The organism is Croceibacterium sp. TMG7-5b_MA50, assembly GCF_039830145.1.
Classification (GTDB): Bacteria; Pseudomonadota; Alphaproteobacteria; order Sphingomonadales; family Sphingomonadaceae; genus Croceibacterium.
Genome location: NZ_CP156082.1, coordinates 2,121,917 through 2,179,587 on the forward strand (window position 1 = coordinate 2,121,917; position 57,671 = coordinate 2,179,587).

The following is a 57,671-nucleotide window of genomic DNA, read 5'->3' on the forward strand; positions in this document are numbered from 1 at the left end:
GTTCGAGCGCAAGGGCCTGATCGAGTACCCGGCAAGCGCCGGTGACGAGGAGAAGGTGCTGGAAGCCGCGATCGAGGCGGGCGCCGACGATGTAGAGAGCAGCGAGGACGGCCACACGATCTGGACCGCGATGGAATCGCTGCACGAGGTTGCCGCCGCGCTGGAGGCGGTGCTGGGCCAGCCCGAGGGCGTGAAGCTCGCCTGGAAGCCCGGCCTCACCGTTGATGTTGCGGAAGGTGACGCGGCCACGCTGCTGAAGCTGATCGACGCACTGGAGGACGATGACGACGTCCAGACGGTGTGGGGCAATTACGAGCTGTCGGACGAGGTGATGGCGACGCTCGCCTGAGCCATGGCGCTGATCCTTGGCCTCGACCCGTCGCTGTCCTGCACGGGCTGGGGCCTGATCCGGACGGAGGGGTCGCGCCTGACCCACATCGCCAACGGTCAGCTGCCGACTCCCGTCGGGGCTCCGCTGGCAGACCGGCTGGCGACCATCCACGCCGCCATTTCCGCGATCATCGCGGAACATCGCCCGGATCGCGCCGCGGTGGAGGAGGTGTTCGTCAACAAGAACGGGCAATCCACGCTGAAGCTGGCGCAGGCCCGCGGCGCGGTGCTCGCCGCCTGCGGCGCGGCGGGGCTGCCGGTCAGCGAACATGCGGCGAAGTCGGTGAAGCAGGCGGTGGTCGGCACCGGCGCGGCCGAAAAGGGGCAGGTGCAGGCGATGCTGCGCGTCCTGCTGCCCGGTGCAGTGGTGGCCGGTGCCGACGCTGCCGATGCCCTTGCGGTCGCCATCACCGCCTCGCAAGGCCGGCCCGGCGGCTGACGGAGCGGAGGGAAGGCTTCCCACCCGCCGCCGCACGGGGTACCGGGCATCGGCCATGCGCCTGTCCCCTGCCCTTCGCACCGAACTCGGCGCCACCTTGCACCTCGCCGGCCCGCTGGTGCTTGCGGGCCTGCTGCAGATGGGGCTGGGCGCGACCGATACCGCCTTCATCGCCCGGCTTGGCCCGGAACCGCTGGCAGCGGCCAGCCTGGCGGTGGCGCTGTTCTCCGTCACGATCTGGGCGTTGTCGGGCTTGTCGGGGCAGGTCGGCGCACTCGCCGCCGCCGCGATCGGAGCCGAGGGCCGGGCCTTGCGCGAAGTGCGCCGGATCACCCGCATGGGCCTGTGGCTGGCCGTGGCGAGCGGCCTCGTCGCGATGGCGATCTGCGCCTCGGGCGGCTGGCTGATGCGCGTCACGGGGCAGGACCCGGCGATCACCGCGATGAGCGTGCAATATCTCGACGTGATGCTGTGGTCCGCCATCCCCCTGCTAGTCAGCAACGTGCTGCGCGCGTTTGTCTCGACACTTGGCCGGCCGGTCTTCGCCACGGTGGTGGCACTGCTGTCACTGCCGCTGAACGCGCTGGGCAACTACCTGCTTGTGTACGGCGCCTGGGGTGCGCCGGAACTGGGCCTGCCCGGCGCGGCGATCGCCAGCGTGCTCACCGCGCTGACCGGCATGGCGATGTACGTCATCGCCATTCAGCGTGACCGGCGGTTGCGGCGTTATCACCTGTTCGGCAATTTCTGGCGGCCAGACTGGCCGCATATCCGCCGCCTCATCGTAGTGGGCTTGCCTGTAACCGTCACCATCGTGGCGGAAGCGGGGCTGTTCGGGGCCGCCGCCTTCCTGATGGGGCGGCTCGGCGCGCTGGAACTGGCGGCGCATACCGTGGCGCTGTCGATCGCCTCCCTCGCCTTCCAGATCCCGTTCGGCATCGGGCAAGCGGCGACGATCCGGGTCGGCTATTTCTATGGCGCGGGGGACATCGCGGGCGTGGGCCGCGCCGGGCTGGTCGGCACCGTGCTGGGGCAGTTAATCGCACTCGGCAGTGCGGCCCTGATGATCGGGGCCCCGCTGCTGGTCATGGCGCCGTGGATCGACGCGGGCGAGCCGGGCAATGCTGCGCTGGTGGCGCTGACCGTCAGCTACCTCACGGTCGCCGCCGCGTTCCAGCTGGCCGACAGCCTGCAGGCGGTGCTGCTGGGCGCGCTGCGGGGGCTGCAGGACACGCGCACGCCGATGGCCTACGCGGTCGCCGGCTACTGGCTGGCGGGCTTCGGCCTAGCCATCTGGCTCGGCTTCTTCACCCCTCTTGCCGGGGTAGGCGTGTGGCTCGGCCTGGCGATCGGGCTGTTCGTCGTATCAGTGCTGCTGCTGCATCGCTGGCGCCGTCGTGCACGGCTAGGTCTGCTCCGCCCCAGGTCTTGACGCGACCTGCCGGCCCGCACATATGCGCGGCGCTGGCACTCCACGACTGAGAGTGCCAGAAGAGATATCATTCAAGAGGAAGAGGTCATAACCATGGCATTCCGTCCGCTGCACGACCGCGTTCTGGTCCGCCGTATCGAGGCCGAGGAAAAGACGGCCGGCGGCATCATCATCCCCGATAGCGCCAAGGAAAAGCCGAGCGAGGGCGAGATCGTCGCCGTCGGCACCGGCACCCGCGCCGAGAACGGCACCGTGACGCCGCTCGACGTCCAGGTGGGCGACCGCATCCTGTTCGGCAAGTGGTCCGGCACCGAGGTCAAGCTGAACGGCGAGGACCTGCTGATCATGAAGGAAAGCGACATCATGGGCGTGGTCGGCTGAGCCGAACCCCTGACGCTTCCCCAAACTCTTATCTGAAAGGAATACGCACATGGCTGCCAAGGACGTAAAGTTCAGCCGCGACGCGCGCGAGCGCATCCTGAAGGGCGTGGACACGCTCGCCAATGCCGTGAAGGTCACGCTGGGCCCGAAGGGCCGCAACGTCGTGATCGACAAGAGCTTCGGCGCCCCCCGCATCACCAAGGACGGCGTCACCGTCGCCAAGGAAATCGAACTGAAGGACAAGTTCGAGAACATGGGCGCGCAGATGCTGCGCGAGGTCGCCAGCAAGGCGAACGACAAGGCCGGCGACGGCACCACCACCGCGACCGTGCTGGCCCAGGCCATCGTGCGCGAAGGCATGAAGTCGGTTGCCGCCGGCATGAACCCGATGGACCTGAAGCGCGGCATCGACATGGCCGTCACCAAGGTGGTCGAGAACCTGCAGAGCCGCTCCAAGGTCGTCTCCGGCTCGTCCGAGATCGCCCAGGTTGGCATCATCTCCGCCAATGGTGACCGTGAAGTTGGCGAGAAGATCGCCGAGGCCATGGAGAAGGTCGGCAAGGAAGGCGTCATCACCGTGGAAGAGGCCAAGGGCCTCGAATTCGAGCTGGATGTCGTGGAAGGCATGCAGTTCGACCGCGGCTACCTGTCGCCCTACTTCGTGACCAACGCCGAAAAGATGGTCGTGGAGCTGGAGAACCCGTACATCCTGATCCACGAGAAGAAGCTGTCCAGCCTGCAGTCCATGCTGCCGATCCTGGAAGCCGTGGTGCAGAGCGGGCGCCCGCTGCTGATCATCGCCGAGGATATCGAAGGCGAGGCACTGGCCACCCTGGTGGTCAACAAGCTGCGTGGCGGCCTGAAGATCGCCGCCGTGAAGGCGCCGGGCTTCGGCGACCGTCGCAAGGCGATGCTGCAGGACATTTCCATCCTGACCGCCGGCGAGATGATTTCCGAGGACCTCGGCATCAAGTTGGAAACCGTCACGCTGGGCATGCTGGGCCAGGCCAAGCGCGTCACGATCGACAAGGACAACACCACCATCGTCGATGGTGCCGGCGATGCGACCGACATCAAGGGCCGGGTCGAGCAGATCCGCGCCCAGATCGAGACCACCACGTCCGATTATGACCGCGAGAAGCTGCAGGAGCGGCTGGCCAAGCTGGCCGGTGGCGTCGCCGTGATCAAGGTCGGCGGTGCGACCGAGGTCGAGGTGAAGGAGCGCAAGGACCGCGTGGACGATGCGCTGCACGCCACCCGCGCGGCTGTCGAAGAGGGCATCGTCCCCGGCGGCGGCACGGCCCTGCTTTACGCCACGAAGGCCCTGGAAGGCCTGACCGGCGCGAACGAGGACCAGACCCGCGGCATCGACATCATCCGCAAGGCGATCTTCGCGCCGGTGCGCCAGATCGCGGAGAATGCCGGCCATGACGGTGCCGTCGTGTCGGGCAACCTGCTGCGCGAAGGTGACGAGACCAAGGGCTTCAACGCCGCGACCGACACCTACGAGAACCTGGTTGCGGCTGGCGTGATCGACCCGACCAAGGTCGTGCGCACTGCCCTGCAGGACGCCTCGTCCGTGGCCGGCCTGCTGATCACGACGGAAGCCGCGATCAGCGAAATCCCGGAAGACAAGCCGGCCATGCCGGCGATGCCGGGCGGCGGCATGGGCGGCATGGACTTCTAAGTCCACGCCAAGCACCAAGAGAACGGGCCCGGGGGAGCGATCCCCCGGCCCTTTTTCTTTGGGCGGTCCTCACACCGCCGGCAACGGCGAGGCCCGGTGCCTGCCATTGAACGTAACATGATAATGCTCCGGGAAAGGTCCGGCGCCGAAGTCGATCCGCCGTGTCGCATCACCCGTTGCCCGGATGCCCGGAAAGCGCACGATGCGGCGCACTGCCTCCGGAATGGCCACCCGCCCGACATGCCGGCCAAGGCATTCGTGATGGCCCAGCCCGAAATGCAGGTAGGAGGATGGCGGCCGGGCCGGATCGAATGCGTCGGGATCACGCATCAGGCCGGGGTCGAACATCGCCGATCCGGTGCCCAGCGCCAGCACTGTGCCCGCCGGGATCGTCGTCTCGTAATCCGTACCCGCGCCAAGCACCCGGTCTGCCTCGGCGAATCGGAACTGGATGGTGGTGATCGGATTGAAGCGCAGCGCTTCGAAGACATGCGCATCAAACGCCTCAGTGTCGCCCGCCGCATCCGCCGCCAGCGCGCCCGCCAGCCAGTCCGGATGGGCGAGCAACTGGTCGGTCGCATGGATGATCGCCTGCGACATGGTCTCTATACTGCCGACCAGCAGGCCGCACACATTGCTGAGCACCCGTTCGGCCGATAGCCCCGCCGCCGGCTGCCGGCTGAGATCGACCAGGCGGCTGACCGCATCGTTGCGGCCGGAAGGCGGCTCCGCCCATTTCTGCGCCAGGAAGGGCCATAGCCACGCGCGCATCTCCGCACCGGCCGCATGGCAGCGTTTCAGGACCTCGTCGCTGAAGGGCAGATTGCGGAACATGCCATGCTGCGTGGCGAAGGACCAGCGCAGCAGGCGCTCGTCAGGTGCCATGAAGCCGAAGATGCGCTGCACGATGCGCAGCGGCACGCGCCGGGCGATCGCCGGCACGATGTCGAGCGAGTCGGCCGCCGCATCCCGGATCGCCTCTTCTGCGGTAGCCCCGGCGAGCGCCCGCACGCGCGGCAGGTCCTCCCATCGGAGGACCGCGCGCATCAGGCCCTTCTCCTCCCAGTTGATCTCCGTCTCGTCGCGCGCGAGCATGAACGGGCCGACCGCCTCGTCCATGGTACGGCGATTCGCGCGGACGGAGAACAGCGTCGGCTGCTCAAGCACGTCCAGCACATCGGTCGCACGGGTGACAAAGGTGAACAGCGGCGTGGGCAGGATCGGGCGCTCGGCACGCAATTCGGCATACATGCCGCGCCAGTCGCCGCGCAGCCAATCGACCACGACACCTGCCTTCGCCTGCGGATCGGCGGCGGCATCGAACTGCTGCAGGAACCCCATCGCGCAACCTCCGCCGGATATGGCGTCATCGCGCCATTCATCCCGAGTCGATACTTAGCAGGCTTTGTTTATCCGCAGAACAGCGCTGTCCAGCGCCGGGCCGTCAGCCTTCCAGCAATTGGTAATGGATCGGCTTGAAGCTGCCGCCATTGGAAGCATAGGCGGAGCAGGCGGTAAGGCCGATCACACAGTCGGTGACCGCACGCAGGACGATGTGATCGCCGGGGCGCGATACCGGCGGATCGACCCGCAGCGTGCCATCCGCCGCCACGGGCACGTTCATGAACAGGTTGAAGGCGGTCGGGATCATGTCCGGCTCTACGCCGAAGGGTGCCAGCGCCTCCGCCAGGTTGCCGAAGCAGCCGCGATGGACCGGGTGCTCGGGATAGAAATGGCGGAACGTCGCCTCACTGCACGGGGTCAGGAGGAAATCGTGGCTGCCGACGGTATCCTCGACGATCTCCAGCAGCACGTTGCTGCGGTTGGACCACAGCCGGTTGCCGGCGGTCAGGGCGATCGTCTCCTCGTAATCGAAGGTGCGACCGTTGCTGATCACCTCCCGCACGTCGGCGGCGTTGTAGGCGAGCAGGTCGGAAACCTGCACACCCATCGGATCGATCACCTTCAGCAATTGCCCAGCCTTGAGCACGAAGGCGGCCCCGCTGCGCGGGGGAATGACATGCAGGCTCATTCCGGAGCGGACCCGCTGCGCTTGTCATGGAACGGGCACTGCCAGTCCTCGCCTACCTGCCGGCCGGAATATTGCCGCGCCTCGCTGGTCTCGCCATAGCGGCTGAGCATGGGGTTGAGCGACCCGGCCAGCGCCAGATCGCGGTCAAGGATGGTCTTGCGCATCTTCTCGTACCGACCCTGCTCGCGCAGCTTCTCGAACTGTTCGTGCAGGTTGAACACCAGCGTCGGGTGCCGGAAGCGGCGCGCGGGGCGGCTGGCGCCGGGATGCAGGCCGACGACGAAGAACGCCTCGCCCCCGAAGCTCAGGGAAAAATGCGGATTAGACGGGTCGGGACTGACCCGCCGGTCGTAGGGCTGGCCACGCCATTCGTCCTTGTCGGCGAGGGATTGGAGGCGTTCCCACATCAGCGCCTCGAAGCGCTGCTCCGTCAACTCGGTCGGGCTGTCATAAACCACGGCCAGCGACCGCAAACCTTCCGGATCGGACCGCCAGCCCTGCGCCCAGTCGATCAGTTCAGAATGGATGCGCACATCGTCCCACGCGCTTTCCAGCGAATGGCCGACCAGCACCTTCAGCGTGCCACGCGCGAGCGCAGACTTCGCGCCGACGCAGGGGAACCCCGCCTCCGCGATCTGCGCAAAAAGTTCGTCGCGCCGCAACTCGGCGACGTCGTCGGCGACAAGCATGAGATGATTAGCCCGGTTGATCCTGTGTGCGCCCTAACGAATGTCAGGACACCGCCGTTCCGTGGCTGACACTTGTTAAGGTGCGGGGATCGTGACCGGCGCCGCGGCCATTCTGTTCTTCAGCGTCGCCACGTCCGTTCCGGCAAGTTCCGCCAGACGGCGGCGCTCAGCGGGGCTGAGGTCGGCGAAGCCGCGCTCCGGCGGCAGGGTCTCGACCGCGGTGCTCATGGCGGTCATCATCTCCGGCATGCGCTCCATCATCTTGGGCAGCATCTCCATGGAGGCGCTCATCACCTGCGGGTCGGAGAAGACCAGCAGCATGTCACCGGCGAAGCGCGCGCCCGCAGGCGTGGCGAAGAAGGTCTGGAGCGCCGCAAGTTCGGCCGGATCGTAGCGGACGGCATACGCGCGGGCGAGACCGCTGCGCAGCTGCGGCTCCACTGTAGCGACCATCTCGGCCACCGGGTCCATCATTGCGCCCATCGCCAGCCGGCCCCGTTCGGCGAAGACCGGGTCCAGCAGGCGCGTCATCTCCTGCCGTTCCGCCTCCGTCAGGTGGGTCAGACTCTCCGGTTCCATGCCCAGCCGCATGGCCAGGGTCATCGCATCCATGCCGCCGCCGGCGATCAGATCCACCATCGGCCCCATCATGGTGCGTAAGGTGGTGTCCAGCACCTCGGCATAGACGCCGTCTGGCACCACCTGCGCCGCTACCCCCTGCGCCGCGGGCAGGCGCGCCTCCTGCTCCGCCGTCAGCGGCTCTGCCGCGAACATGGCCTGCATGGCCGAGACAGCGTTTGCCCCAGGCGCCGCCTCCTGCGCCGCCGCGGGTGCGGTGGCCAGGAGGACGGCCACCGATAGCGTGGGCAGGAGGCGCCGCAGCATCAGTGCGCCGCCTGCGGGCCGCGCTCCAGCCCGCTGGCTGCCAGCTGCTCGTCGATCTGCGCCATCAGACGGTCCAGCCCGTCCTGAGTGTAGCTTTCGGCGCGGGCGACCAGCACGTCCTGCGTGTTGCTGGCGCGCAGCAGCCACCAGCCATCGTCATTGGTCACGCGCACGCCATCGGTGTCATTGACGTCCACGCCGGTGGCGTTCGACAGCCGCGCCTTGACCTCGTCGATCGCGGCGAACTTGCGGCTTTCGTCCACTTGGAAGCGCATTTCCGGCGTGTTGAGCATCGCGGGCATCTCGCCGCGCAGCTGCGTCACCGACTTGCCCAGGCGCGCCGAGGCCGCGATCAGGCGGATGCCGGCATAAAGCGCGTCGTCGTAGCCGTAATATTCGTCCGCGAAGAAGACATGGCCGCTCATCTCGCCCGCGAGCGGCGAGCCGGTTTCCTTCATTTTGGACTTAATCAGGCTGTGGCCGGTCTTCCACATCAGCGGCTGGCCGCCATGCGCCGCCACGTCGTCGAACAGCGCGCGGCTGGCCTTCACGTCGGCGATGATCGTCGCGCCCGGACGGCGGGTCAGCAGGTCCTGCGCGTAGATCATCAGCAGCTGGTCGCCCCAGATGATCCGCCCCTCGCCATCAATAGCGCCGATCCGGTCGCCGTCGCCGTCGAAGGCGACACCGAAATGGAGGTTCTTCTCCGCGACCAGGTTCATCAGATCATTAAGGTTTTCCGGCACGGTGGGATCGGGATGATGATTGGGAAAATTGCCATCAACTTCGGTGAACAGCAGGTGATGCTCCCCCGGCAGGCGGGCGGCGAGCAGTTCCAGCGCGGGGCCGGCGGCGCCGTTCCCCGCGTCCCAGCCGATGCGCAGTTCACCGAGCTGTTCCGAGTCGAGCCCGGTGAGGCCGGTCAGCAGACGTTCTATGTAGGCGTCCATGACCTCCAGCGAGTGAACTTCACCCGTTCCGTCGTCCCAGTCACCTTCCGCCGCCATCCGGCCGATCGTCTGGATGTCCGCGCCGAAGAAGGGACGCCCCTGAAATACCATCTTGAAGCCGTTGTAATTGGCGGGATTGTGGCTGCCGGTTATCTGAATGCCGCCATCAACCTGTTCGTCTGACGCTTCCGCGTAATAGAGCATCGGGGTCGGCCCCATGCCCACACGGCGCACGTCGCAGCCGCTGGCGGTCAACCCTTCCACCAGGGCATGTTCCAACATCGGGCTGCTGACGCGCCCGTCATAGCCGACCGCCACCAGCTTGCCGCCCGCGCGGCGCAGCAGCGTACCGAAGCCGCGGCCGATGGCGCGGGCATCCTCCGCCCCCAGGGTCTCGCCGATGATGCCGCGGATGTCGTATTCGCGCAGCACGGTGGGGTGGAACTGGTGGCTCATGGGTTCTCCTTGGGTGGAACGGCAATGGGGTCGGCGGGCAACGCCGCCAGCAGAATGTCGCGCGCCTCGTTGGCGCGGGTGGCCATGACGGCAGTGCCGCCGCGATCTGGGTGCGCGGTGGCCATCAGCCGGCGATGGGCGGCCTGGATGTCGGCCCGGCCCGCGCGTGCGGGCACCTGCAGCAGCCGGCGCGCCCGTTCGATCTGGCGCTGCCGACGTGTCAGCTTGGGCTGCCAGGGCCAGCGGCCGGTGACCATCCACCACACCAGCACCGCCAGTGCGGCGATGACCAGCAGCTTGGCCATCGGCTCAGGCGGCCTGATGTTCGGGCTGGGCGCCCGCTACGGGGGTAAAGCGCGGCAGGTTAAGCGCCGCGACCAGCGTGCGCAGTTCCTGCCGCGCGACGAGGTGGCTGGTGCCGAGTTCGCCCAGATGCCCCTTGTCCAGCAAGGTCAGCCCGCTGGGAAACAGCTCGCGATAGATGACGCGTTCGGACAGGCCGTGCGCCACGCGGAAGCCGACGCGCTGGGACAGTTCGTACAGCGCTTGGTCGATCCTCTTCTGGTTGCGCGCGTCCAGCCGCTGCACGCGGTTGCGCACGACCAGCCAGTCCATTTCCCGCCGGCGGTGCCCGTCTTCCAGCTGGCGCATCGCCCGCTTCTTCCGAGCTTCCCAGATCAGTTCGGCATAGAAGGACAGGCGGCGAACCTTGAAGGTTTCGGCGTCCACCTGCCCGATCAGATCGAAATCGACGAAGCTGTCGTTCATCGGCGTGACCAGCGTGTCGGCCTGCACCGCGGAATGGCGGGCCAGCGGATCGTCGCGTCCGGCGGTGTCGAAGATCACCACGTCCATGCCCTGCCCCAGCTCCGCCACGCGGCGCTCCAGCTCGGCAATGTCGGCCTGGTCGTCACCGGTAGGAGCGAACACATCGAACCGGGCGCCGGGCAGTTCGATCTCCCGCCGTGCCGCGGTGTCGGCTCGATTCTCGAAATAGCGGTGCAGCGTGCGCTGGCGATGGTCGAGGTCGATCGCCGCCACCCGAGCCCCGCCATAGGCGAGCGCCACCGCGATATGCACGGCGGTGGTGGATTTGCCCGTCCCGCCCTTCTCGTTGGCGAAGACGATGCGGTGCGGCGCGTTGGTCTGCGGTTCGGAAGCCATCGGTGCCAGCTTCTAAACGGGCGCCGCCGCGCTGCCTAGCCCGTGATGGCGCGCTGCAGCACAGGGGCGAGCCATTCTGCAACAGCGGCCACCCCCGCATCATCGGCCAGCAGGTCCTGCCGCACCTCTAATTCCAGCCATTCGAGGCCGCGGGCGAAGCAATGGCGCGGCACGGTGTAATCCGTGCCGCCGAACGCATATGGCTCGTTATCGCCCGCCGTCAGGTCCGGTACCCGCTGCAATTGCGCCAGCACGCGGCGGCCATAATCATCGCCCGGCCCACCATACAGGACACCCGCCTGCCATGGCCGGGCCTTGCCGGTCGCCGTCAGCATCGGCGTGAAACTGTGCAGCGCGACGACTATGCTGGGTAGGCCCGCAGCAATGCGTTGATCCAGCAGGTCCGCGATCGCGGCGTGATAGGGTTCGTGGATCCCCGCCACGCGGTCGGCCCGGTCCGTGGCGGATAGGTCCCGGTTGCCCGCCACCATCGTTCCATCGGTCACAGGCGGCATGGCCGTGGGATCGGCAGGATCGCGGTTGCAGTCGATCACCAGCCGCGAATAGACCTGCGAAACGAAAGGCGCGCCGAAGTGTTGAGCCAGCAACCGTCCTAGCGATCCGACCCCAATGTCCAGCGCGATGTGCCGGCGCCGATCCTCCTCCCCGACACCCAGCGTGCCGAGCGATGAGGGGATCAGCGATCCGGCATGGTCGCCCAGGAACACCAGCGGTCCGGACGCCAGAGGCGGACCGATCAGGGAGACGGGGTGCGGATCTGCGGGCAGCAGCAGGGATGCGTTCATCCCCACAGGAGAAGCCGATGGGATCGGGTCACGTCAAGCCGCAGGGGGGCCAACAGTCATGCTGATCCGCACAGGATTCGATATCTGCTTCCGCACCTGGCAGCCGATCCCCACCATGCTGCTGCTGAGCGTCCTGCCCGAACATGAGCCGCAACTGCGCACGTTGCAGCGGATCGTGACCGAGCCGGAGCTGCAATTGCACCATTATACGGACGGCTTCGGCAACCGCGCCACGCGCTGCGTGCTGCCGCCGGGCGACACCTGGCTGCGCAGCGATTTCGTGATCGAGGTGCCGGAAACCGCCGACCCCGTCGTGCCGCAAGCGGTGCAGCACCCGGTGTCGGAGCTGCCGGACGAGGTGCTCGTCTATCTGCTTGGCAGCCGCTATTGCGAGGTCGGCAAGCTGACGCAGGAGGCGTGGGGCGCGACGTCGCACCTCGCCACCGGGTGGGACAAGGTGCAGGCGCTGGTCGACCTCGCCCACAACCGGATCGAGTTCGGCTATCACCATGCCCGCAACACCCGCTCCGGCCACGATGCCTGGGGCGAGCAGGTCGGCGTGTGCCGCGACTTCGCGCATCTGGCGGTGACCCTGTGCCGAGAGATCAACATCCCGGCGCGTTATTGCACCGGCTATCTGGGCGATATCGGCATCGACCCGATCGACGCACCGATGGATTTCTCCGCCTGGTTCGAGGCGTATATCGGCGGGCGCTGGTACACCTTCGATGCGCGCCACAATCGCCCGCGCGTGGGCCGTATCGTGATGGCGCGCGGGCGCGATGCGACGGATGCGGCGATCACCACGCATTTCGGCCCGGCGCAATTGGTGCATTTCCACGTCCATACGGACGAGGTGGCAGATACAGACCTCACCCGCCCGCCGACCGACACGGTGGTGCCGCAATACGACGGCAAGTTCGGCTAGGCCGCGTCCTTCAGCGCCGCGACTACGCTGCGGCCGCCGGCGCGCGGGCGCCATGCGGTCACCCCCGCCAGCACCGTCACGTTCACTGCCAGCCCGATGACGCCCAGGTTCAACCCGCCCACCGGCACCTCGCCCAGCCATAGGGCCAGCACGCAGGCATCGCCCGCCACGATACCGCCGACGATCGCCGCCACGGGCACACGGGGCAGCAGCAGCGCGGCGACGAAGCCGGGCAAGGTCTGCACCACGCCGAAATAGAACAGGTTGTTGAGCCGGGCCATCAGCGTGCCGCCGCTCTCCGCGCTCAGCAGGCTGAGCAGCAGGAAGGCGGCGACGACCCAGCGGCTCCAGCGCTGCTGCGCGTCGCCCGGCAGGCCGGGCACCAGGTTGCGAGTCACTAGCGGCCCGATGGCGAGGCATACGCTCGCAAGTATCACCAGGCCCGACAGCGCCACCGCCGCCATGACCAGCCCGACAGCGGCAGGGTGCAGCAATACCTGCGCCACCGCCAGGAACACGTAGTCCGCCTGGGCCGGCACGATGCCATGCCCCTGCGCATAGGTGGCGGTCGCCATCAGCAGCGGGAACATCAGCGTATAGAGCGGCGCCACGATCTGCGCCCGGCGGATCGCCTGCGGGTCGCGCGCGGAAAACATGAACGCCCAGTTCTGCGGGATCATGGTGAAGCCGACGGCCTGCAGCAGGATGGTGGAAATGGCGAACACCATGTCGGGCGGCGTGGCGACCGGGGCCGCGGCGGGCTGTGCCAACGCTGGCACCGCCTGCCAGTCAGCGATGGCAAGGCCGCCGACCAGCAGGATGGAGCCCATCATCAGCAGGTCCTTCAGCACTGCCACGAAGGCGGAGGCGCGCAGCCCCGCGATCACCACATAGGCAAAGCACAGCAGCCCCGCCCCGCCAGTCAGCAGCAGCGGCGCTGCGTCCGGTGCCAGCCCGCCCAGCACCAGCCGCAGGCCGGTGAACTGCATGGTGCCGATCGGCAGCAGCAGGATGATGGAGGTGATTGCGACCAGCAGCTCCAGCGAGCGGCTGTTCCAGTGATCGCGGAAGAAATCGGGGATGGTCGCACTGCCGTACAGCCGCCCGGCGCGCCAGATCCACGGACCGGCGAAGAAGATGCACGTGCAGGCAAGCAGGATATAGCCGAAGAACCACAGCACGAAGGCATCGCCGCCCGCATAGACCCCGCCGGGGAAGCCGAGCATGCTGGCGATCGAGTAGGTCTCCCCCACCGACAGGAAGAAGAACAGCACCGCACCGAACTGCCCATGCGCGGTGAAGAAGGCGCGCGCGCCCTGCTGCCCGTGCCCCCAGCGCGACCACAGGGCCAGCAGCAGGGACAATGCCATGATCGCCAGGAACACCGCGAGCGTCACGCGGGCGGCCCCCGATGATAACACCACGCCAGCAGCGCACTGGTGACAGGCGCGCAGGTGAACAGGCACCAATTGGCCAGGCTGATCCCCAGCAGGCGCGGCGCATCGGCGGGCACCAGCAGCGCACTCACCAAAATCAGCAGCAGCGGGACAACCAGCCCCACCAGCACCGGCCAAAAGCGGATCATCAGGCGGGCAGGTCGCGCCAGCAGGTGACGTCCGCGCCTGGCGGCGGGGTGGCGGCAAACACGCCGCGCGCCACCGCGCGGGCCAGCGTGTCGGCAGCGATCGCGCCCACCTGCATGGTCACGGCGTGGCGTGCCATCTCGTCTGCCGGAGCTTCCCGCTTCGCCGTCGCCAAGGCGAACACGACGTCGCCGTCGAATGGACTGTGCACCGGCCGGATCGCGCGGGCGAGGCCGTCCTGCGCCATAATCGCCACCCGCTTCAGTTCCGTCGCACTCAGGGCCAGATCGGTGGCGACGCAGGCAATGGTGGTGTTCTCCCGCGCGCGGGCGAGCTTGGTCAGGCCCCATTCCTCCGGTCCGGCGCGCAATGCGCGCGGCGGCAGACCGCCGAACTCATCCCCCAGCTCGAAGGGGCTGGCCCAGAAGTGCCGCGTACCGGGGGCGATGACGGAGCCCAGCGAATTGACCGCCACGATCGCCCCGACGGTGAAGCCGCCGCTCGCGAGCGTGGAGGCGGAACCGACGCCGCCCTTCAGCCCGCCGGCCATCGCCCCGTACCCCGCGCCCGCCGTACCCAGCGCAAAGTCCGCGCCGGCGCTCGTGAAAGCGCGGCGGCCGAGATCGTTGTAGGGCGGGTTCGCGCCCCATGCCTTGTCGCCGCCATTGGCGAGATCGTAGAGGATCGCGGCCGTGACGATGGGCGACACCGGCACGCCATCGCGCGCCAGCCCGCCATAGCCAATGCCGCGCGCGCCCAACTCCGTCGCGACGCCATCGGCGGCGGCGAGGCCGTAGGAGGATCCGCCCGACAGCGTCACCGCATTGACCGCGTGGACCAGATTGTGCGCATCGGTCACGTCGCTTTCCCGTGTGCCAGGCCCGCCCCCGCGCACGTCGATCGCCGCCTGCAACAGCCCGTCGCCAAGGATCACGGTCGTGCCGGTGCGCACGCGCGGGTCATCCGCCTGCCCCACGGTCAGGCCCGCCACATCGGTGATGAGGTTGCGCGGACCCGTGCTTGCCGGTGCAGCGCCCTGCGCCCGCAATGCTCCAGCCGCCATCAGGCTAAGCGCGCCGCCGCCCGCCGCCAGCACCGTTCTGCGGTTCCAGTTGAAGCTCTGCATCGCGCTGCCGTGGCGCTTCTGCCACTTCTTCGCAAGCAAATCGCATCGTCAGCACCTCGCCGGGTGTGCAGGTGCAGCAGGGCAGCTATGGCGCGCGCCGCCATGAAGACCTTGCTGTCCGCCCTTCCCCTGCTCGCCCTCGCCACCCCCGTTCTGGCAGAGGAGCCCTCGGCGGAGCCGATCATCGTCACCGCCCAGCGGCGCGAACAGGCGGCGCAGGATGTCGGCATCGCGCTGTCGGTCGTGGATGCAGGGGTGCTGGCGGAACGCGGCATCACCAATGTGAACGGCATCGCCGATGCGACGCCCAGCCTAGAGATCGAGCCCGCCTTCGGCGGCGGCGCGCCGCAGTTCAGGCTGCGCGGCGTCGGCTTCCAGGACTACGCCACCAACAATGCGCCGACCGTCGGCCTCTACGTCAACGAGGTGGCGCAGCCGGTGCCAGCGATGACACAGGGTCTGCTGTTCGACCTTGCCCGGGTGGAGGTGCTGCGCGGGCCGCAGGGCACGCTGTATGGCCGCAACACCACGGGAGGGGCGGTCAACATCGTCACCAACCGCCCGGCGGATCGGCTGGGTGCGGGTGCGCTGCTGGAGGCGGGCCGCTTCGGTGCCTTGCGGGGCGAGGCGTTCGTCAATGCGCCGCTGGCTGATGGTGTGGCGCTGCGCGTTGCAGCGGCGACGCAGCAGGGCGGCGCGTACCAGCGCGACCGGAACACAGGACGCGAACTGGGTAATCCCGACCGGCTGGGTACCCGCGCACTGCTGGCCGTTCGGCCGGCGGGCAGCTCGCTCGATGCGCTGATCGACGTGCATTGGAGCCGGGACCGGTCCGAAGCGGTCGGGCTGTACCTGCTGAACCCCCTGTCCACCCGTGCCGGCGCCGGCCCGGTGATCCCGGCCGACCGCGACCGCTTCGCCACCGGCTGGGGCGTCTCGCCCCGCCTCGCCGCCGATGTGGGGCTGTCGGCGGGCGCGAAGCCCGGCGTCGACAATGAAAGCTGGGGCGCCAATGCGCGGATCGCCTACGATCTCGGCGGAGTGACGCTGACCAGCCTGACCGCCTATGACCGGCTGGACCGCCGGCAGTTCGGCGATTGGGATGCCAGCGCCAGCGTCGAGGCCGATACCTTCTTCGGCAGCGAGGTGGAGGTCTGGTCGCAGGAACTGCGCCTGTCGGGTAGCAGCGGCGCGCTGGACTGGACGGCGGGCGCCTACTGGTCGCACCAGCAGCTCGACGAGCGGTACTTCAGCGACTTCATCGACGTCTACGGCACCTACGCCCGCGTGACCTACGCGCAGCAGGTCGAATCCGCCGCGCTGTTCGGGCAGGCGGAGTACCGCTTCGCCCCGCAATGGCGCGCGATCGCCGGCCTCCGCTATGAGGAGGAGACGCGCGACCTCAATGGCTTCGGCAGTGCCTTCGGCGGGGCGCAGGCATTGCCGCCAACTGATGTCAGCACCCGGATGCGTCCGCTGACGGGCAAGCTGGCGCTGGAATGGACGCCAGCCGACGACCTGCTGCTCTACGCCTCGGCCAGCCGGGGCGTGAAGTCGGGCGGGTTCACCACCTACAACACCGGCAATCGCAGCGGCATCGAACCCTTCGCGCCGGAGACGCTGTACGCCTACGAGATCGGCATCAAGAGCCAGCCGGCTTCATGGGCGCAGGTCAATGCGGCGGCGTTCTGGTACGATTACCGCGACCAGCAGGTGCTATCGGCGGTGTACGGTGCCAACGGTCCGGTCGGCCGCTTCACCAATGCCGATCGCTCGCGCATCGCTGGCGCGGAGCTGGAGCTGGTGCTGACCCCACTCCCCGGCTTGTCGATCGCGCCGTTCGCCGGCTTCAAGCATGGCGAGTACCGGGAGTTCACCGATCTCGACGTGCCTGCCAGCCGCGCGGCGGGGCAGGCGGTCTATGTCGATCGTGCGGGTGAGACGATCCCCTTCCCGCGCTGGTCGGCGGGCGGCAGCGCCGCCTGGGATCTTCCGCTGGGCCGGCTGGTGCTGACACCTTCCACCACGGTGACTTGGCGCAGCCGCTATCCTTCCTGGCTTGGCGCGACCTACGACATTCCGGCGTATTTCGTCGCCAATGCGGAGCTGGCGCTGGCACCGGCCGACGGGTCGTGGCGAGTGGCCTTGTGGGGCCGCAACATCTTCGACCGGGAATACGACCTCACCCGCAATTTCTTCACCAGCGCTGACATCGCGCAGCCGGCTCGGCCCGCCAGCTATGGCGTCCGGGTCAGCGCGACTTACTGACCGGCGCTCAGCTGGCGTTGGCAAGGTCGGCGAGCACCGCCTCCGCCCGCGCCAGCCGGTCTTCCGCGCTGTCGATCTGCTCGCGTAGCAGCAGGCGGTCGCCCGATCGTTCCAGGCCGGCCGCATCGACCAGCTTGCGCTTGCCATGCGGGGTAAAGGCGATCGCGGCAGAGCCGGCATCGATCCGCTCGATCCCGGCGGCCAGCGCCAGCAGCCTTAATCGCGCCAGCGCCACCAGCTGCTGCGCCTCCGCCGGCAGTTCGCCGAAGCGGTCCTCCAGCTCCTCGGCAAAGCTGTCGAGTTCCGCCACGTCGGCAATGCGCGCCAGCCGGACATACAGCCCGATTCTGAGATCCTCCTCCGGCACCCAGTCCGGATCGAACCGACCGCCGATGCCGAAGTTCAGTTGCGGCAGCCACTCCTCCTGCGCTTGCCCGCGCGCGGCGCGCAGGGCGCGTTCAAGCATATGCTGGTAGAGGTCGGTGCCGATCAGCTTCATGTGGCCGGTTTGCTCCTCGCTCAACAGGTCGCCCGCGCCCCGCATGTCGAGGTCGCGTGCGCTGATGGCAAAGCCCGCGCCCAGCCGATCGAATGCCTGCAGCGTATGGAGGCGCGCGAGCGTCCGCGGGGCGATCTCGGCCTCGCCATCGGTCAGCAGGTGGATCTGCCCGCGCCGCGCCCCGCGCCCCACCCGCCCGCGCAACTGGTGCAGTTGCGACAGGCCGAAGCGATCGGCATGCATCACGATCATGGTATTCGCGCGCGGCACGTCCAGCCCCGCCTCGATGATGTTGGTCGCCAGCAGCACGTCCCCGTCACCATTGGCGAAGCCGACCATCGCCTCGTCGATCTCCGCCGCGGGCAGCTTGCCATGGGCTTGGAGCACGGCCAGTTCGGGCACCAGCTTGCCGAGCTGTTCCGCCAGCGGGGCGATGTCGGCGACGCGGGGCACGACCACGAAGCTCTGCCCGCCGCGCGCCTGTTCGCGCAGCAAAGCCGTCCGCACCGCTGCCGGGTCGAACGCGGTCACCACCGTGCGGATCGCCTGCCGCCGAGCCGGGGGCGTGGCGATGACGGAGAGCTGCTGCAGCCCGATCAGCGCGCCCTGCAAGGTGCGCGGGATCGGCGTCGCGCTCAGCGTCAGGACGTGGCCTGCGCCAAGGCCGCGCAGCTTGGTCTTGTCGGCAGCGCCGAACTTCTGCTCCTCGTCGATGATGACCAGCGCCAAATCCTGGTACGTCACTGCCTTGCCGGCGATCGCGCCGGTGCCGATGACGACGCGGATGGAACCATCCTTGAGGCCGGCCAGCACCCGCTTCTTCTCCGCCGCCGGGGTGAAGCGCGACAGGCCGGCGACCTCCACGTCCAAGCCGGCGAAACGCTGGCGGAAGGTCTCCAGATGCTGCCGCGCGAGCACGGTGGTCGGCGCCGCCAGCGCCACCTGATGCCCTGCCAAGGCGGCGATTGCGGCGGCACGCAGCGCGACCTCCGTCTTGCCGTATCCGACATCGCCGATCACCAGCCGGTCCATCGGCTTGCCGGAAACAAGGTCCGCCTCCACCGCGCTGATCGCGCGGCCCTGATCGGCGGTTTCGGTGAACGGAAAACCGGCGACAAAGCGCTCATACGCCGCCGCGTCCGCCTCCAGCACGGGGGCGCTCGCCTTCAGCCGCTCCGCCGCCAAGTCCACCAGCCGGCGGGCGGTCAGCGCAATGGCCTCGTCCACCTCGCGCCGCCGCTTCTCCCAACTCGAACCATCCAGCTTGTCGAGCGTGACGGCATCCTCGTCTGCACCGTAGCGCCAGATGCGCGCTGCCTCTGCCACCGGGACCATGCGGCGGGTGTCGCCGGCGAAGCGCAGCACTATCGCGTCGCCGCCATCGTCACCCAACGCTTCCAGCCCGGCGACCACGCAGATGCCGTGCTCGTCATGCACCACCACGTCGCTCACGCGCAGCTCGTCAGCCGCAAAGACCTGCGCGGCGGACACGGGATCACGGTCCATGTCGCGTAGTGCCCGGCTGCCCAGCAGGTCGGCGGCGGCGAGCGCGACCAGCCCGCCCTGCCGGAACCCGCGGCGCAGCGGCATTGCCAGCATCAGCACCGTGCCCGGCTCCGCCGCCAGCGCATCCGTCCAGCTGGCCACCGCGACAGGCGCGGTGCCCAAAGCCCGCTCCGCCCGTCGTGCCAGGAAGCGCAGGTCGCGCGGGGTGCCGAGCAGCAGCAGCCGGTTGCCGGCCGTGATCTCCTTGCCCGCCCAGGCCTTGAAGGCCCGCGCAGGTGACTTGCGTTCCGCAAAGCGCGGCGGCGGGTCGCCGGCGAATTCTGGCAGCTCCGCGAGCTTGTGCCGTCCCGCCGCCTCCTGCCAGCGATCGTCGAGGCAGATATTGCGGAGCGCGCGCGCCGGATTGCGCCTTCCGGCATCGGCCGCCAGTTGCAAAAAGCCGCGCCGTCGCTGTTCCGCCCCGTCCTGCCACAGCAGCGTGGCGGCGGGCATGTGGTCAGTCAGCGGGACCGGGTCGCTGAGCTCCGGTTCCTGCGCGCGGCCGACTTCCAGCCGCTCGCATTCGCCATGGGTCAGCTGCGTCAGCGCATCGTAGGGGCGGATGGAGGCGACCGCGCCATCGGCCAGCTCGATGCGATAGGGGGTGCCGGCATCGGCCGGGTAGATGTCGATCACCTGGCCACGGATGACCAGCTCTCCCGGCTCGTCCACCCGGTCATCCATGCGGTAGCCAGTTTCCAGCAGGCTTTCGCGGAGCACCGCGACATCAAGCGGTTGGCCGACCGTCACTACCGGGGGGGCGGCGTCGAACTCGCCCGGGGCCGGGGTAAGGCGGGCGAGCGCCTCCCCCGTGGTGATGAGCGCCACATGCGCCCGCTTCTTATCAGCCAGCGCGGCGCGCAGGCGGCGCAGCGCAGTGGCGCGCTGGCCGACATTGGCGGGCGATGGCGGCGCGTTGTCGCCGGGCAGCGCATCGCTGCCGGGGCACAGCAGCACCGGCGCATCAGGCAGGCCCACCTGCAGTGCCGCGGCGACCTCGGCGGCGACGACCTCGTCCCGAGCGACGAAGATCAGGTCGCCCTTGCCGAGCTCCACCAGCAGTGCACCGATCAGTGCTCCCGTCGCCTCATCGCCCGCCCGCTCTGCCAATCTGTTATCCTCTTCAATCGGATAGCCAGAACAAGGCAGCGGGACGCCCGTTCCGGCGGTTACAGCCCGGCGACGATTTCAGAGAGGCCGCGGCCCGGCGCCACCAGTTCTACCCGGCCGATCCCGGCGGCACGGGCTGCGGCCGCGTCCGACGGCTTGTCACCGACCATGATCGAGCGGGACAGGTCGATTCCATGGTCGTGGGCAGCGCGCAGGATCATGCCGGGCGCAGGCTTGCGGCATGCGCAGCCCGCGGCGGGATGGTGCGCACAGTGGTAGATGCCGGCAAAGGTAATGCCCTCCCGCGCGAACAGCTGCACCATGTGCGCCTCCAGCGCGGCATATTCGGCGGCGGTGAACAGCGCGCGCCCGATGCCCGACTGGTTGGTGACGACCACGAGGTCATAATCCAGCGCCAATGCTCGGCGCAGGGCGTCGTACACGCCGGGCAGCACCACGAAGTCTGACGCGCGATGGACATAACCCGTATCGGCGTTGAGCACGCCGTCCCGGTCGAGGAACAGCGAACGCCGGCTCATCGCCCGGTGCGGATGCGCTGCAGGAGGGTGGTGGTCGAATGGCCGGGACGAAAGGCGATTGCCTCAGCCCGTCCGCCCCAACCGCGGACCAGCCGCGTTTCGGCCAACGCCTCCATGTCGTAGTCGCCGCCCTTGACATAGATGTCTGGCCGGACCTGTTCCAGCACGGCCAGCGGCGTCGACTCCTCGAACAGGGTCACTAGGTGTACCGGCCGCAGCGCCGCCAGCAGCAGCGCGCGATCACCCTCCGGGTTGATCGGGCGATCTTCTCCCTTGCCTAGCATCCGGGCGGATGCATCGCTGTTCACCGCCACCAGCAGCGATGCCCCCAGCATCCGCGCCTGTTCCAGATACTCGACATGCCCGCGATGCAGGATGTCGAACACGCCATTGGTGAACACCAGCGGGCGCGGCAGCGCGGCGACCGCCGCGGGCAGGTCGGCGGCGGCGACGATCCGGCCGGCGATGCTCATTGCGGGCCGGCGGCGATGAACGCCGCCACCTCGTCATAGGTGACGGTGGAGGTGCCGAGCTTGCCCACCGCCACACCGCCTGCGGCATTGGCGAAGCCGACCGCCTCCTCCCATGAAGCGCCGCAGCCGCGCATGATGGCGAGCGCCGCAATCACCGTGTCGCCGGCGCCTGAAACGTCGAACACCTCGCGCGCGCGGGCCGGCTGGTGGATGACGGCATCGTCGGCATAGAGGCGCATGCCCTGCTTGCTCATGGTCACCACCAGCGCCTCCAGCCCCAGCTCCGCCCGCATGGCGTTCGCCTTGGCGTCGAGCTGTGCCGGATCGTCCCACGGGCCGGCCGCCTCCGCCATCTCCGCCTGGTTGGGGGTGATGGAGGTCGCGCCGGCATAGCGGGCGTAATCGTGCCCCTTGGGATCGACCAGGACTGGTTTGTCCAGCCGGCGGGTGGCGGCGATCAGCGTGGCCACCTGCGCCAGCGCGCCTTTACCGTAATCGGATAGCACCACGATGTCGGCATCGGCCAGCGCCTGCTCGTATTCCGCCTGCAACTCAACCAGCGCGGCCGGGGCGGGCACCTCCTCGAAATCGATGCGCAGCATCTGCTGGTTCTGGCCGACGACCCGCAGCTTGACCGTGGTGCTGAGCGCCGGATCGACGCACAGGCGGTGCGCGACGCCGGCATCATTCAGCACGCCCGTCAGGCGCGCGGCGGCATCGTCAGCCCCGACCACCGACAGCAGCGTGGCGCGCGCGCCCAGCGAGACGATGTTGCGCGCCACATTGGCGGCGCCACCCGGCCGCTCCTCGCGACGGCCGACACGCACGACCGGCACCGGCGCCTCGGGCGAGATGCGCCGCACCTCCCCGAACCAGTACTCGTCCAGCATCACGTCGCCGACCACCAGGACGTGGAGCCCGGCGATGCGCGTGCGCAAGTCGCGCTCAGCCATCGGTGGCGGGCTCGGCGGGCGGGGTGAAGGCATCGTCCAGATAGCCGCAGATCGCGTGATAGATCAGCCGGTGCGCGGTCTGCACACGGTCCGTCTCTGCCAGCGGCACGATGATGGCCATGTCGCTGAGCCCGGCGAGTTGCCCGCCGTTCCCGCCCAGCAGCCCTAGCGTCGCGACGCCCATCGCCCGCGCAGCCGCGAAGGCTCGCACCACATTGGGCGAATTGCCCGAGGTGGAGAGACCCCAGACCACGTCGCCCGGCTGGGCCAGCGTCTCGACCTGCCGGCTGAACAGCGTGTCGAAGCTGTAATCGTTGCTCCACGCGGTCAGGATCGAAGTGTCGGTGGTGAGCGCTATCGCAGCAAGTCCAGGGCGTGCCGTCCGATAGCGACCGACCAGTTCGGCCGCGATATGCTGGGCATCGGCGGCTGATCCACCATTGCCCAGCAGCAGCACCTTGCCGCCGCCGCGCAAGACATCCGCCAGATATTGCGCCACCGGCTCGACGCCGGCGAGGAGGTCCGGCGTCAGGGCAGCTTCCAGCGCGGCCAGCGTGGCGGTGACTTCGGTGATGATCGAAGAGGGCAAGCTGTTCTCCGTCGCGGCGGGACGGATGCTGTCAGCGTTCCGCCATCACTGCGCGCAGGTAGCGGGCATAATCGGACTTGCCCAGCGCGGTGCAGCAGCGTTCGAGGCCGGCGGCGTCGATGAAGCCCTGACGGTAGGCGATCTCCTCCGGACTGGCGATCTTAAAGCCCTGGCGCTTCTCCAGCACGCGCACGAACACAGCGGCGTCCAGCAGGCTGTCGGGCGTGCCGGTGTCGAGCCAGGCGAAGCCGCGGCCCATCAGCTCCACATTCAATTGCCCGCTCTCCAGGTAAGCGCGGTTGACGTCGGTGATCTCCAGCTCGCCACGCGCGCTGGGTACGAGATTGGCGGCAATGTCGACCACCTGCTCGTCGTAGAAATAGAGGCCGGTCACGGCGAAGTTCGACCGCGGGCTGGCAGGCTTCTCCTCGATCGAGACGGCCCGGCGGTCCGCGTCGAACTCGACCACGCCGTAGCGCTCGGGATCGGTGACGTGGTAGGCGAACACGCTCGCCCCGGCGGACTTGGCCTGCGCGCCCGCCAGCAGTTCGGGCATGCCGTGGCCGTAGAAAATGTTGTCGCCCAGGATCAGCGCGGAGGGGCTGCCGGCCACGAAGTCGGCCCCGATGATGTAGGCCTGCGCCAGCCCATCGGGGCTCGGCTGTTCGGCAAATTCAAAGCGCATGCCCCATTGTGACCCATCGCCCAGCAGCGCGCGAAACGCGGGCAGGTCGCGAGGGGTGGAGATCACCAGCACTTCGCGGATGCCTGCAAGCATCAGCGTGGCGAGTGGGTAGTAGATCATCGGCTTGTCATAGACCGACATGAGCTGCTTCGAAGTCGCCAGCGTCATGGGATAAAGCCGCGTGCCGCTGCCCCCAGCGAGGATGATGCCTTTCATGCCTGTATCCTTATGGTCTGTCGGCGAGCAGGCGGGCGACCACCTGTGGCAGCGCATCCTGCCAACGGGGCAGGGTCACGCCGTGGACGCGGGCAATGCGGCTGCAATCAAGCCGCGAATTGGCCGGCCGGGTGGCGGGGGTGGGATAGTCGGCGGTGCTGATCGCGTTCACCTGAGCAGTCGGCCCGCCATGCCGCGCAGAAACCGCGAATATGGCGCTGGCGAAGTCGGCCCAGCTCGCCTCACCTTGCGCACTCATGTGGAACAGTCCACGCTGCGCCGGATCGTTGCCGGTGGCAAGGTTGGCGCAGACCGCCAGCACGCCGTCGGCGATGTCGAGCGCGGATGTGGGATTGCCCCACTGGTCGCCGACCACACCCAGCGCCTCGCGGCTTTCGGCCAGCCGCAGCATGGTCTTTACGAAATTAGTGCCGAACGGGCTGTACACCCACGCCGTGCGCAGCACCGCGCTGTCGGCATGGGTGGCAAGCACCGCCTGCTCGCCCGCCAGCTTGGTGGCGCCATACACGCCGGTGGGCCCGGTCGGGTCGTCCTCCCGCCAAGGCCGCTCGCTGCTACCGTCGAACACGTAGTCGGTCGAGAGGTGGACCAGCGGCACGCCGAGGCTGAGCGCGGCTTCCGCCACGTCGCCCGCGCCTGTGGCGTTGATCGCATGGGCGCCGTCGGGCTCGCTTTCCGCCTTGTCCACCGCGGTCCATGCCGCGGCGGAGACGATCGCGTCGGGGCGCGCTGCCTCCAGCGCAGGCAGGATCGTGACCGGATCGGCGAGGTCGAGCGCCGGCCGGCCGACCGCAATCACGTCATGGCCGGCATGGGGGCCGCGCTCCAGCAGGCTGGTGACCACCTGCCCGGTGCTGCCGGTGACCGCTATCCTCATGCGGGCGCCTTGGCTTCCAGCCCCAGGCGCTGCCCGTCATATTGCTCACGCAAGGGGCGCCACCACCATTCATTGTCGAGATACCAGCGCACCGTCTTGGCTATGCCGCTGTCGAAATCCTCTTGCGCGCGCCAGCCCAACTCGTCCTCCAGCTTGGTGGCGTCGATCGCGTAGCGGGCATCGTGACCGGGACGATCGGTGACGAATTCGATCAGCTCCTCGCGTGAGCGCCCGGCGGGAAGCAGTTCGTCCAGCACGGCGCATATCCGGCGCACCACATCGATGTTGCGGCGTTCGTTGCGGCCACCGACATTGTAGGTCTCGCCCACCTGGCCGCGTTCGATGATGAGGTCGAGCGCGCGAGCGTGATCTTCCACGAACAGCCAGTCGCGCACATTCTCGCCCTTGCCGTAGACCGGCAGGGGACGCCCCTCCAGCGCATTCAGAATGGTCAGCGGGATGAGCTTTTCCGGGAAGTGGTACGGCCCGTAATTGTTCGAGCAGTTGGAGACCACCACCGGCAGGCCGTAGGTCCGCTCCCACGCCTTCGCCAGGTGATCGGAAGCCGCCTTGCTTGCCGAATAGGGGCTGCTGGGATCGTAGGGCGTCGTCTCGTGAAAGAGGCCGCTGTCGCCCAGTGAGCCATAGACCTCGTCGGTCGAGACATGGAGGAAGCGGAATGCCGCCTTCTGCTCGGCCGGCAGCGTGTTCCAGTATTGGCGCGCCGCCTCCAGCAGGGTGAAGGTGCCGACCACGTTGGTTTCGATGAAGTCGGCGGCACCGGTAATCGAGCGGTCGACATGGCTTTCGGCCGCCAGGTGCATGATCCGGTCTGGGCGGAAATCCGCCATGGCGGCATCCATTGCCGCCCGGTCGCGGATGTCGGCGTGTAGAAACCGGTGCCGATTGCTGCCCGCCACCGCCTTTAGCGACGCCTCGCACCCGGCATAAGTCAGCGCGTCGATTGTCAGGACGTCATGGCCCTTGTCGACCACCAGATGGCGCACCAAGGCCGAGCCGATGAAACCGGCCCCGCCGGTGACGATAACGCGCATGGTCAGTCCTGCCCCGGGGCTTGGAAGGTGAAGTAGGAGGGCAGATCGCTCAACAACGGCTGCTGGCGATCCTTGACCGACAAGGTCGCGGCATCGGCCACGTCGGGCCAAGCGATGGCGATCGCGGGATCATCCCACGCGACGCCCTTGTCGCACGCCGCGTTGTAATAACCGCCGGTCACCTTGTAGCTGATGACCGTGTCGGGTTCGAGCGTGCAGAAGCCGTGCGCGAAGCCCGGCGGGATCCACAGCTGCTTGCCATTTTCAGGCGTCAGCTCCTGCCCCACCCACTGACCGAAGGTCGGCGAGCCGGCTCGGATGTCCACTGCCACATCGAACAAGGCGCCTGCAGTGCAGCGCACCAGCTTGCCTTGCGCATGCGGATCGGACTGGAAGTGCAGCCCGCGGACCGTGCCGGCCTTACGGCTGAGCGACTCGTTGTCCTGCATGAAGCGGAACGCGCCCATCTCCGCCGCGAACAGGTCGGCGCGGAAGGTCTCGGCGAAGTAGCCGCGCTCGTCGCCGTGTCGGCGGGGGGTCAGGATTGCGAGGCCAGATATCGTGCACGGTGTGAATTGCATTGTCAGCTCGGCCTTGTGCGCCACACCGGCATGTGCGTTTTCGTAAAACTCGCGGCCCCTTGCACCTTGTGACCGGCAATCGGGAACCTGCTTCAATGACGCGAAGGATGCACTGCGAGAAGATCCCATTCGATGTCCGTGCCGTTGTCAACCTGCGGGACGCCGTTGAGCAGGTCGAGATTTGGCAATGTGTGGGTGAATTCATACCCAAAAGCACGAAGCAGTTCGTAGATTTCGCGATAGTCATACCCCGCCTTTTGCATCCACACAGGCGAGATTTCTGTGAAGATTGTCGGGTGGTCCCGCGCCAGAAGGTCACGCATACCCTGCAGCACGAACAGCTCGAAGGCTTGCACATCGATTTTTACGAAGGAGATCGATCGCCCCGGCATGTGCCGGCTTAGCAGTTCATCGACCGGCCAGAGCTCCACTTCCTCGCCGTTCAGGTTTGACCGCCCGGCTTCTGCATCCGGATTGACACCCAAGGAGCCAAAGTTCGCTTCCGCCGCATCATAATCAATTGGGTACATCATGACGCTGCCGCGACCCGCTCCTGCAGCAGCATGCACGGGAATGATGTTGCGACACCCGTTCAGCACTGCATTTGCATTGGTGAGCTGGAAAATTGGTGTTTGCGCCTCGATCGCAAGAACCTGCCCTGTGGCACCCACCAGCTTGGAAAAGACTACGGAGTGGTGGCCGAAGTTGGCGCCGACGTCTAAAACTGCATCACCAGCGGCAACATACCGTCGGAAGATTTCGATATCGTCAGGGGCCCAGGAGCCCTCCCGTATCAACGCATTCGGGATCACCGCATCACCGGACAGCACCAGGAAATCGCCCCAGTCCCCCTGAATGAACCGGGTGCGAGAGTTGAGCAGCATCGATCGGGACGCCAGCCGCGGCACCGTGCGCAGACCAAATCCAAAAAGCCATACCTCGCAATGCGCGGCGTCAGTGCTCTCTTGCGCGACCGAGGTCAGCGTGATCACCCTTTCACCGGCACCTGCATCGGACAGGCTTCGGAAATGCCGAACCTTCTCATCTGCGTGGAACAGCGGCTCGCGAATGCGATCGCCAGCCGTGCTGATCTCGACCACACCGCTCCAGGCATGCTTCAGAAGCCAGAGAGATTCAATTTCAGCCGAACACTGGATTGATAAGGCAGCGTCAGGCCGGAAGCACTTGAGGACTGTTCCTGGAACACTCGGATGATCCGCCTCCTGCCATCCGTCATTGCTGACGATTTTGCACAAGCCTTGGGATAGCGCCTCACCCACCGAAATGCTTATCATGAACTACAAATCCGAGAAGATAGTGAACCGCACTGCTGTGGCGCCTGCCTGCCACCGATCGGCAAGGAGCGGCGAAGGAAGCCTGATATGCAGGTCAGCCCGCCGGCACAAGCCGGTCGTTCAGGCGAGATATTCATATGGAGCGAGCAACCGCTCATGTACTCCCGGGCCAAGATCGGTATAGGCAACTCACCGCGCCGTGGCATATGCAGCCGTGCGGCATGGCCGTTGCCAAATAGAGGGTGCGCGTGGCTTCCGAGGCTGATCAAGATCATTCAAAGAGATTTATGTCAGACGTGAACTTTGATGCGATCACCGATCTGGTCGCGCGAGGAGAACCACAAGCTGCGGCGATAGCTTGCGATCGAGAGTTGAGGCAGGAGCCCCGGCGCCGCGATCTGTGGCATGCCAAGGGTCAGGTACACCTGGCATTGGAACAGTGGGGTTTTGCCGAGATTGCACTGCGGACCGCGCACGCTTACGGCGCGTCCTCTGCCAGCCTGCGCGAACCGTTAGAAACGGCGCTGGTTCGCCAGGGAACGTCCTTGGATACCATGCCGCTGCACCTGTGCAACATGGAACCGGGACCGATGCAATCGCCGGGAGCACCCGATGTCGTCGCCCTGGTACAATTGACATGGCAGGTCCAAACGGTGCCACCCACAGACATGCTGGAAATGCTTCGCACATGCCCCAGCATGGACGCCGTACTCGGCGCTCTGATGAAAGATGCGCGCTTTTCCCGGGCCAATCTCGAGTGGCTCGCCGTTCTACGTGAAGATGAGTTTTGAAATGGCTGACTCGCCTCTATCCTTTTCCATTGTAATCAACACCTACAACCGGGCCGATTACCTGGAAGATGCCATTCGCGGCGTTACGCAGCTCGATTATCCGGCATACGAGCTGATCGTGGTGAATGGACCGTCTACTGATGCGACTTCCCAGGTGCTGGCCGCGTGGGCCGACCGGGTGAAAATACGTCAATGTGACGTGCCCAACCTTTCCGTATCCCGCAATATCGGCATCGAGGCTGCGGCAGGCGATATCGTAGCTTTTCTCGACGATGATGCGGTGCCGCATCCACAGTGGCTGACCAACCTGGCCAAGCACTACGCGGATCATGAAGTCGGCGGTGTCGGCGGGTTTACGGTCGATAACACCGGCGTTCAATGGCAGGTCTGCAAGACCGTATGCGACAGGTTTGGCAATGCCCATAGCGTGGACCTGTTCTTTGACGAACGACAACTTAACTTTCCTGGTACGCCGTATTACCCCAGCCTCTTGGGTACGAATTCTAGTTTTCGGCGCGAAGCATTGCACGCGATCGGCGGGTTTGATCACACATTTGCTTACCTGCTTGACGAAACGGATGTCTGCTTGCGCCTGGTCGATGCTGGATGGCAGATCGTTTATGAGCCCGACGCGCTCGTCTTTCATCAGTTTGCACAAAGCCACGTTCGGACGACTTCCCGCAAGCCTCGCACGCTATACCCTTCCGTGGTCAGCGTGTCGTATTTCGCGTCGGTTCACGGCCGCCACGATGGGCGGGCCCGCTTGTCCGACGAATTGAGCGGCTACGAAGAGCGTCTGTTCAGTGCCAACAAGTGGCTGGCCGAACATTCCGAGATCAGTTCAGCGCACCGCAGCAGTCTCGATCTGGATGTCAGGAACGGGATGCGCGAAGGTGTGGCGCGCGCGCATAAAGCCCTTGCGGACGGAAAGGTCGCGGGTGACATGCGCATACCCGAGATACCTGATGCTTTTCTGCCCCTGCAGCCACGCCCCCGCTTGCGCGTCGCACTTGTCACCCAGGGATATCCGCCACACAACGATGCCGGGATCGCCCGCTGGACGTCACTGGTCGCCCACGGTCTGGCAAACCTCGGAGTGGCGGTTCACGTCATTACGCGGGCGAAGAACGTTCCATGGCGCAGGTTCGAGAATGGGTTCTGGGTCCATGCCCTTGTGAACGGCGGGCGCGAGGAGCCGGAGATTGCCCGCAAGTACGACCTGCCCTCCTCCGAAATTACTGCATGGATGGCTGCGGTGCAGGATGAGATTGCGTTTCTAAAAACATTTGGCCTCGACCTTGTTTCGTTCCCAATCTGGGATCTGGAGGGATTGCCGCTGCTTGATCAGACCGATCTCCCAACGATAATGAGTCTGCATACGACCTACATGCTCGCCCGTCCGTTCAAGCCCGAGTGGAATGCCCGCGTCATCTACGGCCGCTCGGCAGTAGACCGGATCATCAATGCGGAGCGGACTGCTCTTGGCAAGGCGCCATTGCTGCTCGCCAACAGCCAGACAATTATCGACCAGATCGAAGGCGAGTACGACATTCAAGTCAGAGATCGCGCGACGATCGTCGTACATGGCACACCAGATCTTCTGGCTGCCGCGGAAATCTCGTTGGAAGAAAAGCTCGCGGCTGCACAAAGCCGTACGAAGCTGCATATCCTGGTGCCTGGCCGGTTCGAACTGCGCAAGGGCTACGACCTTGCACTGCAATTGGCCGCAGCGTTGCAGGTCAATCCGCTGGTTCATTTCGATTTTATCGGCCACGATCTAGACGACACCGCAATCTCTCAGGCGCTGAGTGATGCGAACATCAATCCCGCAACACTCACGAACGCCAAGTTCCATGGTAAGATCAGCCGCGAACAGCTGGACCAGATGTATCTTGATGCTGATATGGTGCTGATGCTCAGCCGTTTCGAAAGCTTCGGACTGGTTGCGATTGAAGCCATGGCTGCTGGGTGCCCGGTTCTCGCGCTCGACGCTGGAGCATTGCCCGAAGTGATCGGTGACGGCAGCAGCGGGTGGCTGGTGCAGGGAGGACCTGACTTCATTGGCCAGGCTAGCACGATCATCGATCGGCTCGCCGGTGATCGCGCCGAACTGAAGCAGGCTTCCATTAAAGCTTATGCTGAGTTCCAGCAAAAATACAGCACTGAGGTAATGGCTCGAGATCTGCTCGCCGTTTACGACCGGGTGGTGGCGGAGAAAGGACGCGCGCGGTGATAGACAGCGCTTGGCTCAAGACGATCTTGCGGATGACCGGCAACAATGCCGATACAGCGACCACGAACAGGCTGGCCGAACAGCTGTGCGAACCAGAAGAAGTGCTGCCGCACCTAGTAAGCGCGGGCAAGTTCAAAGATTGGCCGGCCACCACGCGGGCGTTGGGGGAGGCAAGAACATCTGTTGTTCACCCGACACATATGCGCGGAGACGATCGCGTAGTCGGCTGGCAAGATTCCGAGCGACGGCCTCGCCTAGTTCGTGATCTGCATAGCTTAATGGTGTCGCGCGATGTGGCTTGGCGGCCTGAATGGGCCGCGCGCGGCCCGCATGTCGGCGATGTGGTGGAAGAGATTGCTCACCACCGCCGCTTTGCCAACTCAAAGGCTGCGCCTAGCACTTTCATTTACGTTGCAGGTTACGCGGAACAGTTCCGGCCACCCACGCATACGCATCAAATCTTCAACGACGGTAGCAACGCACCGACAGAAGCCGGCCTTGCTCGCTCGAAGCATACCGGGCGCCGGAGCCCGCCTGCAACGCCGACCGAACTTGCAGCGGCAATCGGGATGCGGATTCTGGCCCAAAAGCTGCGCTGGCGCGTGATCTGGGCACTGTCATCGCTGAATCGCCGTCGATTAATCGTCCGCCGCATGCTGCAGCAGGACGGCATCTTCAATGGCGATGATTATCTAGCGCGTCACCCGGACGTGGCGCAGGCTGGAATGGACCCGGTGGAGCATTTTCTCAACCACGGCGCCATGGAGGGCCGGATGCCCTGACTGGTCCGCCGGTATCTGCGATCGGCAGCCGAGCCACTTTGTCCGTAGCCGAGCGCAAAACGCGCTAGCTTGCCTGCGACACTCAGTTCCCGTTTACCGCGTTTACGCCGGCGGCCACCGTTATCAGCGGCGTGAACAGCTGGCTGATCAGCTGAAATGCCTTGGCCGGCTGATTTGCGCGGGCATTGCCGAAATACAGCATGTCCTTGTCCTGCATGATGAAGCGCTGCGCCAGGAAGTAGGTGCCGACGTTCATCATGTTGAAGTGGTACACGACCGGCACCGGCGTGCCCGTCGCATCGGGCACGTAGCGGAACACGAAGATCGCTGCCGGATCACCCAGGTTGGGGTTTGCCCCGCCCGCCGTGGCAATCGCCTGTGCCAGCGACACGTCCGATCGGGGGAACGGCAGCTGCTGCACCTGGCCCGACGCGCCCAGGACAGAGAACGAACGGGGATTGTCGATCAGCAGGATACGGTCGCCGGGATAAGTGGCGACGTCCAGCTGCGGATACTCGACCAGATCGGCCAGGCGCATGTCATAGACCTGCCCGCCGCGTGTTACGCGCAGCGTCATGTCGCGGGCTTCACGCCGGGTGCCACCAGCAAGGGCGATCACGTCGGACAGCCGTTCCCGGTTAGTCTGCAGCACCAGTCGGCCGGGACGCATGACTTCCCCGCCGACGATCACCGTGTTCGTGATCGGCTGCGACAGCGTCACCAGCACCTGCGGATTCTGCGAAATCCGGCTCAGCGCTTCCCTTATCTGCGTCTGCACCTCGGCCAGGGTGCGGCCCAGCACGCGCTGCCGCCCGGCATAAGGGATGACAATGTCACCATTGTCGTCCACCCGCCGAGGCGGCAATTGCTGCCCCCGTACGCCCGGCGCCGAGGCCGTCGGACCCGCCGCCCCGCGATCGGTGAACAGCGTCACGCCCGCTTCGTAGATCGTGATGTCAAGCACATCGCCCGGGCCGACCATGTCGGTTGGCGGCGGCGGCAATTGCGGCAGCGACATGGCCGGCGGCGGCAATGACTGCGGCAGGTCGGCTGCGACCGCAACCGGAACCACGCGGATCGGGCTACCGACCTCCGGCTGCGTGGCGGACCGGATCACCTGACGGCCGGTTGGACCACTGTTGGGAAGCGTGCTGCAGCCTGCCAGGCCAGCCATCAGGCATAGCCCCACTATCGTCTTGACCTGCATCGCGGGGGAACTCGTAACCTGATCTTGGGGGGAAGTGTCCATTCCGCTCTAGCAGCGTCGAGCCCGGATACAAGGCTGCGCCGGCCACCACCGGCCTTGCGTGCCCGGCTTACATGCCCGCACTTGCCAGTCGCGCCGGCTTGGCCTAGCGGAACGGCTGCACTGTTGAGCCAGCTTTCCCTGGTGTACGGCTTCGACCCCGCAGGCACCCCTGCATGAAGATGTTGCTGGACTTTATGAACATCGAACAATCGTTTCCGGTGGAAACCGCTAACCGGCACCGGCAGGAAAACCGGCTGGTGGCCTGGCTGCGCAAGCGGCGTTGGTTTGCGCTTTTCGTAATTCTGCCCACACTGCTGGCGACCGTCTATTACGGCCTCATCGCGTCGGACGTGTACGTGTCGGAGTCTCGGTTTGTCATCAAGAACCCGGACCAGCGCGGCGCGCAGATGTCGACCCTCGCCAGCTTGGTACAGACCACCGGGCTGACCGGCGGACAGGAACAGGCAAACGAAGTCATGGATTTCATCCGCTCGCGCGATGCACTGGCAGCGCTGCAGCGTGAAATCGACATACGTTCGCGTTTTGCCACGCCGGAGGCGGACCTCTTCAGCCGCTTCCCGTCATTGTTCAGCGAGGGGTCGTTCGAGGATCTGTATCAATTTTACCGCGACAAGGTGAACGCACAGCCGGACACTGAGACGGGCGTGGCCGTGCTGAAGGTGGAAGCCTACACGCCGCGCGACGCGTTCGAGATTAACCGCAATCTGCTGCAGTTGAGTGAACGGCTGGTCAATCAACTGAACAACCGCGCCCGCACCAGCGCCATAGCGGAGGCACAGCGCGAGGTCGATCTGGCGACCGCCCGCGCCCGCACGGCGCGAATTGCGTTGACCGAGTATCGCAACCGGCAGCAGCTGATCGATCCGGCGGCGCAGGCGACTGGGGTGCTTGCGATCGCTAACGAATTGGTGGCGCAGCGGGCCCTGCTGCAGGCGCAGCTCGATCAGATGCAGCGATTGACGCCCGACAATCCATCCATCCCGGCTCTCCGCAGCCAAGTCGCCGCCATGTCCGCCCAAATCGCGTCGCAAGACACGCGGGTCGTGGGGGTCGACGGCGATGCGATCGCGTCCAAGCTGGGTGGGTACGAGGACCTGTTCGTCGAACAGGAATTCGCCACGCAGAACCTGACCGTGGCCAATGCGGCTCTGGTCCGCGCCCGGGCGGAGGCGGTTAGCCAGCAATACTACTTAGAACGCATCGTCGATCCAAATATGCCGGACATGCCGGTCCTGCCGCGCCGCCTGCTGATGGTGATCATCGTGGCGGCCGCGGCCACCTGCCTGTATTTCATCGGCTGGATGCTGATCGTCGGCATTCTCGAGCACGCGCCGGACAACTGAGATGACACAATCGACCATGCGCCGCCTGCGCGATGGCTGGCGCATTCAGTGGCGCGTGATACATGCGCTTATGATCCGCGAGCTGACCACCCGCTTCGGGCGGGAAAACATCGGCTTTCTGTGGATCATGGTCGAACCGCTGCTTTTTGCTGGTCTGGTCTCGCTGGTGTGGCGGATCATGATCGGGCCGGAGGAACACGGCCTTGAAATTGCCGCCTTTGTCATCAGCGGCTATCTGCCGCTAACGCTGTTCCGCCATTGCGTGGGTCGTAGCGCGGCCGTGTTCCAGGCCAATGGCAGCCTAGTCTATCACCGACAAGTCAAGATCCTCGACTTCATGGTAGTCCGCCTGCTGATCGAACTGCTGGGCGGAATGATGGCCTATCTGTTCATCGCGATCGTCCTGGTGCCGTTCGACCAGTTTCCACTGCCGGAAAACATGGGTCTGCTGATCCTCGGCTGGATGCTGTACTTCCTCGTGACCGCCTCCATCTGCCTGATCATCGCCCCCCTGTCGGAGATGTCGGAGGTGTTGGAGAAATTCCTGCCCGTGACGACCTACATCATGATTCCGTTTTCCGGCACCTTCACTATGGCTTCGTTCCTGACCCCGTCCATCCGTGAAGCCTTAATGTGGTCGCCTTTTGTCCATTGCATGGAAATGATGCGCGAGGGCATCTGGGGTGACGAGGTAAGGACCTATTATGACACGCTGTTCCCCATCGTCTTTGCAATGATCCTGCTGCCGTTCGGCCTTGTTCTGTGCCGCCGGGTGCGCAGGACCATGACCGTCGATTGAGGGCAGCCCGATGATCATCTGCCGGGACCTGTGCAAGTCGTACAAGCTTGGGCATGGACGCAAGCAGGTATTGCGCAACGTCAACCTTGCCGTCCAGCCTGGCGAACGGGTGGCGCTGCTGGGGCGCAACGGTGCGGGCAAGAGCACACTGATCAAGCTGCTGGGTGGCGTGGAAATGCCTGATTCGGGCAAGATCGAGCGACATATGTCGCTATCTTGGCCGCTCGGCTTTGCTGGCGGCTTTCAAGGGAGCCTTACCGGATACGATAATGCCCGTTTCATCGCGCGCATCTACGACCGCGATTACAGCGCCATGCGCGACTTCGTGGAGGATTTCACGGAGCTCGGCCGGCAGCTGAAGATGCCGGTCAAGACCTATTCGTCCGGTATGCGCGCGCGGCTCGCCTTCGCCTTGTCGCTGGCGATTGAGTTCGACTGTTACCTGATTGATGAAGTCATCATGGTCGGCGACCAGAACTTCCAGCGCAAATGTCATTTCGAGCTGTTTGAGAAGCGGGAGGACCGCACCATGATCCTGGCCTCCCACAGTCCGGACATAGTGCACACTTTCTGCGACAGGGCACTGATCCTCGACAAGGGGGAACTGCTCGCATACGAAAACCTCGACGCGGCCCTTGCCGCCTATGCGGAGCTGTAGCCAGGCGCCGAGCCGGGTGCCAGGCTGACAGCGTTTCAGCCGGGCAGCGCACGGCTGACGCTATCTTACTTTGCCGATAGGATCGTGTTCTGCTGACAGGCCTTGCGCAGCAGCGATGCCCATATCGGCGCGAGCAGAGCCGGGTCATGCTGCCGTGCCACCAACGCCTGCCCGGCGCCGGCGATTTCCTCAACCCACTGGTCATCGGTCACAATTCGCTGCAGCACCTCGGCGGCAGCGGCGATGTCGGGTTCGGCCCACACTTGCCCCGTGCCGAACGGGTATTCGCCCGCCTCTACCGTCCGCAAAGCACACGGTACCAGCGCAGCGGTGTCGCTGTGAGTGAAATCCATGTTGCCAGAATGCGCGGTCACCGCCACCGGCTTGCCCAGCAGCATGCACTCCGCAATGTTGCGACCAAAACCCTCGCTCCGGTGCAGCGAGACGAAGCAGTCGAGCGATCGCCACAAATCGAGCAGGCTCCCGCGGTCCAGCGATCGGGTAACCAGATGGATGCGCGGATCCTCGTCAATTTCCGCTAGCACCTGCTGCCAAGCGGGATCTCCCGCCACCCGCAGGCCCTTGATCACCAAGCCGACGCTCGTATCGTCAGGCGCGAATGCCCACTTGAACGATTGCACTGTGGCAAGCGGGGCCTTGCGGGAAAAGCCTGACAAGCCATCAAAGGCAAAGCCGAACAGGAAGACGCCTTCTGGTATGCCAAAGGCCGCTCGGTCCAGTCCGGCACTCTCCTGCGCTGTGACGGCGAACGGGACATGGCGCACCGGTACCGGGGCCGAACGGCAGAAGGCGTGCCACGTGAAGCGGCTGGACGCCCAGACCTCGTCCACCGTGTCGTAGGCGTGTCGCCATATCTCTGGCAATTCAGGCAATTCCCACGGCCAGAAGCCGACATTGTAATAATCGCCGATGGCATCTGCCCCACCCAGTGCGCTCACCGCAGCCATGGTCGCAGGAGCAGTCATGGCGAACATGTTGATGGCGTAAGGCAACGTGTTGGCCGTTTGCATGGCGGGTGCTTCCTCATCTGGGACGCTGGGGCCTGCTGGCACGTCGCGGATGATGTAAGGAATATCGGCCGATTCCAGCACCTGCGCCGCCATGCGCAAATCCTCGCTGATGCCGCTGCGGCTGCGGGCGTGGCCGAACAGGTTGACGCCAAAAGGCTTTTCGCTGGCCGGCCGGCGCGATCTTGGTGGGGCAATGCCGATCAACTTGTGGCGCAGCAAGGGGACGGCAAGCGCACCCGCGCCACTGCACCAGGCTGCAAAGGCGGGGTCTTCGATATCGGCGAACCGCTGCGCCAATGCCGGATCGTTGTCCCACACCATCTGCAGCAAAGCGGGGGTGCCCCGACGATCCGGTAGCCCGGCCAGCAGCACCGCGGCCTGCTCAGCGGTCAGGAAGGACAGCAGGTGGCGTTCCGCCAAGCCACGTGCAAAGTACCACGTTGTCAGCCGATGCTGCCCGTCCGCCGACCGCAGGGCGGCACCCTCTACCCTTGCCAGATCGGCCAGCCCGCGCATCAGCCAGGTAATCGGGACCGGCGCTAGCTGCGGCCATTGCGGGACTGGATCGTTCAGCGAGAGCAGGCCCGCTTCATCATCCTGCAATTGCAGCCCATACTCGGCAAAGCCATGGCGCAGATACCACCAGACCAGGTGTTCCCGCCCCTCGATCGTTGCGAGATCGAACGCCGCCTTGAGATCCGGACGCTCTCGCCAGATCAGGAGCGCGCGGGGCGGGACGACGGTTCCGGGCGGCAGCGATCGACGCCGCAGCTTCCGGCGTTGCCATGGCCAGGCGATCGCGTCGGGATAGACGGGTAGCGTGTCAGCGGCCAAGCCACTTCACCTGCTTCACCCGCTGCAGCAGACTAAGCTTCGCAGGTCTATCGACTGCCACCGGCTCCCCCAGCCAACTATTCCTGCGCTGCACCCCGTCGGTGATCGCCACCGGTTCACGCATTCGGAGCCGGCCAAGCGCCTCGTCGCTGAAGGCGGGCGTGTACCAGATGCAGTCCTCGAAATAGTAATGGGTTACCTGCGACCAGCGGGTGAGGTGGGGGTCGGTCTGGCGGCTGCCGCCGTGCAGCAGGTTGGCGGTCCAGATCAGCGCCTGGCCCTTTTTCGCCAGGAACGGTTCCTCCATGCCGCCATGCACCTCCATCAGCGCGCGCCAGCCCTCGGCGAAAGGATCCTGTGCCGAGCTCAGGCTGCTGCCATGTCCGCGGCGGCCAATCATCGCGTTGCTGAGCTGCGGCCACCGGTGCGATCCCGGAACGTAGAACACCGGCCCGGCCTCGGGCGCGATATCCTCCATCGCCAGCCACACGCCGCACATGAAGCGTTGGGGCAGGCTGGAGAAGTGGACCGCGTCGGTATGCGCCTCCTGCTGCGTGCCGACGGGAAAGTTCAGGGTCTGGAATGGAAATGCCCTGCGGCCATAGAGCTTGCTCAGCAGACCCAGCAGCACCTGGTTGGCGGCGATCGCCTTCACGTCGGCGTCGAACTTCCAGGCATCCTGCACCCGTCGTTCGCCTGCGGTCTTGTCCGATCGGGGATCGGCGAAGTCGATGCCGTAGCGGGGGCCCAGATGCGTCTTGATCCGCTCCATCCGTGCGTCGATCTCCGGATCGGGGAAGTCGAGCACGGCATAGCCGCGTGCGAACAGCTCGTCCGCGATCCGCGCTTCCTCTGCCGTCAGATCCAGCTGCTCGCGCAAACGGGGAAACAGGGGGGACTCGATGTGCGGCACGCCGGGAAAAGGATTGTTCATGCGCGGGAGGTTTCCATGCAGGAGGTCTTGCTCCCTCACCGCTTGCGGGTCGCAAGGTCAAGCAGCATCCGCGCCGCCCGCCTCAGGCCATCTGGCCCGCGAGCCAACTGCCGAGCGATCATCCCGCGATCGCGCACCATGCTCCCGCGCTCGTCGAGGGTTGTGTAAAGCTGCCAGAACCGCGCAGACCCCAAAACGCGCGGCATCAGCCAGGCACCGTGATAGCCGAAGCTTGCTGCCGGGTTGCCCGCCCGCTCCGCCGCGAACAGGTCGGCCAGCGGGCGCGATGCGAAGCGGAGGCCCTGCGCCTCCAGCCAGGCGCGGTTGGTGCGACCGATCGCGACGTCTTCCGGGTGGCGGGGCACGAACTGATCTGCCCGGCAGGCTTCCAGCAAGCGGCGGCTGCGCAGGGAGAAGCCGCCATTCCCCACATCGAAGCCATCATGGAATTGCGGCCAGCTAGCGCCGACATAATCGTGGTCAAGGAACTCAGGCCGCCAGCGACCTGGATCCAGAACATGCCCGTCCCACTGCACCACAAGGCAAAACGGTGTCGTCACATGATCTGCCAGCTGCTGCAGCATGAAGGCGGAATAGGCGCGCGACGAGGTAAGCGGCGCGATTGGCACCACCTCCACCTCGGGATGCGGAGCTACCACCTGCGCATCGGTCAGCAGCTTGCATGCACCAAAGGCGATCTGCCGCCGGCTTGCATCGATGGCAGCGATCGTCGCCGGCAGGTTTACCGAAGTGACCGCGAGCAGCGTGACCTGCGGCAAAGGCAATCGTTCGCTCATAGTCCTACCGAGAAGCGTTCGGTCGCACGGCTGAGTTCAGGGTGATGCCAGGGATCGACCAGCGTTTCGGTCCCCCAGATGCGTTTGAGAGCGGCCAGCTCGCCCGCGAACCGGGCCGCGCCCACCGGGTCACGGTCCAGTCCGCGGCTGACGGATTCGTGATGCACCAGCGTCGCACGCGGTTCGTAGAGGCTCTGCCAGCCGCGCTGGTTCAGCCGCAGACACAGGTCGACATCGTTGAAGGCGACGGCGAAGTTCGCCTCGTCCAACCCGCTCACCGCTTCGAACCGGTCGCGCCGTACCACCAGGCAGGCGGCGGTCACGGCAGAGACGAAATGCGGCAGCGAATGGCGGTGGTGCCATCCCTCCACCTCCGGCCGCAGGAAGCGATGCGCGTGGCCGGCAGCGTTGCCTACCCCCATCACGACGCCGGCATGCTGGATCCGGCCGTCAGGGTAGAGCAGCCTCGCGCCGACAGCACCGACTTCCGGCCGCAGGGCCTGCTGCGCCATGATCGCCAGCCAGTCCGGCCCGATCATCTCGATATCGTTGTTGAGCAGGCAGACGAGCTCGCCCGTCGCCTGCCGCACCGCGTGGTTGTTCAGCGCCGAATAGTTGAATGGCCCTGGCTGGGGCAGCACGATGTGGCAGGCCGGGTCGCGTGCGGCCCATTCACTCAGCCAGCGCAATGTCGCCGGATCATCGCTGCCATTGTCGACGATGATGATCTCGGTCGCGGGATAGTCCGTGCGGGCGAGGCCATCGGTCACCTGGCGCAGCAGGTCCACCCGATTGCGCGTGGGGATAACGATGCTCACCGGCGGCAGCGCCTGCCGGTCCACCGCCAAGGGCCGTGGCGGCAGGGTTGGCGCGGGCCGGGCATGCCGGTGGTGCAAAACATGGGGCAGATGCTGCGGCGGCTGGTCCGACGCGGCGATCGCCGCCCGCAGCAGCGCGGCCGCGTCGCTGCCGACCAAGCTATCGCGCGCACGCAGTAGCGCCGTACCGGCGAGATAGTCGTGGTGGGCGAACAGTTCCGCGTTCCAGCCGGGCTTGAAATGCGGACCGGTGCGCCGGCCCGCCACCAGCAGGTCGTCATCGGCGTACAGGATGTCCGCTGCCGTATCCGCCGTCGCCGCGCGGTATAGCGCGGCCGCACCCGTCGCCAGCACGTCGCCCGGGTAGAGCGGCAGCAGCCAGCTGCCGGGGGCCGCATCGGCGGCGTTGCCGATCACCGGCACGCTTTCCGCCGCCAGGCTCGCCAGCGTCGCCGCGCGTCCGGCCCCAGGTGCGACCAGTGCCAGGATCGCCGGGCCAGTTCCGCTGCCGGCCGGCAGCGCCTCGCGCGACAGCCAGACGGCGTAGGCGTGGCGGGAGGCCGACAGCAGCGGCGCGAAGTGTCCGCGGGCGCGCACCCGCTTGCCCAGGATGCGCCACCACAGCGCCGTGGCGAAGGCGCGCGGCGCCAGGCGCGCAGCATCGGCATAAGCCAGCGGCAGGTGCCACCATCCGCCGCGCGATCGAACTTTCCCAACCTGCATCGCCGCGCGCCATAGCGACTGCCACGCTTACCCGGCAAGGCACCCGCTACGCCGTGCCGCCCCGGCCATGCGACGGGCGCAGTCCGGGCCGCTGCGGCACGCCCGCTAAGTCCTTGCTAACCAATCGGGTCAGTCCTAGCTTTATCTTACAAGAGCGGCGCATGCCGCCCGTAGAGGCCACAATGGCCCGCGACAGGGGAGAACGACGCATGAGGAAGTCACTTTTCCGCGTCACCGCGTCTGCATTGGCGATCCTCGCCGGTAATACGCACGCATTGGCTCAGGGCGTGCAGGTACCGCCTGCAGGCCAGGGCACCACCGCCACCGGCACGCCCGATCCCACCGACCAGGTGCCCGCCAATCCACCGGGTCAGCCGGTGGCCGAAGGCGACCAGATCATCGTTACCGGCCTGCGCCGCAGCCTGGAATCCGCGGCCGAGATCAAGCGCAATTCGGATGCATTCGTCGATGCCATCGTGGCGGAGGATATCGGCAAACTGCCCGACACCTTCGCCTCCTCCGCGCTTGCCCGCGTGTCGGGCGTGACCGTCAGTCGGGGTGGCGGCGAATCCGCCGGCGTCACCGTACGCGGCCTGCCCGATATCAGCACCACCTATAACGGGCGGGAGATCTTCACGGCGGAAGGGCGCTTCGTCCAGATCCAGGATTTCCCGGCCGGCACCGTGGCCGCGCTGGAGGTGTTCAAGTCGCCCACTGCCAATCTGGTGGAGGGCGGTATCGGTGGGCAGGTGAACGTGCGTGGCCGCCGCCCGTTCGATTTCGCCGGATTCGAGTTGTCAGGATCGCTGAACGGGGTCGACTGGGACCAGTCGGACAAGCTGTCGTGGAATGGCAACCTGCTGGTCAGCAATCGCTGGGACACCGGCATCGGCGAGATCGGCGTGCTGGTGAACGCGTCCTATGTCGGGCTAAACTTCCTTGATTCCACGCGCGAGCAATCGCTGGTGATCGGCACCTCGCCGCCGGCCAGCGGCTCAGGGCCCAGCGTCCGCTATCCCGATGCACAGGCGTTGTTCCTGGGCTATGGCGACCGCTTCCGTCCGTCCGCGAATGCAGCGATCCAGTGGAAGCCGACGCCCGAACTGGAAATCTATGTCGACGGCCTGTTCCAGGGTTATCGCGGCAAGGATTTCAATCGCTTCATGTTCGTCCCGATCTTTGGCGACGGCACCACGCTGACCAATCTGACCACCCGCGAAGGCGATCCAACCATCGCCAACAGCGCAACCGTCACCGGCGCGTTCCGGCCCGACGGATTTTACGGGTCGTTCAACGGCAAGACCGACACCTATCAGGTGGGTGGCGGCGTGATCTGGCAACGGGATGCGCTGCGCCTGTCGGCCGACGTCGCTTATACCGACAGCACCTACACGCTGGATGGCGTCAACATCGATTATGCCTTCGCGAGTTCGCCCGTGCGCAACGTGCAGTTCGAACAGGGCGATGATGGCGGGCCTAGCTTCGAGTTCGTGAACTTCAATGTGGGCGACCCGGCCAATTACATCAGCCGCGGGCTGTTCCAGGAATATCTTGAGGTCGGCGGCAAGGACATCCAGGCGCGAGCCGATGCACAATACGAGTTCGACGGCGGCTTCCTGCAGCGGCTCGACTTCGGCGTGCGCTTCAACGACCGCGATGCCAATCGCGATCGCGGCGCGCCGTACATCAATAACGAGGCGGCGCGCGTGCCGATCTCCTCACTGCCACTGGAATTCACCAACAATCCTATCGGCTTCGATTTCGGTGGCGGCTTCCCCGTCCGCTACTTCGCGGCGGCGAACACCAGCAGCATCCGCGATAATCTGGTGGATCTGCGCGAATTCTATGGTGCGCCGGAAGGACGCCCGGCCTTCAACCCGACAGAGAACTTCACCGCCAACGAGAAGGCGTATGCCGCGTATGGCCAGTTCAAGTACGGCTTCGACCTGCCCGGCGACATGCTGGTGGATGGCGTGGTCGGCCTGCGCGCGGTGCGCACCGAAACGCGCATCACCGGCTTCCAGCGGGACGAGACCGATCCGGCGAACCCCGTATTTACGCCGATCACGGCCGAGAACGAGTACACCGATTACCTGCCCAATGTCAGCGCGCGGATCGCCTTCACGGATGAGCTGCAATTACGGCTCGCCTACACGCAGACGCGCACCCGGCCGAATTTCTTCGATCTCAATCCGACGCTCACGGTCGGGCCACCGGTGGTGAACCCCAATCCCAACGATCCCAACAGCGCGGCGCGCGGGATCGTCAGCGGCAATCCGAACCTGACGCCGCTCACCTCCGACAATTACGACATCAGCCTGGAATGGTACTTCTCGCGCAGCGGGTCGCTGACGGGCGCGCTGTTCCGGCGCGATGCACAGGGGTTCATCTCGCGCGCGATCACCTTCGCCAATGATCCGGTCTACGGGCTGGTGCGGATCGATCGGCCGGAAAATACCGGCGATACCCGCTTCCAGGGGGCCGAGATCGGCTTCACAAGCTTCCTTGATCTGGAAAGCCTGCCGGAATGGGCGCGCGGGTTCGGCATCCAAGCGAATGCGACCTATATCGATTCTGCCGGCGATCTTGCGACGGCGCTGGCGGGGTCACCCAATGTCGTCGGGGAACAGCTGCGCTTCAACGGCGTGTCCAAATGGGCCTACAACCTGATCGGCCTGTACGAACGGCCGAAATTCTCTGCGCGACTGGCGTATAATTACCGTTCCGACTTCGTGAACTACTACAGCATCGAACCGCTGGATGTGGGCACCGACGGCAGCCCGCGGACCCGCGGTCTGGTGGAGCAGGGACGCGGCCAGCTCGATTTCTCGACCACCTTCACGCCGATCCCCAACATCACAGTGGCATTCGACGTGGTGAACGTGCTCGGCAATCCGCTGCAGCGTTATCGCCAATTCAACGACAATGGCGACGAGTTCGCGCGCCAGATCATCTATCTGGAGCGGACCTATTCGCTGGGCGTGCGCTTCCGGTTCTGACCGGAGCCCCACGCGGAACAACAATGCGCGACCGGCCAGCAGAGCCGGCGCGCCCCAAAGGAGAGAGCCGATGGCACCCAGACTGTTCCTTGCCGGCGCCTTGGCGACCTTGGCGATCGCAGGCACGCCAGCACAGGCGCGCGAGATGTGGACCCCGGCAGAGGCGCATGGCTGGTACGACCGGCAGCCCTGGCTGGTCGGCGCGAACTACAATCCCGCCAGCGCCATCAACCAGTTTGAGATGTGGCAGGCGGAAACCTGGGACCCGCAGCGGATCGACCAGGAACTGGGCTGGGCGCAAGGCATCGGCATGAACACGATGCGCGTCTACCTCCATAACATGCTGTGGGAGGATGACGCGGAGGGGCTGAAGCGGCGGATGGAGGAGTTCCTCACCATCGCCGCGCGGCACAATATCCGCCCGATGTTCGTGCTGTTCGACAGCTGCTGGGACCCGAACCCTGTCTCCGGCCCGCAGCGCCCGCCCATTCCCGGCGTCCATAATTCGGGTTGGATGCAGGCGCCGGGCGCCGCGCGGCTGGCCGATCGCAGCCAGTACGACAAGCTGGAAGCCTATGTGAAGGACGTCGTCGGGCATTTCGCCAATGACGAGCGCGTGCTCGCCTGGGACGTGTGGAACGAACCCAACAATGGCGGCGGCGGCAATTACCCGGAAACGCCCAACAAGACGCGGCTGGTCGCCGGCTTGCTGGACGACGTGTTCGCCTGGGCCCGCTCCGCCGATCCCACTCAGCCGCTGACCAGCGGCCTCTGGATCGGCGAGAGCTGGGACAAGCGCGACACGCTGGATGCGGTGGAGCGAATCCAGGTCAGCCAGTCGGACGTGAACAGCTTCCACGACTACAATTGGCCCGAACAGTTCGAACGCCGCGCCAACCAGATGCTGAGCTACGGCCGCCCGGTCCTGTGCACCGAATACATGGCGCGTGGCAACGGATCGACCTTCGATGGGTCGCTGCCGGTGGGCAAGCGGATGAACATCGCCATGATCAACTGGGGCTTTGTCGACGGCAAGAGCCAGACGCGCCTGCCGTGGGATTCTTGGAAGAAGCCTTACACCTTCGACGAGCCCACGATCTGGTTCCACGAGGTGTTCCGTAATGATGGCACCCCGTACCGGCAGGCGGAGACGGACCTGATCCGCCGCCTCGCCGCCGAACCGAAGGTCGCGCAGTCGGCGACACGCTGATGCGGCGTGCGGCAGCCGCGCTCGCCACCCTCACGCTGCCGGCCTGCGCCACGGTGCCCGCGGATGGCAGCGTCTTCGCCGGCGCCGATCCGGCGGCGCTGGTAGCCGACGGGCAGGTTTGGCTGTACCCGACCGGCGGCGAGGGCGCGCTGCATTCATGGCGCCGCTCGGCCGACGGCCAGTGGCAGCGCGGCCCGGCGCTGATCCGCCTGGACCAGATCGGCTGGATCCCGGCGGCGGAGCAGCGCCAGCTCTGGGCCCCGCACATGGCGGCGGCGAACGGGCGCTATTACTTCTACTACTCCGTCGGCCCGCAGGAGCCATGGCCCGCCAAGATCGGCGTCGCCGTGTGCGACACGCCCGCCGGTCCTTGTGCCGACAGCGGCCGCCCCCTGCTGGACGGCGCGGACTCCGCCAACCTCGCCGCCCGCGCTCGGCCGGAATGCACGGACGGAATGGAACCCACCGGATCGGGCCGCTTCCGATTTGAAGCGATCGATCCGATGGTCTTCGCCGATCCCGCTACGGGTCGCCACCTGCTCTATGCCGGGGGCAGCAACGGATCGCTGCTCCGAGTATGGGAATTGGCGCCGGACATGGTCAGCATCGTGCGGGAGGTACCCGTGGACCAGCCACCCTGCTTCACGGAAGGCGCCTGGATGCACGAGCGTGCGGGCACCTATTACCTCACCTACAGCTCGGGTCATTGGGATCGATCCGACTATTCGGTGCGCTACGCCACCGCGCAATCCGCGACCGGCCCGTGGACCTATCGCGGCACGATCCTGTCCAGCGCCGGCACCATCAAGGGGCCGGGCCATCACAGCCTGTTCACCGATCCTGTTACCGGGCAGGAGATGATCGCCTATCACCGTTGGGAGGGACAGGCCGGCGATGGTCCATATCGCAACGCCCGGCGGCAGGTCGCGATCGCGCCGCTGCGTTACCGCGCGGACGGCACCATCGTGCCGGTCGATCCCGGCGCTCCATAAGGCGCGGATTTCATTGATCTGTCACGGCGCTGACTCCGCGCAGTCACGCTGACGCCCTAGCGGCGCTCCTTGATTTTACCTGCATCAAGGACCCGCCATGTTACCACGCCACGCCTGCTGCCTGCTGCTGACGACTACCCTTGTCGCCACCCCGCTCTCGGCGCAGGAGGCGACAGGCGTGCCGCAGGACACCACGGGCACCGCGACCAACGGCAACGACATCATCGTCACCGCGCAGAAGATCGCCCAGCGCGCGCAGGACGTGCCGATCACCATCTCCGCCGTGACGGGCGAGCGGATCGAGGAACTGGGCGTCACCGATTTGGACGAGCTGTCGAACTACATCCCCGGCCTCAACATCCAGGAACAGAGCGCCAACAATCCCGGCATCGTGATCCGCGGCGTCACCAGCGATTCCGGCTCCGCGCAGCAGGGACCGCGCGTCACGCTGTATTATAACGGCGTCGACATCTCCCGCTCGCGCGGCAGCTACCAGTCGATCTACGACCTGGAGCGGGTGGAGGTCATCAAGGGGCCGCAGGCGACGCTGTTCGGCACGGCAAGCGCGGTCGGCGCGATCAGCCTCGTCTCCGCTCGTCCGCGCCCCGGCTTCTCGGCCGAGGTGACGGGCGGGTACGGCAATTACGACGCGACGCTGCTGACCGGCTTCGTCAATGCCGGCAACGACCTCATCGCCGGGCGCGTCGCTTTCGAATGGCGCAAGCGCGACGGCTATGTCGAGAACCTGTCGGACACGCAGGACGACCTCTATGCCCGCGACAATCTGGGCGTGCGCGCCTCGCTGCGTTTCACCCCATCCGCCGACGTGACGCTGGACGTGATCGGCACGTTCGACCGGCAGCGCAACAGCGGTACGCCGTTCATCAGCCGTCGCTTGCCGCCGGGCGATCCGTTCGGCCCCGCCAACCTCAGCGGCTCACCCTACTCGGCGGACCATTTGGGCGATGCGGAGCTGGGGCTGCGCCGCGAGGTCTACGACCTCAACGGCACGCTGACCTGGCAGCTCAATGACGAGATCGCCTTCACCACCGTCAACGGCTACCGCGAATTCGATAGCGACGAGGTGTTCGACGCCGACGGCTCCGCCGCGCCGTTCCTGGAGTTCGCCGAACTCGCCGAAGGGTGGCAGTTCAGCCATGAGGGACGCTTCGCCTATGCCGGCGACGTGTTCCGCGGCTCGGTCGGCTGGAACTACTTCACCGAAGACGGCAACCAGGGCGTTCCCTTCTCCACCGAAGAGGGGGTGTTCATCAACTGCCTGGTCGCCGCGCAAACCGGCAACCCGGCGGTGCCGGGCGTACCCTGTGTGAGCCCCAACGGCACGGTGCCCGGCACCGCGCTGACCGGCCTGTTCACCGGCGGCCGACTGACGGACCTTCCTTATACCTCCTATTTCGAGAACCGCGGGCAGAACGATGCGTATTCGGTGTTCGCGGACCTTACCGCCATCATGGGCCGGGTCGAGGTAACGGGTGGTCTGCGCTACCTGTGGGAAGATCGCCGATCGGGCTACACCACGAACGTGCCCGCACCCCGGCTCGTCGCGCTGCTGCCCGCGGCGCTGCGCACGCAGCTGCTCGCCGCGCTGCCCAGCCTCGCGGTGTCGCTGGTGCCCGGGCAGGTCGATACCGGCGGCCAGGTGTTCGAGGCGGAGGAAAGCTATGATGCGTGGCTGCCGCGGATGAACATCCTGTTTCGCGCGACGGACGCGGTGAACTTCTACGCCACCGTATCGAAAGGACGCCGCTCGCCCGTGGTGCAGGTCACCGCCGCCCGCGTTGCCGGTGCACCTATCCGCAACCTGCAGCTGGTGCCCGAGGAAACGGTCTGGAACTACGAGGCGGGCGCCAAGCTCGCGACCGCCGATGTGTCGGGCACGCTCGGCGTGTTCTACCAGACCTATGACGGGTTCCAGGTCAGCGTGACGCAGCCCGACGGCTCGAGCCTCACGCAGAGCGCCGGCTCCGCCAGCAATCTGGGCGTGGAGGCGGAACTGCAGGTACGCCCGACCGACTGGCTCAGCCTGTTCGCCAACGGCGCCTATATCGACGCGCAGATCGACGATGACGCCGCCTTCGCCGCCAATTTCGCCGGCGCCCGCTTCCGCCTCCAGCCCAAGTGGCAGGCGGCAGGCGGCTTTACGGTGGACCGCGATCTCGGCAACGGGATGCGCCTGTTCGCCACGCCATCGGTCACCTATCGCAGCAAGCTGTATTTCGAACTGCCCAACAGCGAATTGCTGAGCCAGGGGCCGGTCACGCTGGTCAATGCGCGCGCCGGCGTCAGCTTCGCGGACGAGCGGTTCGAGGTCGCCGGCTTCATCCGCAACGCCTTCAATCGCGATTACCTGCTCGACGCCGGCAATACCGGCGGCGGCTTCGGCATCCCCACCTTCATCCCGGCCGAGCCGCGCTTCTACGGCATCGAAGCCACCGCCCGCCTGTTCTGAAAGGACATCGACCCATGGACATGAACCGTCGCGGCGTATTGGCGCTGCTGGGCAGCGGCACCGCACTGGCCGTGCCCGGCGCAGTCCAAGCGCAAGCCAAGGTCCCGGCCATCACCTTCGCCCATGGCGTGGCGAGCGGCGACCCCGCCGCCGACGGCGCGGTCCTGTGGACGCGGGCGAGCGGACCAGCCGGCTTCACCGGTGACGTCGCACTCGGCTGGATCGTGTCCGAGACTGCCAATGGCGCGCCGGTGGCGCAGGGTGAGATAGTCGCGCGCGCCAGCGCCGACCACACGGCCAAGGTCGTCGTCACCGGCCTGCAGCAGGGGCGCGAATACCATTATCGCTTCACCGCGCCAGGCGGCGAGCAATCGCCCGCCGGCCGGTTCCGCACCCTGCCGGTGGGCGCTGTGGAGGAGCTGGTGATGGCGGTCGCCTCGTGCCAGCTCTATCCCGGCGGGCTGTTCAACGCCTATGCCGACATGGCCGCGCTGCCCCGGCTGGACGTGGTCGTGCACCTGGGCGACTACATCTACGAATATGGCGCCGACGGTTACGGCGCGGAGATCGGCCAGCGGCTGAACCGCTTGCCCGACCCGCCGCACGAGATCGTGACGCTGGATGATTACCGTCGCCGCCATGCGCAGGTGAAGGCCGATCCCGACATGCAGGCGGCCCATGCCCGTGCCGCCTTCATCTGCGTGTGGGACGATCACGAGGTCACTAACGATGGCTGGCTAGGCGGGGCGGAGAACCACCAGCCGGAGACGGAGGGCGACTGGGCCACGCGCAAGGCGGCGGCAATGCAGGCCTATTTCGAATGGATGCCGATCCGCAATCCGGAGGCGGGTCGTCCGCAGGAGGCTATTTACCGCGCGTTTGAATTTGGCGACCTCGCCACGCTGGCGATGGTGGAAACGCGGCTGCTGGCGCGCGACCAGCAGGCCGTGCCCAAGGGCGACACGCCCGAGGCGGAGCAGGTGCCCGCGCTCCTGGCCGTGCGCGAGCAGCCGGCGCGCGAACTGCTCGGCCCCGCGCAGCAGCAATGGCTGGAAGGTGTGCTCGCCGCCTCCGTCCAGGCGGGCAAGCCGTGGCAGGTGCTGGGCAACCAGGTGGTGATGGCCCGCGTCGCCGGCCCTGATCTGGAGGCGCAGCTGGGTGCAGAGGCGTTCGCGGCGCTCAGTGCCAAGATGCCGGAGGCGTACCGCGCACGGATCGGCCAGGCGATCGCCGGCTACCGCGCCGGGCTGCCGTTCAATCTCGACAGCTGGGACGGCTACCCCCCGGCGCGCGAGCGGCTGTACGACAGCTTCGCCCGCGCCGGCTCACGCCCGCTGGTGCTGGCGGGCGACAGCCATGCATCCTGGGCCAACAACCTGCACGATGCCGCCGGGCGACTGGCCGGAATCGAGGTCGGCTGCACCGCGATCACCAGTCCGTCCTACGGCTCGCTGCTGCCCGGCATCGGCCGGCTGATCGAGGCGGCGAACGAGGAGGTCGCCTTCTGCGACCAGGACAGCAAGGGCTACGCGCTGGTGACGCTGACCCCGGTGCAGGCGCGCGCCGATTACATCGCGGTGTCGACCATCCTGGCGCGGTCGTTCGAACGACGGGTGACCGCCAGCTTCACCGCGGCGGCCGACCGGGCCGCGCCCCTGATGCCGGCCTGATCTTCCCTCCGGCCGCACGCCGCCCGCAGCCCCGTAGCGGGCGCGGGCGGCATGTAATTGTTCTGCAGCAAACCAAACCTAAGCGCGGCGCCGAACACCACAGGGGAAATCAACCATGCGCCTTTCCGCCCGGCAGGCCCTCGCCTGCCCGCTGCTTTCGCTCGTCTGCGTTCTGGCCATGCCGGCCGGCGTCGCCGCCCAGACCGCGAGCACACAGGCCAGCGGCACTGCCACGGCGGAGGACGCGGATGCCGCCGGCGGCGACCAGAGCGAGATCATCGTCACCGGCACCGCGCGCGCGCAGCGCCGCTTCGACGTGTCCTACGCGGTGAACTCCCTGGGGCAGGAAGACGTGCTGCGCATCGCCCCGCGCAGCGTCGCCGACCTGCTGGGCACCGTACCCGGCATTCAGGTGGAGGCAACCGGCGGCGAGGTGCAGAATATCACCCGCGTGCGCGGCATCCCAACCGATCGTGGCTACCTGATCTTCCAGCAGGACGGCCTGCCGCTGTATCACGAGATCGATGGCGTGTTCTGGAACTCGGGCGACGGCATGAACCGCTTCGACCTGATGACGGAGCGGGTGGAGATCGTGCGCGGCGGCCCCGCCCCGATATTCGCCAGCAATGCCGCGGCCATCGCCAACAACATCACCGTCACCGGCGGGGCCGAGATGCGCGGCCGGGCGCAGGTGACGATCGGCGATACCGGTCTCTACCGGCTGGATGCGGTGCAGTCCGGCCCGCTGTCGGACGACACCACCTTCGCCATCGGCGGCTTCATTCGCCAGCATGACGGCTATCGCGACGCAGGTTTCCCCAGCGACAAGGGCGGGCAGATCCGCGCCAATCTGCGCCACGACCTCGACAACGGCTTCGTCCGCGTCACCGGCATGTATGTGAACGACCGCAACTCGTTCTACCTGCCGATCCCCGTCGCCGATCCGCGCGATCCCTCGGTCTCGCTCGATCCCTATATCGACTATCACGAGGGCACGCTGAGCTCGCCGTCGTTACGCGGCGTCAACGTCAAGTATCGTGACGGCGCGGGCGTGGTGCAGAGCATGCGGCGCGACCTCGCAGATGGCCGCCACATGCGGTTCGGCAATGTGGGCCTGCAATGGCAGGCGGATTTCGACGGTTGGCTGGTGTCCGCACTGGCGGGCTACACATCGGGTAAGAGCAGCTTCGATGCGTTCTATTCCACCACCAACCCGGTTGATGCCGACACCTTCGCCGCCGGTTACCGCACTGCCGCCAACACCGCCTTCGGCACCGCGGCGAACCCGGTCGCCTCGCTGCGCTACGCCATCGCCGGTACCAATGGCGCGACGCCCTATGACCCCGACGCCACGTCAGGCCTGGTCCTGTCGGGTCAGTACCGCGCGGTGGAATCGGACTTCTATTCCGCGCAGGGCGACCTCAGCGTGACCCGCCGTTTCGATACCGGCTTCGGCTCGCATGATCTGCGCGTCGGCACGTACACCTCGTTCTACGGCGTCGACAATGTGACCGCTTACCAGGACATGCTGATCGAGCTGCGCAGCCGGCCGCGCACGCTGGACCTGCTGGCCTATTCGGCAACCGGCCAGGTGCTGGGCTCCGTCACCGACAACGGCGTGCTGCGCTACACCACAACGCTTAATTCGGGTGATGGCGATGCCAAGATGATCGCCTTCTACGCCAACGACACGTGGGACGTGACGGATGGGCTGCGGATCGATGCCGGCATCCGCCAGGAATGGTACGACATGGACGGCATCGCGCTGCTGTCCGAAGCGACCAATTTGGGCGACCCCACGACGCTGGCTGACAACACCACCCGCGCCTTCAGCGGGGCGATCATCACCAACCAGCTCAAGCCGAGCGCGACCAACTGGACGGTGGGCGCGAATTACGACTTCACGCCCAGCCTCGGCGTCTATGCCCGCGCCTCCACGCTGGAAGTGCCGCCGAACCTCGGCACGGTGACCAGCGCGCAGCCCAACATCGTGCCGACCAAGGCGCGGCAGTACGAATTCGGCGTGAAGGCCGCGTTCGGCCGCAACTACCTCTACGCCACCGGCTTCTACACGCAGTTCGACCCGTTCAACGCATCGTTCGTAGCGTTCAACCCGGAGACCGGCCGCAACGACCAGCCTGTGCCCTTCGTAGGTGAAGCGCAGGTGCTGGGTGCGGAAGTCGATGGGCGCTTCGCCCCGACGGACTGGTTCGCGCTGGTCGGCTCCGTCACTTACCAGGAGCCGGAATACCGCAACCTGGAAAACAGCGCGGGTGCGGACCCGGGCGCGGTGAACGGCAATCAGATCATCCGCGAACCCAAGTTCTTCGGCAATCTGCGCCCGACCGTCACGATGGATGTCGGCCGGGGACAGCTGGAGCTGTATGGCCGGTTCGACTGGGTGGGCCGGCGCTATGTCGACCTGTTCAATCGGACCCGCCTGCCAGCCTACCAGACGCTGGGCCTGGGCGCGACGCTGACGGTGGACGAATGGCGGTTCCAAGTGGTGGGCGACAACATCACCAATGCCCGCGGCCTGACGGAGGGCAATCCGCGCACCGACCAGTTGGGCGGGCAGGGATCGTCCGACGCGATCTATGGTCGGCCGCTGTTCGGCCGCAATGTCCGCTTCATCCTCAGCCGGAGCTGGTGATTGATGGGGCAGCCCGCCGCCTTCCTGCTCGGTCTCGCCATCGCTGCCGCCATGCCCATCGGGTCAACGGCGGCGCAGGATCCGGCGGGCTACACCGCGCCGTTCGCCGACACGCTTGCGACGCGGGTGTTCCCCTTCCTCGCGATGCTGGAGGCTGCGCCCGGCTGGGCGGCGGCGATGCAGGCCGACCTGACCTTGCGCGCCATCGCCGCCGCGCGGGCCGCGCGCATGCCCGCAGCGGATTGCACCTCCGCACCGCGCTGCCTGACGGATGCCTGGCTGTGGACGGAGGCGGAGATCGCCATTGTCGGCGAGCGACTGGGCGCACTCGCCACCCGCCCGAACCTCGCCGCCGCGCTGGTGACCGGGCAGATGCGCCCCTCCGGCCGATTCGCGGCCCATTCGGCGCTGGATGATGCGGCACTGGTGCAGCGCGCCTGGGCCGATGTGGCGGCGGCGATGAACCGGGTGATCGCCGTCTATGGCCAAGGGGCGGAGCCGCGCTATCCGAAGATCGACGCGATGATCTTCGATGCGAACTCCGCTGATTTCACTGCCGTGCTGCGCGCCCACGGTGTCGCCACTGCGGCGCTGGTGCATGACGAGGCGCCGTTCTTCGCAGCCACGTTGGATTACGCCACCGGCCTGCTGCGCATGAACGAGCGGATGGAGGCCGGCAGCTTCCGCCCCTTGCTCAGCGGCGAGAACGCCAGCGCCGTGGCGGCGGTGCACAGCTTCGACTGGACGGGGCACGATCACACCGCGCTGCTGGTATTCGGCCACGGGCCGGAGGACGCACAATCGCGTACCGGCGTGCTCGCCTACATCCGCATGCGCATCGCGGCCGCGCTGTTCCACCGTGGCCTAGCCCCGTTCATCATCGTGTCGGGCGGCAACGTCCACCCCAACCGCACGCCGTTCAACGAGGCGATAGAGATGAAGCGGATACTGGTCGCCGAACATGGCGTACCGGCGGATCGCATCCTCATTGAACCTCATGCCCGCCACACCACCACCAACACCCGGAACACGGCGCGGCTGCTGCTGGCGGCAGGCTTCCCGGCGGATCGGCCGGCGCTGATCGTGTCGGACCACCAGACGATCCAGTATATCGGCAGCCCGCTGCTGCAGGAGCGCAGCCTAGCGGAAATGGGGGTCCAGCCCGGCCGCATCGGACCCAACCCCGACCCCGACTCTGCCCGCTTCACGCTGACCTTCCTGCCCGACCCGGTTGCCTTCCATGTCGAAGCGGCCGACCCGCTCGATCCATGAGGCTGTTCCTGCTCGCGGCAGTGGCCGCCTTCCTACCTCTGCCTGTCGCTGCTCAGGACGCGCCCGGCCTGCTGGTCGATCCGTTCGTCGGCACGCTGGCCGATTTCGGGCAGCTGAGCCCGGCGGCGGTCGCGCCCTACGGCATGGTCCAGCTCGGTCCCGATACGGTGCCCGCCAACCATGCCGGCTACGACTTCGCCGCGGATCAGCTCGCCGGCTTCTCCCACACGCGCGGTGTCGGCGTCGGCTGCGGCGGGGCAGGCGGCGATGTGCGGGTCATGCTCGGCTATGCGGGCGACGCCACCCCGCAGCGCATGGACAAGGCGAGCGAGGCGGCACATGCCGGCGCTTACCGCGTCAGCTACGGCCCCGGAATCCTCGCCGAACTAACCGCCACGCGCGGCGCGGGCGCGATCCGCTTCACCGTGCCGCGCGCCGGCACGGTCGATGTCACAATCCGCTACGACCGGGGCTATTCCAGGCGGCTGGCGCAAAGCTGGCAGGCGAGCGACAACGGCGACCTGCTGGCGAGCTTTTCCGCCGGCACAGTGTGCGACGAGGGCGCCTACCACCTCCACTCCGCCTCCCGCGTGCTGCACCGGGGGCATCCTACGGACGGCACCTGGCGCACGGGGGCGGACGGGCAGGCGGTGCTGTCGCTGCAGGTCGCCGCGGGGGACACCGTGGAGGTGCGCACCGGCCTCTCCTCCATCGACCCGGCCGCTGCCGCCGATGTCCGCCGGGCGGAGCTGCTGGATCGCGCCTTCGACCGCATCGCCGCGGGCACGCTGGCGGCTTGGAACACGGAGCTCGGCCGGCTGACGATCACCGGTGACCGCCGGCAACAGGCGCTGTTCTATACTTCGCTGTACCGGGTGATGCAGACGCCGGTGGCGATCGCTGACCCGGACGGGCGCTATCGTGGAAGCGACGGGCAGGTCGCGCAGCTGCCGGCGGGCGAGCAGCACTACACTAGCTGGGCGCTATGGGACAATTACCGCACCCAGCTGCCGTTGCTGGCCCTGATTGATCCACCGCGCGCGGGCGCCATCGCCCGCTCGCTGGTGCGACTGTACCAGTCAGGCAAGCAGCGCTGGTCGACCTCGACCGAACCGTTCCTGTCCGTGCGCACCGAACATGCCGGCATCGTGCTGCTCGATTTTTGGCGCAAAGGGATCACCGATTTCGATGCCGAGGCGGCGCTCGCCGGCATGATCGCCGAGAGCGCGACGCTGGCCCGCGCCACGCCCGACGAGCAGATCGAGGCCGCGTATGACGACTGGGCCATCGCCGAACTCGCCGCCGATCTCGGGCAGCAGGATGTTGCCGACCGTTTCCGTCGACAGGCGCTGTCCTACCGCGAGATGTGGCGGCAGACCTTCCGCGACTTGGGCGATGACGCCGACATCGTAAAGGCTCGCGGGCTGTATCAGGGCACGCTGGCGCAGTATCGCTGGGCCCCGGTGTTCGACCTGCCTTGGCTCGCCGAGACGCTCGGCCCCCGCTTCCTGCCGGAGCTGGAGCAGTTCTTCGCCCGCAACCTGTTCAACATGACCAACCAGCCGGACATCCACGTCCCCTACCTGTTCGCGTGGGCCGACCGCCCGCAGGAGACGGCGCGGATCGTCGACCGATACCTCACGCGCCCGGTGCCGCACCGCTACACCAATGCGGGCGTGCGGCCCCAGCCGTGGGTCGGCCACAGCTTCGCGCTGGCGCCACAGGGATTTGCCGACGGAATGGACGACGATGCAGGCACGATGACCGCCTGGTATGTCTGGGCGATGCTGGGCCTCTATCCGCTGACGCCGGGGGAGCCGCGCTACCTCGCCACCACACCCCACACGCCGGCGGCCACACTGCGTCCGGTCGATGCCGAGCCGATCCGCTTCGGCCGTGCGGCCTCAGACGGGTTGCTGGTAAACGATCGCGCGGTGACCACACGCTTCATCGACCATGCCGAGCTGGTTGGGGAGAAGTGAGGAAGGTGGAGCGGGTAGCGGGAATCGAACCCGCATAGCCAGCTTGGAAGGCTGGAGCTTTACCACTAAGCTATACCCGCCCGCTCACCTGCGCAGATGCCACCTGTCTGCCGTCAGGGCAAGCACCTGCTGTCAGTCATCGGCCAACTGCTCCATGGCACTGGGCGCCTGTTCCTCAGCGGTGGCGGCGTCTGATCCTTCCGGCGGGGCGATCACCAGTTCTACCCGACGATTGCGGGCGCGGCCCGCCTCGTCCGGGGTCCCGTCCGGCCGGGCGTTCGGGGCGGCGGGGTTCTGCTCGCCGAGGGCGACCACCCGGATGCGGGCGGCATCCACGCCCTGCTCCACCAGCCAGCCAGCCACGGCTTCGGCCCGGCGGCGGGACGTGGCGAGATTCGCCTGATCCGTGCCGTCGCTGTCGCTGTGCCCGGTCACCAGAATCGGCCACCCCGCAGCCAATGCCTCCGACTTGAGCATGGCGGCCAGCGGGCCGGCCGCATCGGCGGGCAGGCGCGATCCTTCGGGGAAGCGGATCGTCAGCCGCACGGGCTCAGGCGGCGCGTCCACCACAGGCTCGCTCACCACCTCGGGCCGGATGATGGAACTGCTGGCGGTGGCGGTTGGCACGGCGATCACCGGCGGCTCGCTCGCAGCCGCCTCCGGCTGCTCCTGCACGCCGGTGTCGCGGCATCCGGCCAGCAGCGCCACCACGCCCGCCAGTGCCATGCCGCCCTGCCGTAGCGTTACCTTCATGCCATTCCCTCCACTGGTTTCGTCGCCTCCCGCTTGCCGGCGCGGCGCTGCGCCACCTCCTCCGCCGTGCGCTGGCGCGGCGGACCGAAGGAGACAATGGTGTCGCCCTCCGACGGCTCCGGCGCGCTGGCATGGGTGAAGAACCGCATCTGCCCGCCCGGCCGGACCAGCAACAGCATCCGGGCTTCGGGCGGCAGCTTCTCCTGCGCCTCGGCCAGAGTCCAATGCTCAGACAGGCGGGTCCGGCGGAAGACCCAGCCTTCGCGCTGCCAGACGGCCAGCTGGTCGGGCGCGATCGGGTCGGTGAACAGCGCCCGCCCGCGCAGCGACATCGGCAGGGCGCGATGATCCTCCTCGTCCACCGTGTCGCCCAGCTGGTACACGCGGTCTGTGCCGATCTCCGGCGCGAACTCGGAACAAACCAGCGTGTTGTACGCCTCGTTGTCAGTCGCCGCGACCAGCACTTGGAACGGCGACAGGTCGAGATTGTCCTCCGTCGCCTCGTGCAGGATCTCGCCATGATAGGTCGGCAGGCCGGCGGCACGGGCAGGCCGCAGCCGGGACCAATTGCCGTCGACCAGCAGCACCGGCGTATCGAGGTCGTGCATCTGCTTGGCGAGCGCCACGGTCCATGGCGTCGCCCCCACGATCAGCAGGCCGGGCCGCGTCTCCCCCTTGATCTTCAACAGCTTCGCCACCGGGTTCAGCGTGAAGCCGTGTGCCACGATCGTCGCCACCACCACCGCGAAGCTGAGGCCGATCAGGATCGATCCGTCGGCATAGCCAAGCTCGTTCAACCTGAGCGCGAACAGGCCGGAAATCGCCACCAGCACGATGCCGCGCGGGGCGATCCACGCCAGGAACAGGCGCTCGTTCCAGGGGATGGAGCTACCCAGCAGGCTCAGCAGCACGGTCGCGGGCCGCACCAGGAACAACAGCGCCAGCAGGAACGCGCCGAAGCGCCATTCGAAACTCGCCAGCGCCTCCAGCTCCAGGCTGGCGG

Annotated in this window: 49 protein-coding genes and 1 tRNA gene (2 of these 50 running past the window's edge); 21 read left to right on the forward strand and 29 right to left on the reverse strand. The window is 66.7% G+C overall.

What is annotated here, in order from left to right:
- From V5740_RS10095 to groL, 5 genes are all read left to right on the forward strand, one after another.
- Nucleotides 1-349, forward strand: partial view of a YebC/PmpR family DNA-binding transcriptional regulator gene (locus V5740_RS10095; protein WP_347302353.1) — the end only. It extends 395 nt beyond the left edge of the window; only the last 349 of its 744 coding nucleotides appear in the window; its start codon lies beyond the left edge, outside the window; its stop codon occupies nt 347-349.
- Nucleotides 350-352: 3 nt separating this feature from the next.
- Entirely contained in the window at nt 353-829 is a 477-nt protein-coding gene (gene ruvC / locus V5740_RS10100) for a crossover junction endodeoxyribonuclease RuvC (protein WP_347302354.1), read from the forward strand.
- 55 nt (nt 830-884) lie between these two features.
- Nucleotides 885-2,261 (forward strand): MATE family efflux transporter, encoded by a 1,377-nt coding sequence (locus V5740_RS10105; RefSeq protein ID WP_347302355.1) that lies wholly within the window; start codon nt 885-887, stop codon nt 2,259-2,261.
- A gap of 93 nt (nt 2,262-2,354) precedes the next feature.
- Nucleotides 2,355-2,642: a co-chaperone GroES gene (gene groES / locus V5740_RS10110; protein WP_347302356.1), complete on the forward strand. Its 288-nt coding sequence runs from the start codon at nt 2,355-2,357 to the stop codon at nt 2,640-2,642.
- A 49-nt stretch (nt 2,643-2,691) separates the two neighbouring features.
- Nucleotides 2,692-4,329 carry a chaperonin GroEL gene (gene groL, locus V5740_RS10115; protein ID WP_347302357.1) on the forward strand — a complete coding sequence of 546 codons (1,638 nt, stop codon included), beginning with the start codon at nt 2,692-2,694 and terminating at the stop codon, nt 4,327-4,329.
- Between the two features lie 69 nt (nt 4,330-4,398).
- Here the strand turns inward: groL and V5740_RS10120 are convergent, their stop codons facing one another.
- The 8 genes from V5740_RS10120 to V5740_RS10155 form a co-directional block, all read right to left on the reverse strand.
- A complete protein-coding gene (locus tag V5740_RS10120; RefSeq protein ID WP_347302358.1) occupies nt 4,399-5,670 on the reverse strand; it encodes a cytochrome P450 in 1,272 nt (423 codons plus the stop codon).
- Between the two features lie 103 nt (nt 5,671-5,773).
- On the reverse strand, nt 5,774-6,361 hold the full coding sequence (locus V5740_RS10125) for an urea carboxylase-associated family protein (protein ID WP_347302359.1): 588 nt from the start codon (nt 6,359-6,361) through the stop codon (nt 5,774-5,776).
- The gene (gene gntA / locus V5740_RS10130) at nt 6,358-7,050 is read right to left on the reverse strand and encodes a guanitoxin biosynthesis heme-dependent pre-guanitoxin N-hydroxylase GntA (RefSeq protein WP_347302360.1); all 693 of its coding nucleotides are present in this window, start codon (nt 7,048-7,050) and stop codon (nt 6,358-6,360) included. The genes V5740_RS10125 and gntA overlap by 4 nt, the downstream gene beginning before the upstream one ends.
- 75 nt (nt 7,051-7,125) lie before the next feature.
- The gene (locus V5740_RS10135) at nt 7,126-7,935 is read right to left on the reverse strand and encodes a DUF2059 domain-containing protein (protein ID WP_347302361.1); all 810 of its coding nucleotides are present in this window, start codon (nt 7,933-7,935) and stop codon (nt 7,126-7,128) included.
- The gene (locus V5740_RS10140; protein WP_347302362.1) at nt 7,935-9,341 is read right to left on the reverse strand and encodes a phosphomannomutase/phosphoglucomutase; all 1,407 of its coding nucleotides are present in this window, start codon (nt 9,339-9,341) and stop codon (nt 7,935-7,937) included. The genes V5740_RS10135 and V5740_RS10140 overlap by 1 nt, the downstream gene beginning before the upstream one ends.
- Complete coding sequence (locus tag V5740_RS10145) at nt 9,338-9,646, reverse strand: molecular chaperone DnaJ (RefSeq protein ID WP_347302363.1); 309 nt, start codon at nt 9,644-9,646, stop codon at nt 9,338-9,340. The genes V5740_RS10140 and V5740_RS10145 overlap by 4 nt, the downstream gene beginning before the upstream one ends.
- Before the next feature lie 4 nt (nt 9,647-9,650).
- Nucleotides 9,651-10,505: a division plane positioning ATPase MipZ gene (locus V5740_RS10150; RefSeq protein WP_347302364.1), complete on the reverse strand. Its 855-nt coding sequence runs from the start codon at nt 10,503-10,505 to the stop codon at nt 9,651-9,653.
- 35 nt (nt 10,506-10,540) lie between these two features.
- Nucleotides 10,541-11,311 (reverse strand): N-formylglutamate amidohydrolase, encoded by a 771-nt coding sequence (locus V5740_RS10155; RefSeq protein WP_347302365.1) that lies wholly within the window; start codon nt 11,309-11,311, stop codon nt 10,541-10,543.
- Nucleotides 11,312-11,369: 58 nt separating this feature from the next.
- Between V5740_RS10155 and V5740_RS10160 the strand changes: the two genes are divergently transcribed.
- The gene (locus V5740_RS10160) at nt 11,370-12,239 is read left to right on the forward strand and encodes a transglutaminase family protein (protein WP_347302366.1); all 870 of its coding nucleotides are present in this window, start codon (nt 11,370-11,372) and stop codon (nt 12,237-12,239) included.
- Here V5740_RS10160 and V5740_RS10165 read toward each other — a convergent pair.
- Genes V5740_RS10165 through V5740_RS10175 form a run of 3 tightly spaced genes read right to left on the reverse strand, consistent with a single transcriptional unit; the run spans nt 12,236 to nt 14,948 of the window.
- On the reverse strand, nt 12,236-13,636 hold the full coding sequence (locus tag V5740_RS10165) for a hypothetical protein (RefSeq protein ID WP_347302367.1): 1,401 nt from the start codon (nt 13,634-13,636) through the stop codon (nt 12,236-12,238). The two genes, V5740_RS10160 and V5740_RS10165, sit on opposite strands and share 4 nt — an antisense overlap.
- The gene (locus tag V5740_RS10170; RefSeq protein ID WP_347302368.1) at nt 13,633-13,824 is read right to left on the reverse strand and encodes a hypothetical protein; all 192 of its coding nucleotides are present in this window, start codon (nt 13,822-13,824) and stop codon (nt 13,633-13,635) included. The genes V5740_RS10165 and V5740_RS10170 overlap by 4 nt, the downstream gene beginning before the upstream one ends.
- Nucleotides 13,824-14,948: a P1 family peptidase gene (locus tag V5740_RS10175; RefSeq protein WP_347302369.1), complete on the reverse strand. Its 1,125-nt coding sequence runs from the start codon at nt 14,946-14,948 to the stop codon at nt 13,824-13,826. Before V5740_RS10175 ends, V5740_RS10170 begins: the two co-directional genes overlap by 1 nt.
- 102 nt (nt 14,949-15,050) lie before the next feature.
- Between V5740_RS10175 and V5740_RS10180 the strand changes: the two genes are divergently transcribed.
- On the forward strand, nt 15,051-17,216 hold the full coding sequence (locus V5740_RS10180) for a TonB-dependent receptor (protein ID WP_347302370.1): 2,166 nt from the start codon (nt 15,051-15,053) through the stop codon (nt 17,214-17,216).
- A gap of 7 nt (nt 17,217-17,223) precedes the next feature.
- Here the strand turns inward: V5740_RS10180 and V5740_RS10185 are convergent, their stop codons facing one another.
- The 10 genes from V5740_RS10185 to V5740_RS10230 form a co-directional block, all read right to left on the reverse strand.
- Entirely contained in the window at nt 17,224-20,370 is a 3,147-nt protein-coding gene (locus tag V5740_RS10185) for a helicase-related protein (protein WP_347302371.1), read from the reverse strand.
- A 59-nt stretch (nt 20,371-20,429) separates the two neighbouring features.
- Nucleotides 20,430-20,909, reverse strand: a complete 480-nt coding sequence (locus tag V5740_RS10190; protein ID WP_347302372.1) for an HAD family hydrolase — start codon at nt 20,907-20,909, stop codon at nt 20,430-20,432.
- A complete protein-coding gene (locus V5740_RS10195) occupies nt 20,906-21,382 on the reverse strand; it encodes an adenylyltransferase/cytidyltransferase family protein (RefSeq protein ID WP_347302373.1) in 477 nt (158 codons plus the stop codon). The genes V5740_RS10190 and V5740_RS10195 overlap by 4 nt, the downstream gene beginning before the upstream one ends.
- Nucleotides 21,379-22,335, reverse strand: coding sequence for a D-glycero-beta-D-manno-heptose-7-phosphate kinase (gene rfaE1 / locus V5740_RS10200; protein WP_347302374.1), 957 nt, complete (start codon nt 22,333-22,335; stop codon nt 21,379-21,381). The genes V5740_RS10195 and rfaE1 overlap by 4 nt, the downstream gene beginning before the upstream one ends.
- The gene (locus V5740_RS10205; protein WP_347302375.1) at nt 22,328-22,924 is read right to left on the reverse strand and encodes an SIS domain-containing protein; all 597 of its coding nucleotides are present in this window, start codon (nt 22,922-22,924) and stop codon (nt 22,328-22,330) included. The genes rfaE1 and V5740_RS10205 overlap by 8 nt, the downstream gene beginning before the upstream one ends.
- 31 nt (nt 22,925-22,955) lie before the next feature.
- Nucleotides 22,956-23,825: a glucose-1-phosphate thymidylyltransferase RfbA gene (rfbA, locus tag V5740_RS10210; protein ID WP_347302376.1), complete on the reverse strand. Its 870-nt coding sequence runs from the start codon at nt 23,823-23,825 to the stop codon at nt 22,956-22,958.
- A gap of 10 nt (nt 23,826-23,835) precedes the next feature.
- Complete coding sequence (gene rfbD, locus V5740_RS10215; protein WP_347302377.1) at nt 23,836-24,723, reverse strand: dTDP-4-dehydrorhamnose reductase; 888 nt, start codon at nt 24,721-24,723, stop codon at nt 23,836-23,838.
- Nucleotides 24,720-25,778: a dTDP-glucose 4,6-dehydratase gene (rfbB, locus tag V5740_RS10220; protein WP_347302378.1), complete on the reverse strand. Its 1,059-nt coding sequence runs from the start codon at nt 25,776-25,778 to the stop codon at nt 24,720-24,722. The genes rfbD and rfbB overlap by 4 nt, the downstream gene beginning before the upstream one ends.
- Before the next feature lie 2 nt (nt 25,779-25,780).
- Nucleotides 25,781-26,359: a dTDP-4-dehydrorhamnose 3,5-epimerase gene (gene rfbC, locus V5740_RS10225; RefSeq protein ID WP_347302379.1), complete on the reverse strand. Its 579-nt coding sequence runs from the start codon at nt 26,357-26,359 to the stop codon at nt 25,781-25,783.
- A 92-nt stretch (nt 26,360-26,451) separates the two neighbouring features.
- Nucleotides 26,452-27,654: an FkbM family methyltransferase gene (locus V5740_RS10230; RefSeq protein WP_347302380.1), complete on the reverse strand. Its 1,203-nt coding sequence runs from the start codon at nt 27,652-27,654 to the stop codon at nt 26,452-26,454.
- A 287-nt stretch (nt 27,655-27,941) separates the two neighbouring features.
- On the opposite strand from V5740_RS10230, the gene V5740_RS10235 reads away from it, so the two are divergent.
- The 3 genes from V5740_RS10235 to V5740_RS10245 are packed head-to-tail and all read left to right on the forward strand — an operon-like array spanning nt 27,942 to nt 31,460.
- Nucleotides 27,942-28,445: a hypothetical protein gene (locus V5740_RS10235; RefSeq protein WP_347302381.1), complete on the forward strand. Its 504-nt coding sequence runs from the start codon at nt 27,942-27,944 to the stop codon at nt 28,443-28,445.
- Nucleotides 28,435-30,678, forward strand: a complete 2,244-nt coding sequence (locus V5740_RS10240) for a glycosyltransferase (protein WP_347304500.1) — start codon at nt 28,435-28,437, stop codon at nt 30,676-30,678. The genes V5740_RS10235 and V5740_RS10240 overlap by 11 nt, the downstream gene beginning before the upstream one ends.
- The gene (locus V5740_RS10245; RefSeq protein ID WP_347302382.1) at nt 30,675-31,460 is read left to right on the forward strand and encodes a hypothetical protein; all 786 of its coding nucleotides are present in this window, start codon (nt 30,675-30,677) and stop codon (nt 31,458-31,460) included. Before V5740_RS10240 ends, V5740_RS10245 begins: the two co-directional genes overlap by 4 nt.
- Before the next feature lie 82 nt (nt 31,461-31,542).
- Here the strand turns inward: V5740_RS10245 and V5740_RS10250 are convergent, their stop codons facing one another.
- Nucleotides 31,543-32,634 carry a polysaccharide biosynthesis/export family protein gene (locus V5740_RS10250; protein WP_347302383.1) on the reverse strand — a complete coding sequence of 364 codons (1,092 nt, stop codon included), beginning with the start codon at nt 32,632-32,634 and terminating at the stop codon, nt 31,543-31,545.
- 248 nt (nt 32,635-32,882) lie between these two features.
- Between V5740_RS10250 and V5740_RS10255 the strand changes: the two genes are divergently transcribed.
- Genes V5740_RS10255 through V5740_RS10265 form a run of 3 tightly spaced genes read left to right on the forward strand, consistent with a single transcriptional unit; the run spans nt 32,883 to nt 35,530 of the window.
- Nucleotides 32,883-34,073 carry a Wzz/FepE/Etk N-terminal domain-containing protein gene (locus tag V5740_RS10255; RefSeq protein WP_347302384.1) on the forward strand — a complete coding sequence of 397 codons (1,191 nt, stop codon included), beginning with the start codon at nt 32,883-32,885 and terminating at the stop codon, nt 34,071-34,073.
- A gap of 1 nt (nt 34,074) precedes the next feature.
- Nucleotides 34,075-34,872 carry an ABC transporter permease gene (locus V5740_RS10260; RefSeq protein ID WP_347302385.1) on the forward strand — a complete coding sequence of 266 codons (798 nt, stop codon included), beginning with the start codon at nt 34,075-34,077 and terminating at the stop codon, nt 34,870-34,872.
- Nucleotides 34,873-34,882: 10 nt separating this feature from the next.
- Entirely contained in the window at nt 34,883-35,530 is a 648-nt protein-coding gene (locus V5740_RS10265) for an ABC transporter ATP-binding protein (RefSeq protein ID WP_347302386.1), read from the forward strand.
- Nucleotides 35,531-35,595: 65 nt separating this feature from the next.
- Here V5740_RS10265 and V5740_RS10270 read toward each other — a convergent pair whose 3' ends face one another.
- From V5740_RS10270 to V5740_RS10285, 4 genes are read right to left on the reverse strand one after another with little or no spacing between them, the layout of a single operon-like run.
- On the reverse strand, nt 35,596-37,395 hold the full coding sequence (locus tag V5740_RS10270) for a hypothetical protein (protein ID WP_347302387.1): 1,800 nt from the start codon (nt 37,393-37,395) through the stop codon (nt 35,596-35,598).
- Entirely contained in the window at nt 37,385-38,329 is a 945-nt protein-coding gene (locus tag V5740_RS10275) for a phytanoyl-CoA dioxygenase family protein (protein WP_347302388.1), read from the reverse strand. The genes V5740_RS10270 and V5740_RS10275 overlap by 11 nt, the downstream gene beginning before the upstream one ends.
- 35 nt (nt 38,330-38,364) lie before the next feature.
- A complete protein-coding gene (locus V5740_RS10280; protein ID WP_347302389.1) occupies nt 38,365-39,126 on the reverse strand; it encodes a DUF5672 family protein in 762 nt (253 codons plus the stop codon).
- Complete coding sequence (locus V5740_RS10285) at nt 39,123-40,667, reverse strand: glycosyltransferase family 2 protein (protein ID WP_347302390.1); 1,545 nt, start codon at nt 40,665-40,667, stop codon at nt 39,123-39,125. The genes V5740_RS10280 and V5740_RS10285 overlap by 4 nt, the downstream gene beginning before the upstream one ends.
- Before the next feature lie 209 nt (nt 40,668-40,876).
- On the opposite strand from V5740_RS10285, the gene V5740_RS10290 reads away from it, so the two are divergent.
- The 8 genes from V5740_RS10290 to V5740_RS10325 all read left to right on the forward strand — a co-directional run bounded on the left by V5740_RS10290 (nt 40,877) and on the right by V5740_RS10325 (nt 55,915).
- Nucleotides 40,877-43,666, forward strand: coding sequence for a TonB-dependent receptor (locus tag V5740_RS10290; protein ID WP_347302391.1), 2,790 nt, complete (start codon nt 40,877-40,879; stop codon nt 43,664-43,666).
- Between the two features lie 70 nt (nt 43,667-43,736).
- Nucleotides 43,737-44,876, forward strand: a complete 1,140-nt coding sequence (locus V5740_RS10295) for a cellulase family glycosylhydrolase (RefSeq protein WP_347302392.1) — start codon at nt 43,737-43,739, stop codon at nt 44,874-44,876.
- On the forward strand, nt 44,876-45,868 hold the full coding sequence (locus V5740_RS10300) for a family 43 glycosylhydrolase (RefSeq protein WP_347302393.1): 993 nt from the start codon (nt 44,876-44,878) through the stop codon (nt 45,866-45,868). Before V5740_RS10295 ends, V5740_RS10300 begins: the two co-directional genes overlap by 1 nt.
- A 97-nt stretch (nt 45,869-45,965) precedes the next feature.
- Nucleotides 45,966-48,338, forward strand: a complete 2,373-nt coding sequence (locus V5740_RS10305) for a TonB-dependent receptor (RefSeq protein WP_347302394.1) — start codon at nt 45,966-45,968, stop codon at nt 48,336-48,338.
- 14 nt (nt 48,339-48,352) lie between these two features.
- Nucleotides 48,353-50,008, forward strand: a complete 1,656-nt coding sequence (locus tag V5740_RS10310; RefSeq protein ID WP_347302395.1) for an alkaline phosphatase D family protein — start codon at nt 48,353-48,355, stop codon at nt 50,006-50,008.
- A 115-nt stretch (nt 50,009-50,123) separates the two neighbouring features.
- Entirely contained in the window at nt 50,124-52,661 is a 2,538-nt protein-coding gene (locus tag V5740_RS10315) for a TonB-dependent receptor (protein WP_347302396.1), read from the forward strand.
- A gap of 3 nt (nt 52,662-52,664) precedes the next feature.
- Nucleotides 52,665-53,933 carry a YdcF family protein gene (locus tag V5740_RS10320; protein WP_347302397.1) on the forward strand — a complete coding sequence of 423 codons (1,269 nt, stop codon included), beginning with the start codon at nt 52,665-52,667 and terminating at the stop codon, nt 53,931-53,933.
- A complete protein-coding gene (locus V5740_RS10325) occupies nt 53,930-55,915 on the forward strand; it encodes a glycoside hydrolase domain-containing protein (protein ID WP_347302398.1) in 1,986 nt (661 codons plus the stop codon). The genes V5740_RS10320 and V5740_RS10325 overlap by 4 nt, the downstream gene beginning before the upstream one ends.
- 6 nt (nt 55,916-55,921) lie before the next feature.
- Here the strand turns inward: V5740_RS10325 and V5740_RS10330 are convergent.
- The 3 genes from V5740_RS10330 to V5740_RS10340 form a co-directional block, all read right to left on the reverse strand.
- Nucleotides 55,922-55,995 (reverse strand) — tRNA-Gly (locus V5740_RS10330).
- Between the two features lie 52 nt (nt 55,996-56,047).
- Nucleotides 56,048-56,668 (reverse strand): OmpA family protein, encoded by a 621-nt coding sequence (locus V5740_RS10335; protein ID WP_347302399.1) that lies wholly within the window; start codon nt 56,666-56,668, stop codon nt 56,048-56,050.
- Nucleotides 56,665-57,671, reverse strand: partial view of a sodium:proton antiporter gene (locus V5740_RS10340; protein WP_347302400.1) — the 3' portion only. 853 nt of this gene lie beyond the right edge of the window; the window shows 1,007 of its 1,860 coding nt (coding positions 854-1,860); the start codon falls outside the window, past its right edge — the gene reads right to left on this strand; its stop codon occupies nt 56,665-56,667. Before V5740_RS10340 ends, V5740_RS10335 begins: the two co-directional genes overlap by 4 nt.

Coding starts and splice junctions, on each gene's coding strand:
- V5740_RS10150 (WP_347302364.1), bottom strand. CDS start 10,505: ATGGCTTCCGAACCGCAGACCAACGCGCCGCACCGCATCGTCTTCGCC.
- V5740_RS10305 (WP_347302394.1), top strand. CDS start 45,966: ATGTTACCACGCCACGCCTGCTGCCTGCTGCTGACGACTACCCTTGTC.
- V5740_RS10255 (WP_347302384.1), top strand. CDS start 32,883: ATGAAGATGTTGCTGGACTTTATGAACATCGAACAATCGTTTCCGGTG.
- V5740_RS10260 (WP_347302385.1), top strand. CDS start 34,075: ATGACACAATCGACCATGCGCCGCCTGCGCGATGGCTGGCGCATTCAG.
- V5740_RS10275 (WP_347302388.1), bottom strand. CDS start 38,329: ATGAACAATCCTTTTCCCGGCGTGCCGCACATCGAGTCCCCCCTGTTT.
- V5740_RS10280 (WP_347302389.1), bottom strand. CDS start 39,126: ATGAGCGAACGATTGCCTTTGCCGCAGGTCACGCTGCTCGCGGTCACT.
- groL (WP_347302357.1), top strand. CDS start 2,692: ATGGCTGCCAAGGACGTAAAGTTCAGCCGCGACGCGCGCGAGCGCATC.
- rfbC (WP_347302379.1), bottom strand. CDS start 26,359: ATGCAATTCACACCGTGCACGATATCTGGCCTCGCAATCCTGACCCCC.
- V5740_RS10265 (WP_347302386.1), top strand. CDS start 34,883: ATGATCATCTGCCGGGACCTGTGCAAGTCGTACAAGCTTGGGCATGGA.
- V5740_RS10335 (WP_347302399.1), bottom strand. CDS start 56,668: ATGAAGGTAACGCTACGGCAGGGCGGCATGGCACTGGCGGGCGTGGTG.
- V5740_RS10180 (WP_347302370.1), top strand. CDS start 15,051: ATGAAGACCTTGCTGTCCGCCCTTCCCCTGCTCGCCCTCGCCACCCCC.
- V5740_RS10160 (WP_347302366.1), top strand. CDS start 11,370: ATGCTGATCCGCACAGGATTCGATATCTGCTTCCGCACCTGGCAGCCG.
- rfaE1 (WP_347302374.1), bottom strand. CDS start 22,335: ATGGCTGAGCGCGACTTGCGCACGCGCATCGCCGGGCTCCACGTCCTG.
- V5740_RS10140 (WP_347302362.1), bottom strand. CDS start 9,341: ATGAGCCACCAGTTCCACCCCACCGTGCTGCGCGAATACGACATCCGC.
- V5740_RS10295 (WP_347302392.1), top strand. CDS start 43,737: ATGGCACCCAGACTGTTCCTTGCCGGCGCCTTGGCGACCTTGGCGATC.
- V5740_RS10310 (WP_347302395.1), top strand. CDS start 48,353: ATGGACATGAACCGTCGCGGCGTATTGGCGCTGCTGGGCAGCGGCACC.
- rfbA (WP_347302376.1), bottom strand. CDS start 23,825: ATGAAAGGCATCATCCTCGCTGGGGGCAGCGGCACGCGGCTTTATCCC.
- V5740_RS10325 (WP_347302398.1), top strand. CDS start 53,930: ATGAGGCTGTTCCTGCTCGCGGCAGTGGCCGCCTTCCTACCTCTGCCT.
- V5740_RS10285 (WP_347302390.1), bottom strand. CDS start 40,667: ATGCAGGTTGGGAAAGTTCGATCGCGCGGCGGATGGTGGCACCTGCCG.
- V5740_RS10190 (WP_347302372.1), bottom strand. CDS start 20,909: ATGAGCCGGCGTTCGCTGTTCCTCGACCGGGACGGCGTGCTCAACGCC.
- gntA (WP_347302360.1), bottom strand. CDS start 7,050: ATGCTTGTCGCCGACGACGTCGCCGAGTTGCGGCGCGACGAACTTTTT.
- V5740_RS10290 (WP_347302391.1), top strand. CDS start 40,877: ATGAGGAAGTCACTTTTCCGCGTCACCGCGTCTGCATTGGCGATCCTC.
- rfbB (WP_347302378.1), bottom strand. CDS start 25,778: ATGCGCGTTATCGTCACCGGCGGGGCCGGTTTCATCGGCTCGGCCTTG.
- V5740_RS10170 (WP_347302368.1), bottom strand. CDS start 13,824: ATGATCCGCTTTTGGCCGGTGCTGGTGGGGCTGGTTGTCCCGCTGCTG.
- V5740_RS10250 (WP_347302383.1), bottom strand. CDS start 32,634: ATGGCTGGCCTGGCAGGCTGCAGCACGCTTCCCAACAGTGGTCCAACC.
- V5740_RS10175 (WP_347302369.1), bottom strand. CDS start 14,948: ATGCAGAGCTTCAACTGGAACCGCAGAACGGTGCTGGCGGCGGGCGGC.
- V5740_RS10145 (WP_347302363.1), bottom strand. CDS start 9,646: ATGGCCAAGCTGCTGGTCATCGCCGCACTGGCGGTGCTGGTGTGGTGG.
- V5740_RS10135 (WP_347302361.1), bottom strand. CDS start 7,935: ATGCTGCGGCGCCTCCTGCCCACGCTATCGGTGGCCGTCCTCCTGGCC.
- V5740_RS10125 (WP_347302359.1), bottom strand. CDS start 6,361: ATGAGCCTGCATGTCATTCCCCCGCGCAGCGGGGCCGCCTTCGTGCTC.
- V5740_RS10320 (WP_347302397.1), top strand. CDS start 52,665: ATGGGGCAGCCCGCCGCCTTCCTGCTCGGTCTCGCCATCGCTGCCGCC.
- V5740_RS10195 (WP_347302373.1), bottom strand. CDS start 21,382: ATGAGCATCGCCGGCCGGATCGTCGCCGCCGCCGACCTGCCCGCGGCG.
- ruvC (WP_347302354.1), top strand. CDS start 353: ATGGCGCTGATCCTTGGCCTCGACCCGTCGCTGTCCTGCACGGGCTGG.
- V5740_RS10155 (WP_347302365.1), bottom strand. CDS start 11,311: ATGAACGCATCCCTGCTGCTGCCCGCAGATCCGCACCCCGTCTCCCTG.
- V5740_RS10315 (WP_347302396.1), top strand. CDS start 50,124: ATGCGCCTTTCCGCCCGGCAGGCCCTCGCCTGCCCGCTGCTTTCGCTC.
- rfbD (WP_347302377.1), bottom strand. CDS start 24,723: ATGAGGATAGCGGTCACCGGCAGCACCGGGCAGGTGGTCACCAGCCTG.
- V5740_RS10120 (WP_347302358.1), bottom strand. CDS start 5,670: ATGGGGTTCCTGCAGCAGTTCGATGCCGCCGCCGATCCGCAGGCGAAG.
- V5740_RS10105 (WP_347302355.1), top strand. CDS start 885: ATGCGCCTGTCCCCTGCCCTTCGCACCGAACTCGGCGCCACCTTGCAC.
- V5740_RS10230 (WP_347302380.1), bottom strand. CDS start 27,654: ATGATAAGCATTTCGGTGGGTGAGGCGCTATCCCAAGGCTTGTGCAAA.
- V5740_RS10300 (WP_347302393.1), top strand. CDS start 44,876: ATGCGGCGTGCGGCAGCCGCGCTCGCCACCCTCACGCTGCCGGCCTGC.
- groES (WP_347302356.1), top strand. CDS start 2,355: ATGGCATTCCGTCCGCTGCACGACCGCGTTCTGGTCCGCCGTATCGAG.
- V5740_RS10240 (WP_347304500.1), top strand. CDS start 28,435: ATGAGTTTTGAAATGGCTGACTCGCCTCTATCCTTTTCCATTGTAATC.
- V5740_RS10235 (WP_347302381.1), top strand. CDS start 27,942: ATGTCAGACGTGAACTTTGATGCGATCACCGATCTGGTCGCGCGAGGA.